Source organism: Acidimicrobiales bacterium, from assembly GCA_040219085.1.
Lineage (GTDB): Bacteria > Actinomycetota > Acidimicrobiia > Acidimicrobiales > JAVJTC01 > JAVJTC01.
Map to the genome: position 1 here is coordinate 57,672 of JAVJTC010000009.1, position 56,731 is coordinate 114,402.

The 56,731-nt window shown below is 68.7% G+C and carries 55 protein-coding genes (2 of these 55 only partly in view); 36 read left to right on the plus strand and 19 right to left on the minus strand.

What is annotated here, in order from left to right:
* Both RIE08_03980 and RIE08_03985 read right to left on the minus strand, forming a co-directional pair.
* On the minus strand, positions 1-606 hold the 5' portion of the coding sequence (locus RIE08_03980) for an SDR family oxidoreductase (GenBank protein ID MEQ8716746.1). 207 nt of this gene lie to the left of the window's left edge; 606 of the gene's 813 nt are visible here — the first part of the coding sequence; the start codon lies at positions 604-606; its stop codon lies beyond the left edge, outside the window.
* An 81-nt stretch (positions 607-687) separates the two neighbouring features.
* Positions 688-1,899, minus strand: a complete 1,212-nt coding sequence (locus tag RIE08_03985) for a cytochrome P450 (protein ID MEQ8716747.1) — start codon at positions 1,897-1,899, stop codon at positions 688-690.
* Between the two features lie 184 nt (positions 1,900-2,083).
* Between RIE08_03985 and RIE08_03990 the strand changes: the two genes are divergently transcribed.
* From RIE08_03990 to RIE08_04035, 10 genes are all read left to right on the plus strand, one after another.
* Positions 2,084-3,214 carry an ABC transporter permease gene (locus RIE08_03990; GenBank protein MEQ8716748.1) on the plus strand — a complete coding sequence of 377 codons (1,131 nt, stop codon included), beginning with the start codon at positions 2,084-2,086 and terminating at the stop codon, positions 3,212-3,214.
* On the plus strand, positions 3,211-4,311 hold the full coding sequence (locus tag RIE08_03995) for an ABC transporter permease (GenBank protein MEQ8716749.1): 1,101 nt from the start codon (positions 3,211-3,213) through the stop codon (positions 4,309-4,311). The genes RIE08_03990 and RIE08_03995 overlap by 4 nt, the downstream gene beginning before the upstream one ends.
* Positions 4,308-4,997: an ABC transporter ATP-binding protein gene (locus tag RIE08_04000; GenBank protein MEQ8716750.1), complete on the plus strand. Its 690-nt coding sequence runs from the start codon at positions 4,308-4,310 to the stop codon at positions 4,995-4,997. Before RIE08_03995 ends, RIE08_04000 begins: the two co-directional genes overlap by 4 nt.
* A gap of 51 nt (positions 4,998-5,048) precedes the next feature.
* Entirely contained in the window at positions 5,049-5,555 is a 507-nt protein-coding gene (locus RIE08_04005; GenBank protein ID MEQ8716751.1) for a hypothetical protein, read from the plus strand.
* Positions 5,556-5,619: 64 nt separating this feature from the next.
* A complete protein-coding gene (locus RIE08_04010; GenBank protein ID MEQ8716752.1) occupies positions 5,620-5,919 on the plus strand; it encodes a nucleotidyltransferase family protein in 300 nt (99 codons plus the stop codon).
* Entirely contained in the window at positions 5,909-6,280 is a 372-nt protein-coding gene (locus RIE08_04015) for a DUF86 domain-containing protein (protein MEQ8716753.1), read from the plus strand. The genes RIE08_04010 and RIE08_04015 overlap by 11 nt, the downstream gene beginning before the upstream one ends.
* A 173-nt stretch (positions 6,281-6,453) precedes the next feature.
* Positions 6,454-6,894 (plus strand): OB-fold domain-containing protein, encoded by a 441-nt coding sequence (locus RIE08_04020; protein MEQ8716754.1) that lies wholly within the window; start codon positions 6,454-6,456, stop codon positions 6,892-6,894.
* Entirely contained in the window at positions 6,887-8,026 is a 1,140-nt protein-coding gene (locus RIE08_04025; GenBank protein MEQ8716755.1) for a thiolase family protein, read from the plus strand. Before RIE08_04020 ends, RIE08_04025 begins: the two co-directional genes overlap by 8 nt.
* A 6-nt stretch (positions 8,027-8,032) precedes the next feature.
* Positions 8,033-9,280 (plus strand): cytochrome P450, encoded by a 1,248-nt coding sequence (locus RIE08_04030; GenBank protein MEQ8716756.1) that lies wholly within the window; start codon positions 8,033-8,035, stop codon positions 9,278-9,280.
* Positions 9,281-9,289: 9 nt separating this feature from the next.
* Entirely contained in the window at positions 9,290-10,048 is a 759-nt protein-coding gene (locus RIE08_04035; GenBank protein ID MEQ8716757.1) for an SDR family NAD(P)-dependent oxidoreductase, read from the plus strand.
* Between the two features lie 31 nt (positions 10,049-10,079).
* On the opposite strand, the gene RIE08_04040 is transcribed toward RIE08_04035, so the two are convergent.
* The gene (locus RIE08_04040; protein MEQ8716758.1) at positions 10,080-11,456 is read right to left on the minus strand and encodes a serine hydrolase; all 1,377 of its coding nucleotides are present in this window, start codon (positions 11,454-11,456) and stop codon (positions 10,080-10,082) included.
* 85 nt (positions 11,457-11,541) lie between these two features.
* Here RIE08_04040 and RIE08_04045 point away from each other — a divergent pair, with 85 nt between their 5' ends.
* Entirely contained in the window at positions 11,542-11,919 is a 378-nt protein-coding gene (locus tag RIE08_04045) for a DUF2237 domain-containing protein (GenBank protein ID MEQ8716759.1), read from the plus strand.
* Positions 11,920-11,955: 36 nt separating this feature from the next.
* Here RIE08_04045 and RIE08_04050 read toward each other — a convergent pair whose 3' ends face one another.
* Positions 11,956-13,314, minus strand: a complete 1,359-nt coding sequence (locus RIE08_04050; GenBank protein ID MEQ8716760.1) for a DUF3179 domain-containing protein — start codon at positions 13,312-13,314, stop codon at positions 11,956-11,958.
* Positions 13,315-13,462: 148 nt separating this feature from the next.
* Between RIE08_04050 and RIE08_04055 the strand changes: the two genes are divergently transcribed.
* Positions 13,463-14,146, plus strand: a complete 684-nt coding sequence (locus RIE08_04055; GenBank protein MEQ8716761.1) for a class II aldolase/adducin family protein — start codon at positions 13,463-13,465, stop codon at positions 14,144-14,146.
* A gap of 1 nt (position 14,147) precedes the next feature.
* Here RIE08_04055 and RIE08_04060 read toward each other — a convergent pair whose 3' ends face one another.
* Positions 14,148-14,666 carry a MarR family transcriptional regulator gene (locus RIE08_04060; GenBank protein MEQ8716762.1) on the minus strand — a complete coding sequence of 173 codons (519 nt, stop codon included), beginning with the start codon at positions 14,664-14,666 and terminating at the stop codon, positions 14,148-14,150.
* Between the two features lie 58 nt (positions 14,667-14,724).
* On the opposite strand from RIE08_04060, the gene RIE08_04065 reads away from it, so the two are divergent.
* The 10 genes from RIE08_04065 (at position 14,725) to RIE08_04110 (ending at position 26,888) form a co-directional block, all read left to right on the plus strand.
* On the plus strand, positions 14,725-16,458 hold the full coding sequence (locus RIE08_04065; GenBank protein ID MEQ8716763.1) for a methylmalonyl-CoA mutase family protein: 1,734 nt from the start codon (positions 14,725-14,727) through the stop codon (positions 16,456-16,458).
* Positions 16,458-16,895 (plus strand): cobalamin-dependent protein, encoded by a 438-nt coding sequence (locus RIE08_04070; protein MEQ8716764.1) that lies wholly within the window; start codon positions 16,458-16,460, stop codon positions 16,893-16,895. The genes RIE08_04065 and RIE08_04070 overlap by 1 nt, the downstream gene beginning before the upstream one ends.
* Positions 16,892-17,896, plus strand: coding sequence for a methylmalonyl Co-A mutase-associated GTPase MeaB (gene meaB, locus RIE08_04075; protein MEQ8716765.1), 1,005 nt, complete (start codon positions 16,892-16,894; stop codon positions 17,894-17,896). Before RIE08_04070 ends, meaB begins: the two co-directional genes overlap by 4 nt.
* Positions 17,893-19,683, plus strand: a complete 1,791-nt coding sequence (locus RIE08_04080) for an acyl-CoA dehydrogenase (GenBank protein MEQ8716766.1) — start codon at positions 17,893-17,895, stop codon at positions 19,681-19,683. The genes meaB and RIE08_04080 overlap by 4 nt, the downstream gene beginning before the upstream one ends.
* A 151-nt stretch (positions 19,684-19,834) precedes the next feature.
* The gene (locus RIE08_04085) at positions 19,835-20,749 is read left to right on the plus strand and encodes a branched-chain amino acid ABC transporter permease (GenBank protein MEQ8716767.1); all 915 of its coding nucleotides are present in this window, start codon (positions 19,835-19,837) and stop codon (positions 20,747-20,749) included.
* On the plus strand, positions 20,746-22,134 hold the full coding sequence (locus RIE08_04090) for a branched-chain amino acid ABC transporter permease (GenBank protein MEQ8716768.1): 1,389 nt from the start codon (positions 20,746-20,748) through the stop codon (positions 22,132-22,134). Before RIE08_04085 ends, RIE08_04090 begins: the two co-directional genes overlap by 4 nt.
* Positions 22,131-22,925, plus strand: a complete 795-nt coding sequence (locus tag RIE08_04095; GenBank protein ID MEQ8716769.1) for an ABC transporter ATP-binding protein — start codon at positions 22,131-22,133, stop codon at positions 22,923-22,925. Before RIE08_04090 ends, RIE08_04095 begins: the two co-directional genes overlap by 4 nt.
* On the plus strand, positions 22,918-23,715 hold the full coding sequence (locus RIE08_04100) for an ABC transporter ATP-binding protein (GenBank protein ID MEQ8716770.1): 798 nt from the start codon (positions 22,918-22,920) through the stop codon (positions 23,713-23,715). Before RIE08_04095 ends, RIE08_04100 begins: the two co-directional genes overlap by 8 nt.
* Positions 23,716-23,919: 204 nt before the next feature.
* Positions 23,920-25,266, plus strand: coding sequence for an ABC transporter substrate-binding protein (locus RIE08_04105; protein ID MEQ8716771.1), 1,347 nt, complete (start codon positions 23,920-23,922; stop codon positions 25,264-25,266).
* 203 nt (positions 25,267-25,469) lie between these two features.
* A complete protein-coding gene (locus tag RIE08_04110) occupies positions 25,470-26,888 on the plus strand; it encodes an ABC transporter substrate-binding protein (protein ID MEQ8716772.1) in 1,419 nt (472 codons plus the stop codon).
* Between the two features lie 93 nt (positions 26,889-26,981).
* Here RIE08_04110 and RIE08_04115 read toward each other — a convergent pair whose 3' ends face one another.
* Positions 26,982-27,797 (minus strand): SDR family NAD(P)-dependent oxidoreductase, encoded by an 816-nt coding sequence (locus tag RIE08_04115; GenBank protein MEQ8716773.1) that lies wholly within the window; start codon positions 27,795-27,797, stop codon positions 26,982-26,984.
* Between the two features lie 64 nt (positions 27,798-27,861).
* Here RIE08_04115 and RIE08_04120 point away from each other — a divergent pair, with 64 nt between their 5' ends.
* The gene (locus RIE08_04120) at positions 27,862-28,815 is read left to right on the plus strand and encodes an EamA family transporter (GenBank protein MEQ8716774.1); all 954 of its coding nucleotides are present in this window, start codon (positions 27,862-27,864) and stop codon (positions 28,813-28,815) included.
* A 78-nt stretch (positions 28,816-28,893) separates the two neighbouring features.
* A complete protein-coding gene (locus tag RIE08_04125) occupies positions 28,894-29,790 on the plus strand; it encodes a thioesterase family protein (GenBank protein MEQ8716775.1) in 897 nt (298 codons plus the stop codon).
* 10 nt (positions 29,791-29,800) lie between these two features.
* On the opposite strand, the gene RIE08_04130 is transcribed toward RIE08_04125, so the two are convergent.
* Positions 29,801-30,154: a DUF6285 domain-containing protein gene (locus tag RIE08_04130; GenBank protein ID MEQ8716776.1), complete on the minus strand. Its 354-nt coding sequence runs from the start codon at positions 30,152-30,154 to the stop codon at positions 29,801-29,803.
* Between the two features lie 40 nt (positions 30,155-30,194).
* Positions 30,195-31,178, minus strand: a complete 984-nt coding sequence (locus RIE08_04135) for a phosphotransferase family protein (protein MEQ8716777.1) — start codon at positions 31,176-31,178, stop codon at positions 30,195-30,197.
* Between the two features lie 69 nt (positions 31,179-31,247).
* On the opposite strand from RIE08_04135, the gene RIE08_04140 reads away from it, so the two are divergent.
* From RIE08_04140 to RIE08_04150, 3 genes are read left to right on the plus strand one after another with little or no spacing between them, the layout of a single operon-like run.
* Complete coding sequence (locus RIE08_04140) at positions 31,248-31,772, plus strand: VOC family protein (GenBank protein ID MEQ8716778.1); 525 nt, start codon at positions 31,248-31,250, stop codon at positions 31,770-31,772.
* 52 nt (positions 31,773-31,824) lie between these two features.
* Positions 31,825-32,970 (plus strand): acyl-CoA dehydrogenase family protein, encoded by a 1,146-nt coding sequence (locus tag RIE08_04145; GenBank protein MEQ8716779.1) that lies wholly within the window; start codon positions 31,825-31,827, stop codon positions 32,968-32,970.
* Positions 32,967-33,743 (plus strand): SDR family NAD(P)-dependent oxidoreductase, encoded by a 777-nt coding sequence (locus RIE08_04150; protein MEQ8716780.1) that lies wholly within the window; start codon positions 32,967-32,969, stop codon positions 33,741-33,743. Before RIE08_04145 ends, RIE08_04150 begins: the two co-directional genes overlap by 4 nt.
* 19 nt (positions 33,744-33,762) lie before the next feature.
* On the opposite strand, the gene RIE08_04155 is transcribed toward RIE08_04150, so the two are convergent.
* The 3 genes from RIE08_04155 to RIE08_04165 are packed head-to-tail and all read right to left on the minus strand — an operon-like array spanning position 33,763 to position 36,964.
* Positions 33,763-34,581 (minus strand): ester cyclase, encoded by an 819-nt coding sequence (locus tag RIE08_04155; protein MEQ8716781.1) that lies wholly within the window; start codon positions 34,579-34,581, stop codon positions 33,763-33,765.
* A gap of 2 nt (positions 34,582-34,583) precedes the next feature.
* On the minus strand, positions 34,584-35,369 hold the full coding sequence (locus tag RIE08_04160) for an enoyl-CoA hydratase/isomerase family protein (protein ID MEQ8716782.1): 786 nt from the start codon (positions 35,367-35,369) through the stop codon (positions 34,584-34,586).
* Positions 35,366-36,964 (minus strand): carboxyl transferase domain-containing protein, encoded by a 1,599-nt coding sequence (locus RIE08_04165; GenBank protein MEQ8716783.1) that lies wholly within the window; start codon positions 36,962-36,964, stop codon positions 35,366-35,368. The genes RIE08_04160 and RIE08_04165 overlap by 4 nt, the downstream gene beginning before the upstream one ends.
* A gap of 141 nt (positions 36,965-37,105) precedes the next feature.
* Between RIE08_04165 and RIE08_04170 the strand changes: the two genes are divergently transcribed.
* Together RIE08_04170 and RIE08_04175 are read left to right on the plus strand one after the other, a co-directional pair.
* The gene (locus RIE08_04170) at positions 37,106-38,884 is read left to right on the plus strand and encodes a biotin carboxylase N-terminal domain-containing protein (protein MEQ8716784.1); all 1,779 of its coding nucleotides are present in this window, start codon (positions 37,106-37,108) and stop codon (positions 38,882-38,884) included.
* Positions 38,881-39,492, plus strand: coding sequence for a TetR/AcrR family transcriptional regulator (locus RIE08_04175; GenBank protein MEQ8716785.1), 612 nt, complete (start codon positions 38,881-38,883; stop codon positions 39,490-39,492). Before RIE08_04170 ends, RIE08_04175 begins: the two co-directional genes overlap by 4 nt.
* Before the next feature lie 42 nt (positions 39,493-39,534).
* Here the strand turns inward: RIE08_04175 and RIE08_04180 are convergent, their stop codons facing one another.
* Positions 39,535-40,446 carry a TIGR03619 family F420-dependent LLM class oxidoreductase gene (locus RIE08_04180; protein ID MEQ8716786.1) on the minus strand — a complete coding sequence of 304 codons (912 nt, stop codon included), beginning with the start codon at positions 40,444-40,446 and terminating at the stop codon, positions 39,535-39,537.
* 84 nt (positions 40,447-40,530) lie between these two features.
* Between RIE08_04180 and RIE08_04185 the strand changes: the two genes are divergently transcribed.
* The 4 genes from RIE08_04185 to RIE08_04200 all read left to right on the plus strand — a co-directional run bounded on the left by RIE08_04185 (position 40,531) and on the right by RIE08_04200 (position 44,926).
* Positions 40,531-42,180 carry an AMP-binding protein gene (locus RIE08_04185; GenBank protein ID MEQ8716787.1) on the plus strand — a complete coding sequence of 550 codons (1,650 nt, stop codon included), beginning with the start codon at positions 40,531-40,533 and terminating at the stop codon, positions 42,178-42,180.
* Positions 42,177-43,349 (plus strand): acyl-CoA dehydrogenase family protein, encoded by a 1,173-nt coding sequence (locus RIE08_04190; protein MEQ8716788.1) that lies wholly within the window; start codon positions 42,177-42,179, stop codon positions 43,347-43,349. The genes RIE08_04185 and RIE08_04190 overlap by 4 nt, the downstream gene beginning before the upstream one ends.
* 61 nt (positions 43,350-43,410) lie before the next feature.
* Positions 43,411-43,905 (plus strand): nuclear transport factor 2 family protein, encoded by a 495-nt coding sequence (locus RIE08_04195; GenBank protein MEQ8716789.1) that lies wholly within the window; start codon positions 43,411-43,413, stop codon positions 43,903-43,905.
* A gap of 49 nt (positions 43,906-43,954) precedes the next feature.
* On the plus strand, positions 43,955-44,926 hold the full coding sequence (locus tag RIE08_04200) for a TIGR03621 family F420-dependent LLM class oxidoreductase (GenBank protein MEQ8716790.1): 972 nt from the start codon (positions 43,955-43,957) through the stop codon (positions 44,924-44,926).
* 21 nt (positions 44,927-44,947) lie between these two features.
* Here RIE08_04200 and RIE08_04205 read toward each other — a convergent pair whose 3' ends face one another.
* Genes RIE08_04205 through RIE08_04215 form a run of 3 tightly spaced genes read right to left on the minus strand, consistent with a single transcriptional unit; the run spans position 44,948 to position 48,822 of the window.
* The gene (locus tag RIE08_04205) at positions 44,948-46,405 is read right to left on the minus strand and encodes an NAD-dependent succinate-semialdehyde dehydrogenase (protein MEQ8716791.1); all 1,458 of its coding nucleotides are present in this window, start codon (positions 46,403-46,405) and stop codon (positions 44,948-44,950) included.
* Complete coding sequence (locus tag RIE08_04210; GenBank protein ID MEQ8716792.1) at positions 46,398-47,489, minus strand: maleylacetate reductase; 1,092 nt, start codon at positions 47,487-47,489, stop codon at positions 46,398-46,400. Before RIE08_04210 ends, RIE08_04205 begins: the two co-directional genes overlap by 8 nt.
* A gap of 16 nt (positions 47,490-47,505) precedes the next feature.
* Positions 47,506-48,822, minus strand: a complete 1,317-nt coding sequence (locus RIE08_04215) for a bifunctional o-acetylhomoserine/o-acetylserine sulfhydrylase (GenBank protein MEQ8716793.1) — start codon at positions 48,820-48,822, stop codon at positions 47,506-47,508.
* A 154-nt stretch (positions 48,823-48,976) separates the two neighbouring features.
* Here RIE08_04215 and RIE08_04220 point away from each other — a divergent pair, with 154 nt between their 5' ends.
* The 3 genes from RIE08_04220 to RIE08_04230 all read left to right on the plus strand — a co-directional run bounded on the left by RIE08_04220 (position 48,977) and on the right by RIE08_04230 (position 51,262).
* Positions 48,977-49,498, plus strand: a complete 522-nt coding sequence (locus RIE08_04220) for a disulfide oxidoreductase (GenBank protein ID MEQ8716794.1) — start codon at positions 48,977-48,979, stop codon at positions 49,496-49,498.
* Positions 49,495-50,202, plus strand: coding sequence for a TlpA disulfide reductase family protein (locus RIE08_04225; protein ID MEQ8716795.1), 708 nt, complete (start codon positions 49,495-49,497; stop codon positions 50,200-50,202). The genes RIE08_04220 and RIE08_04225 overlap by 4 nt, the downstream gene beginning before the upstream one ends.
* 79 nt (positions 50,203-50,281) lie before the next feature.
* Positions 50,282-51,262 (plus strand): alpha/beta hydrolase, encoded by a 981-nt coding sequence (locus tag RIE08_04230; GenBank protein MEQ8716796.1) that lies wholly within the window; start codon positions 50,282-50,284, stop codon positions 51,260-51,262.
* Positions 51,263-51,366: 104 nt separating this feature from the next.
* On the opposite strand, the gene RIE08_04235 is transcribed toward RIE08_04230, so the two are convergent.
* The 4 genes from RIE08_04235 to RIE08_04250 form a co-directional block, all read right to left on the minus strand.
* Positions 51,367-52,620 carry a cytochrome P450 gene (locus tag RIE08_04235; GenBank protein ID MEQ8716797.1) on the minus strand — a complete coding sequence of 418 codons (1,254 nt, stop codon included), beginning with the start codon at positions 52,618-52,620 and terminating at the stop codon, positions 51,367-51,369.
* Positions 52,621-52,709: 89 nt separating this feature from the next.
* Positions 52,710-55,403 carry an EAL domain-containing protein gene (locus RIE08_04240; GenBank protein ID MEQ8716798.1) on the minus strand — a complete coding sequence of 898 codons (2,694 nt, stop codon included), beginning with the start codon at positions 55,401-55,403 and terminating at the stop codon, positions 52,710-52,712.
* Between the two features lie 78 nt (positions 55,404-55,481).
* Positions 55,482-56,249 (minus strand): enoyl-CoA hydratase/isomerase family protein, encoded by a 768-nt coding sequence (locus tag RIE08_04245; protein MEQ8716799.1) that lies wholly within the window; start codon positions 56,247-56,249, stop codon positions 55,482-55,484.
* Positions 56,246-56,731 carry the 3' portion of an SDR family NAD(P)-dependent oxidoreductase gene (locus RIE08_04250; GenBank protein ID MEQ8716800.1) on the minus strand. 288 nt of this gene lie beyond the right edge of the window, so 486 of the gene's 774 nt are visible here — the last part of the coding sequence; its start codon lies off the right edge, out of view; its stop codon occupies positions 56,246-56,248. Before RIE08_04250 ends, RIE08_04245 begins: the two co-directional genes overlap by 4 nt.

Consider the following 56,731-nt stretch of genomic DNA (forward strand, 5'->3'; position numbering starts at 1 on the left):
GAACTCGGTGACCATCTCCGTGGCGATCGCCGTGGGCCCGTAGCAGTTGACGCGGATGCCGTACTTCGCCAGATCCACCGCGGCGTTCTGGGTCTGGAGGCGGATCCCGCCCTTGGAGGTGCCGTAGGCCGAGTTCATCGGGTAGCCGGACTGCGCACCGGTCGACGCCGCGTTGACGACGGCCGCGTTGTCACTCTCCTTGAGATAGGGCACCGCGAACTTCGTGCAGACCCAGGGGGCGATGGCGTTGATCTCGACGACCTTGCGGAACACGTCGATCGGCATGTTCTCGACATCGCACTGATCGGGCGGCGCGAACATCGTCTCGTGCACGCCGGCGTTGTTGTGCAGGACGTCGATACCGCCGAAGGCATCCGCGGCGGCGGCCATCAGCGCCTCCACCTGGGTGGCGTCGGTCACGTCGCAGTGCTGGTACACGGCTTCACCGCCGGCCTCGCGGATCGACGCCGCGACACCCTCGCCCTTGTCGTCGTTCAGGTCTGAGACGACGACCTTGGCACCCTTGGCCGCGGCGACGCGGGCGGTGGCCTCTCCGATTCCCGTCGCGCTGCCGGTGATGACGAAGCGCAGTCCTTCAACGCCCATGGTTCTCTCCCTGTGGTCGGCGATCTGATCGTTGGTTCCCCAGCGGTCGCATTGTGACGGCGCGCCGGGCCCCGATGGGCTTCACGCCGATGCGGGCGTGAAGGTGAGCGGCATCGACACCGGCGCGCGGGTAAAGACCCCCACGGGCGTCGGCGGTCCGCCGGCGAAGGCGATGTTCTCCATCGCGTCGAGCAGCCGGTTGGTGCCGATCTCGACCTCGGTCTTCGACAACATCGCGCCGATGCAGAAGTGGCGGCCGAGCGCGAAGGCCGTGTGGTTGGCGGCGGCGGAGAAGGCCTTGGCGACGTCGAGGTCGTCGCGGTGGATGTCGAAACGGTCGGGGTCGGTGTACACGTCGGGGTCCCGGTTGGCGGCTGCGATGAGGCTGGTGATCGTCGAGCCCTCCGCAATGGTCACGCCGCCGATCTCGACGTCTTCAGCCGCCTGGCGCATGATCATCTGGACCGGCGGTGAGTGTCGCAGCGTCTCGGCGAACGCCGCCTCGATCAGCGACCGGTCCTCCCGCACCGCGGCGAGCTGGTCAGGGTTGGCGACGAGGTTCATGAACATGTTCGCCATGGCCTTGTCGGTGGTCTCGCCCCCGGCCACCAGCAACAACGAGACGAAGGCCTTGATGTCGACGTCGGACAGCTGCTCACCGTCGACCTCGGCGGTGCACAGCGTGGAGAGGAGATCGTCGCCGGGGTTCTCACGCCGCTGCGCGATGATCGGCAACATGTAGTCCTGGAGTTCCTCCTTCGTGGCCAGGCCCTGCGCCGTCACGTCGGGGTCCTGGGTCAGGTTGGACAGGAACGCCATGATCGAGTGGTACCAACGGTTGAATCGGTCGTGGTCGGACTTGTCGAGGCCCAACATGTCGACGATCACGTTGATGGGGAACCGGACCGTGAACTGGTCGACGAGGTCGACCTTCCCGTCCATGGCGAACCCTTCGATCAGATCCACGGCGTTCTTGTCGATCACCGGTACGAAGTGATCCCGCAGCTCCCCACCGCGGAACGCGGGGGCGATGAGGTTGCGGGTGACCGAGTGCTCGCGACCCTCCATCTGCAGGATGGTCCGACCGTGCACCGGCTCGAGCTGCCACGCGTAGTTGTCGGAGTTGAACTCCTTCGTCTTGAAGGAGCGGGCGACGTCGTCGAAGCGCGACAGAATCCAGCACTGCATGCCTTCGTGCCAGGTGACCGGATGGTTGCGCCGAAGCTCGTGGAGCAGCGGGTTCGGATCGGCCGCGAACGCGGGCGACAAGATGTCCGGCGCAACGTCTGCCATGTGGTGTGACCCCCCGTCACCAACCGGTCGTTTGGTGTACCGGACGGTACCAGTCGCCTCCGACCCCCTCAAGGTCGTGCCGCTCGGCTCGCCGGCCGCCCGCACCGCTTGGTATTCTGAGCGGTGAAGACGACCGCGCCCCGCGGCGGCGACCCGAGCCCCCACCCCCACGGATCCTCGACCGATGTTCCTCGCGCTGAGAGAGATGGCACGGGCCAAGGTCCGGTTCGGACTCCTCGTGGCGGCCCTCGGACTGCTCGTGTTCCTCATCCTGTTCCAGCAGTCGCTGCGCGACGGGCTGATCTCGTCGTTCATCGGCGCTGTCGAGAACCAGAATGCCCCGGTTCTCGTGTATTCGCTGGACGGACAGCGCGTCATCCAGGGCAGCGTCATGACGGCCGAGTTGGAGTCCCTCGTCGAGACGACCCCGGGCGTCGGCGCGGCCGCACGGGTCGGCCAGGGGACCTTCACCGGCGTTCCCGACGGCGGCGACGAGCGCTTCGACACCACGATCATCGGCTACGAGGCCTCCGTTGGGCTCGGTGCCCCCGAGACGCTCGTCACGGGCCGCCTCCCCGCCGCGCCGGGTGAGGCCGTGGCGAGCGAGGCCTCCGCGCCCGACGGCTTCGACGTCGGTGACAGCGTGACGATCCTGCCCGGCGGCACCCGCGTGACGATCGTGGGGCTCGCACGCAACGCACAGCTCAACGCCTCGCCGACACTGTTCACCCACTACGACACGTGGGTCGACGTCACCACCTCGGTCAATCCCGACGCAGGCACCCCGGTGCCCAACATCATGGCCGTCTCCCCCGCCGAGGGGGTGAGTCCCGACGCCCTCGTCGAGGCGATCAACGAGCGTTCGCCGGACCTCGACGCCCTCACGCGGTCCGATGCAGCAGCCGAGACCCCGGGCGTGTCGCAGGTCCAGCAGTCCTTCTCGATCATCTTCGGGCTCTACGGACTCGTCGTACCGTGCATCACCGGGCTGTTCTTCCTCATCGTCACCTTCCAGAAAGCCGGCGCCCTGACCCTTCTGCGGGCGATCGGCGCACCGGCCCACCGCCTGGTCACGTCGCTGTTGATCCAGGTCACGATCATCGTCGTGAGCGGCTACGCGCTCGGCACGCTCCTCTACACGCCACTGTCGAGGCGGCGCATCGGCGGGATACAGCTGTCCTTCGAAACCGCGGCGGTGGTCGGCTGGGCGATAGCTCTGACCGTCCTGGCCCTCGTCAGCGCGGCGTTCGCAGCCCGGCGGGTCCTGCGGATAGACCCGATCGAGGCCACCACCGGCGCGGGAGTCGGGACATGAAGCTCGCACTGCGAGAACTCGTCCGCCGTCCCGGGCGTTTCGTGACCGCCACGGTCGTTCTGACCCTCGTCGCCATGTTGCTGGTCTTCCTCGGCGGTCTGCTCGACGGTCTGCTCCGATCGTCCACCGGCGCGCTACGCGCCCAGGACGCCGACGCGATCGTCTACTCCGACGCGGCGGAGGCGTCCCTGGTGCGCAGTCGCGTGGACCCCGGCATCCGCCTGCTGGTGGAGGAGCTCGACGGCGTCACCGAGGTGGGCGGACTCGGCCTCGTTCAACTCGGGGCCCGCGTCCCCGGCAACGGTCCCCGTGATCTCGCCGACGTCGCCCTGTTCGGCTACGAACTGCAACCCGACGGAGTCCCACCCGCCCCGGCCGAAGGGCAGGCGTGGGCCGACGAGATCCTGCAGGCCGACGGCGTCGAGGTGGGGATGACGCTGCTGCTCGGCCCGGCCCGGTCGCCCGTGGAGGTGATCGGCTTCGTGTCCGACACCAGCTTCAGCGGACAGGGCGGCCTGTGGGCCTCACCGTCGACGTGGCGGTCGATCCTGGCCGACAACCGCCCCGACGCGCAGTTGGCCGAGGGCGTCTACCAGGCCCTGGTGGTCCGTGGAGAGGGCGACCTGCCCACGCTCATCGACGAGATGACGGCAGGCGCCACCGACAGCTACACGATCGCCGACGCGGTCAACGCGATTCCCGGTGTGAGTGAACAGAGGTCGGTCTTCAACCAGATCATCGGCGTCACCGTCGTGATCGCCCTCGTGGTGATCGCGCTGTTCTTCGCGCTCCTCACCGTCGAACGCACGGCCCTGTACGGGGTTCTCAAGGCGCTGGGGGCGCGTTCATCGACCATCTTCGCGGGCCTGGTGATCCAGGCCCTGGCCGTCACCCTGGTCGCCGCGACGGTGGCCGGCGCGGCCGCCCTGGCACTCGATGCCGCCATCGGACCGGGCTCCATTCCCCTCGACGTCACCGTCTCGCGACTGGTGACGAGCATCGTCCTTCTCGTCATCGCCGCCGTCGCCGGGTGCGGGTTCTCCCTGCGCCGCGTGCTGCGCGTCGACCCCGCCTCAGCGATCGGAACGACATCGTGACCACCTCCGCGGCTCCCGCCCTGCGTCTCAGCGACGTGCGCAAGACCTACCCGATGGGTGACGGCTCCGAGGTGGTCGCCCTCGACCACGCCACGCTGACGGTGGCCGCGGACGAGATGGTCGCGCTCGTCGGGCCCTCGGGTTCGGGAAAGACGACGTTGTGTTCGATCGCCGGGGGCATCCTCTCCCCCACCGAAGGCAGCGTCGAGGTCGCCGGCGAGGACATCTCCGGATACGGGGACCGCGCGCTGACCCGCTTCCGGCAGGAATCGGTCGGCTTCGTATTCCAGTCTGTGAATCTCGTCCCATTCCTCAACGCCCGCGAGAACCTCCTCGTCGTCGACGAACTCGGCCGCCGCACCGGTCGTGCGGCGCGCGAACGGGCCGATCAACTCCTCGAGGAACTCGGGCTCAGCGACCGGGCACGCAACCTGCCCTCACAGCTGTCCGGCGGGCAACGTCAGCGGGTGGCCATCGGGCGGGCCCTGATGAACGACCCCAGCCTCGTTCTCTTCGACGAACCGACGTCCTCGCTCGACACCAGCCTCGGCGAGCAGGTCATGGAACTGATCCGCGACGAGATGCGCAGCCGTGGCATCGCCGCCATCGTGGTGACCCATGACGAGCGCATCACCGGTTACTGCGACCGCACCGTGAACATCGTCGACGGTCGTCTCGCCGCCTGAGATCCCCAGATCACCTCGGCTGACCCGATCCCCAAGGACTACGGTCGATTCATGGAGGTCGTCGACTGGGGCGCACTGGCTGCCCATCTCGGAGCACAGCGGACAGTTTCGAGCGAGGACGCCCGCCGGGCACTGTCCTTGATCGTCGGAGTTGATGCGATCAGGTCAGCTGTGGACGAGTACCTCGCCCACGGACCCGGCAGTGAACTTGCTCGCACAACGCTGCGCCTCCTGCGCTCCCCCGAGGCTTCCGAGTACTGCATGGAGCAGTACCGGGCGGCTGCGCACAGCGAGCGGCGGCTCGATGCCGTGGAACTCCTCCGGGGTACCTGTGGTCCGGAGGGGTTGAGCTGTCTCGAGGAGCTTCTCCGAGACGAGTCCGATGAGGTTGCCTATTGGGCCGCGCACATCATCACCGAGCTGGCGTGGGGCGGATGGCACGACAGCGACGAGTACTCAGACGCGCTCTCCAGTGCCGAGCGCCACCCGTCCGAGAGGGTGCGAGAAGTTGCACGTGATGCCCGCAAGGCGATCGAGCGGATGGAGGGACCACTGTGAAACGGGCGCCTCGGGACTCGTCCGTCGGCCCGATCACGAGCCCGCACTGCCGTAGGCTTGAGCCGTGACCTCTACGGGCCTCGACGTCGACCTCGACCTGGTCGCAGGGATCTGCCAGCGCTTCGGTTTGGCGCGTTTGGAGGTCTTCGGATCAGTCAGTCGAGGGGAGGATCGCCCGGGCAGCGACATCGACCTGCTCTATGACCTGGCTCCTGGCGCTCGACTCGGTTGGGATATCGAGACTCTCGCTGACGAGCTGACTGAGGCTCTTGGGCGGCCGGTCGACCTGGTATCTCGCAAGGCATTGCATGAACGGCTGCGTGACGCGGTGCTGGCCGAGGCCCAGACCCTGTATGCGGCGTGAGCTCCTCCTTCTCGGCGAGATGATCGAGGCGGCCGAACAGGCGCAGGCCCTCGTCTCGGGCTTCGACCTCGAAGAGTTCAGCTCGGATCGCCAACGACGAGATGCGCTGCTCTGGAACTTCACCGTCCTGGGTGAGGCGGCGGCGCAGCTCGACCAGTCGGTGAAAGAACGATTCCCTGAGATCCCGTGGACACGGCCCGCCCGACTCCGCAACAGGATCATCCACGGCTATTGGTCGATCGACCTCGAGATTCTTCACACAACCGCCACCGACGTGCTCCCGGAGCTCGTCGATCAGCTGCGGACCGCGCTTGGCGTCCTCGAGGCCGATCCGGATCCCGACGACGCAGCTGCCCCATAGCTGCTGAGGTCGGCGGTGGCACTGGGGCGAATGAGACGCTTTCACTGCGACCGCACGGTGAATATCGTCGACGGTCGTCTCGCCGCCTGACGAAGCTCTGTCGCCGGTCCCGGCAATGTGTGCCCCGGGCACGTTCTTGGGAGCATCGACCGAATGGTTGGTAGGTTGCGGACGTGAGCGAGAACCGGACCGACACAAGCGCCCGAGCCGCCGCAGACCCGCGGCCCTCGGTCGTGGACGAGGCCGGCGGGACGAGGATCGCCGGGGGACGCTGCACCAGTTGCGGGCACCCGATGCTCGTCGCCCCGCCGCGCTGCCCCGTGTGCGGACAGGGCCCGTTCGAGCGTGAGGAGTTCGGACCCGACGGCACCGTCTTCTCCTCGACGATCCTGTACATCCCCGTACCCGGACGTGAGCCGCCCTACGGGCTGGCCTACATCGACCTCGACGACGGCCCGCGCCTGCTCGCCCACCTCGACGACTCCGTGACGACCGCCCTGGCACCCGGAACCCGGGTACGCCTCACGGGCATGACGCCCCACGGCGATCCGCTCGCAGCGCCCCTCGCCGGGACCACGAAACACGACGACGCAGAGGAGGCCACCGATGGCTGATCCCGCGATCTGGGGGGTCGGAACCACGCTGTTCGGAAAGCAGCCCGACGTGCCTGCCCGTGAACTCGCGTGGCAGGCGGCCTCGGAGGCACTCGACGACGCCGGTATCGCCGCGTCGGAGGTCGATGCCGTGTTCGCCGGCACCGTGTTCGGTGACCCGGGCACCGTGACCCGCACCCTGCAACAGATCGGAATCCTCGAGGTCCCGATCATCACGATCGAGAACGCCTGCGCGAGCGGCACGTCCGCCTTCCACGAGGCGAGGGTCGCCGTCAGCCACGGGCGCTACGAGCGGGTTCTCGCGTTCGGCATCGAGACGATGACATCGGTGTTCACCGGCGCGATCAACCCGATCGAGTCCGACCCGGAGGGCGCGCAGGGCTTCGCCATGCCGAGCATCTACGGCATGTCGGCCACCCGCTACCTCCACGAGTTCGGCGTGACCGGCGAGCAACGGGCACTCGTCTCGGTGAAGAACCACGAACACGCCGTCGGCAACCCCCGCGCCCAGCACAAGAAGACCTTCACGGTCGAGTCCGTCCTCGAGAGCCGGATGATCGCCGATCCGCTCCACCTCTTCGAGTGCTGCTCGATCGCGGATGCTGCCGCGGCAGCCATCATCGGGCCCCGGCGCGAGGGCACCGCGGGCGCACGTGACGTCCCCATCCGCTCCACGGCCCTTCGGACCGGGAAGCTGTGGGATCACCGCACCGACAAGGTCTGGGGTTGGGACATCGTCGCGGACACCGCCCGCGACGCGTACGAGGCCGCCGGCATCGGCCCCGCCGACGTCGACATGTTCGAGGTCCACGACGCGTTCACGATCGGCGAGATCGTCACCACCGAGGCGCTCGGCCTGTGCGAACGCGGCGGCGGCGGAGAACTCGTCGAGTCCCGCCACACGTGGCTGGGCGGACCCCAGCCCGTGAACCCGTCGGGCGGCCTGCTGTCGCGGGGCCACCCACTCGGAGCGACCGGTCTCGCCCAGGTCGCCGAGATCACATGGCAGTTGCGCGGGGACGCCGGTGAACGGCAGATCGAAGGCGCCCGGATCGGCGTCGTGGAGACAATGGGTGGGGGAACCGCCGGAATCGATGGGAACGCCTGCGTCGTAGGCGTTCTGGGAGGCTGAGGAGACATGACCGACACGATCGCCGACGAGGGCGTCGACCTGCTCACACCCGAGCGCGTCGTCGACCCTTATCCGATTCTCGCGGAACTGCGCGAGAGCCATCCCGTCTACTTCAACCCGTTGTACAAGGCGTGGTTCATCCACCGCTACGACGACGTCATGGACGCGTTGCGCGACGAGCGCTTCTCGAGCGACCGGATCCGCCCGGTCTACGAGTACAAGCTCACCGACGCTCAGCGCGAGGAGCGTGGGCCCACCTACGAGATCCTCGGCGACTGGCTTGTCTTCCGTGACCCGCCCGACCACACCCGCCTGCGCAAGCTCGTGAGCCGGGCCTTCACCCCCCGCGCCGTGGAGCAACTCCGCGAGCGCACCGAGATCCTCGTCGCCGAGATGGTGGCCGACGTGGCGCCGCGCGGCGAGATAGACCTCATCCACGACTTCGCCTATCCGATCCCGGCGGTCATCATCGCCGAGATGCTCGGCGTGCCCGCCGGGGACCGCGACATGTTCAAGGACTGGTCCGACGACATCATGGTCCTCGTCTTCGGCGCCCGGGACATGGAGGGCCGACGCGAGCGCGCCCAGCAGGGCCTCGTCGACCTTCGGGACTACCTCAGCGGCATGGTGAAACAGTTCCGCGCGGAGCCGGGCGACAACCTGATCACCGCGCTCGTCAAAGCCCAGGAGGGCGACGACGCCCTGACCGATCACGAGATCGTTTCGAACTGCGTCCTGTTCCTCTTCGGAGGGCACGAAACCACGACGAACCTGATCGGCAACGGGACCCGCGCGCTGCTGCGCCACCCCGACCAGCTGGCGAAGTTCAAGGCGAACCCTGAGATCCTCAAGTCCGCCATCGAGGAGATCCTGCGCTACGACGGACCGTCCAAGATGCAGGTCAGGATGGCCTCCGCCGACATCGAGATGCGCGGCGAGACCATTCGCGAGGGCGACATGGTCTACCTCGTGCAGGCCGCGGCCAACCACGACCCGGAGGAATTCGAGAACCCCGAGACCTTCGACGTGACCCGCAACCCGACCGGCCAGATCGGCTTCGGGTTCGGCATCCACTTCTGCCTCGGAGCATCCATCGCCCGCCTCGAGGGGTCGATCGCGATCAACGCGCTCGTGCGGGCGTTCGACGACCTGCAGCTGGGCCCGGGCACCGAGCACTGGCACCCGACGCTCATCAGTCGGGGCATGGAGTCACTGCCTGTCTCGTTCACGCCCGTCGAGATCCCGGCGCCGTAGGCGGCTCCGATGCTCGACAGCTTCTCTCTCGCCGGCCGCACCGTGGTCGTCACCGGTGCCTCCGGTGACATCGGCCGGGCCATCGCCCTGACGGTCGCCGACCACGGGGCCGACGTCGCCCTGCTCGCGCGCAGCGTGGACCGACTCGAGGCCGTCGCCGCCGAGGTCACGGCGAAGGGGAGGCGCGCGGCAGCCGTCCCGTGTGACGTGACCTCCTCCGAGGCGATCGCAGCGGCCGCCGAGACGGTTGCCGCCGATCTCGGCGACGTCGACGTCCTGATCAACAACGCGGGCGGAGCCCGCTTCATCGCCCCTCCGCTCGACGTCGTCGAGTCAGGGTGGTCGAAGACGATCGCGCTCAACCTCACCGGGCCGTTCCTTCTGTCCCAGGCGTTCGGTCGCCAGATGGTCGAACGGGGCAGCGGCTCAATCATCAACGTCGGCTCGTTGTCGGGGCTGCGTCACCTGCCCGGTATGGCGGCCTACACCGCCGCCAAGGCCGGGCTCTACGGCGAGACGCGCGCCCTGGCCCGTGAGTGGGGCCCCCACAACGTCCGTGTCAACGCCGTTGCACCGGGATTCATCGACACCTCCGCCTGGGAGAACTTCGACAAGGACGAGGTGGTCGCCGAAGCCGGGATACCCATCCCGCTGGGACGGTGGGCCACCGCCGACGAGGTCGCGCTGCCCGTCGCCTTCCTCGCGAGCGACGCCGCCAGCTACATCACCGGCATCACGATGGTGATCGACGGCGGAATGCTCACCTGAGTCCGCGTACGGCGGAATCCTCACGTGAGTCTCAGCTGTCGCCGGCGAAGCTCTCGATGATCGCCGCGAGTACGTCGTCGAGGGCGGCCATGCGCTCAGCGGGGGTGACACCCGACCGCACGACGACGAGGTCCAGGGTCGGTACGAGCAGCAGACGCTGACCCTCGTAGCCCAGCGCCGCGAACGTGCCGTGGCGGTCGGGGATCGTCCACCAGTGCCGGCTGAATCCCTCGTCGTCAACGACGTCATGGGCCTGAGGTCGCCGGGCGGTCTCGACCCAGTCCGTGGGGACCACCTGTCGCCCGTTCCACGATCCACCCCGCAGATGGAGCAACCCGAAGCGCGCCCAGTCACGTGCGGTGGCGCGCACCGCGGAGGACGCGACCCAGGTCCCGGCGGGGTCGAAGTCGGGCGTGGCCGTGGTCGCCCCGATCGGGTCGAAGATCCTGTCGGAGAGGAGTCGCCGCACCGCCTGCTCCCGTGAGCCGGCATCGGCGTCGGGGCCCACCAGGACCGTCGCGATCACGTCGGCGAGGACCATGGACGTTCCGCTCGAATAGTTGAAGACCGCTCCCGGTTCGTGCGCCACCGGACGCCCGGTGGCGTAGGCGGCCATGTCGCTGTGACCGCGCCCGAACAGCATCTCGACGACGTCCGAAGCGTCGCCGTCGACGTAGTCCTCGTTCCATGACAGCCCGTCACGCATCTCGAGGAGGTCTCGCACCGTGATCGCCGCCCGGGGATCGTCGGCACCGCTCCATGCCGCCACCGGCGCCGGCGCATCGACATCGAGCACGCCGTCGGCGACGAGAACGCCGACCGCAGCGTGAAGGACGCTCTTGGCCATCGACCACGACAGGAGTGGTGTGTCGGCGTGCGTCTCGGATCCGTACCGCTCCGCGACGATGCGTCCGCGGTGAACGACCACGAGCGCTCGGGTGAGGCCCGTCGGACCGTCCACATCGGAGGCCATGAGCAGGTCGGCGAGCCCACGGAGTCCCGCGTTCGCAGCCTGATCCGCGTGGGCGACCGTCCACCCGGCGACGGGAACGTCACCGCCGACGGGTAGGGCTGGCGGATCGCCGCCCGGCAACCACGGCGGCCGGTGCAGCATCGCCCGCTCCGGGGTCACGACGATTCCCGCCTCTGTGACCCGCGCCCGACCGTCCACGAGAAGGGAGTGGCCCCGGTCCCCCACCACCGGCCACAACAACACGACGCTCGGCGAGACCGCGATGTTGGCCTCGATGCGTCCGCCGGTCGCGCAGACGAGTTCACCGTCGACGACACGGACCTCGACGTGTTTGAGATGGGGGAACGGCGAGGCGCCCGCCGAGGTCAGGAAGGCGGTGTGACCCCGGGCCTCGATGACGGCGGGGAGATCTTCGAGGGCGACCGGAACGCTCATGGGTCGACGGTATCCGCGCTGTCGGGACCGGTGAGCGGTTGCGCCCGGTTCCGCCTCGATGGTCGCCGTGTGATGAGATCACCTCATGGCACACAACGTCCTGGGTGACGAGCTCGCGGAATGTGGTCGGGACCCGTTGACCGGGTTCTACCGCAACGGTTGCTGTGACACGGGCGGCGAGGACAGCGGCGTGCACACCGTGTGCGCGGTCGTCACCGCCGAGTTCCTCGCCTTCTCGGCCTCCGCGGGCAACGACCTGTCGACGCCCAATCCCGCCTTCGGCTTCGCAGGCCTGTCGCCGGGAGACCGGTGGTGCCTGTGCGCGCCCCGCTGGGCCGAGGCTCTCGCAGCCGGGATGGCCCCGCCGGTGGTTCTCGAGGCGACCCACGCCCGCTCACTCGAGTGGATCACGCTCGACGAGCTCCGGGCTCACGAGTTCGACGGTTCCGGGGGAACCGGGTAGGCGAGACCGCGCCACCCACCGGCACCGCTGCGACCGTCACGAGGCCTCGTAGACCTCGGCATCACCGAAGAACGCATCCCAGGTGAACCAGAACTCGTTGCGGTGCGTGACCGTGACCAGGCGCTGACCCTCCAGGTCACCGGACACGGCCAGACCGGTGAGGGTCCACACGGACCCCGTCTGGTCGTCAGTGAACGTGCCGTCGCCATTCGGTGTGAAGGTCAGGACCCGGTCGCCGAGCCGACGGTCGAACGCGATCCCGGTACCGATCTGATCCCCGTCGGCAACTGCTCCCGCGGAGAGCGCATCCGCTGTGTCGCCACCCCAGAACACCGCCACCGGGGTGTCGCCGAGCGTGTCGTTCACGACCTGCTCCACGGTTATCACGCTGAAGGGGTAGGCCTTCGCCTCTCCCGTGTCGAGGTCGACGCCGACGACGCGTTCGAGTGCGGGGAACCGGGGATCGATCGTGTCGACATCGATGAACCCCCCTATCGGCGAAGCACGCTGCGAGTAGCCCTGGTAGGGATTGGCCCCGTAGTTCGAGCCGACGCCGGTGTCACGCGACAACGAGAGGCCGTCGCCGAAGTCGGCGGCGAACTGGCCGAACGACACGATCGCCGTGCTGACCGGCACGAGGTCAGTGCCGGCCAACTCGCCGACTATCCCCTCCCCGGTGACCTGCTGCCACAGGCTCTCCGTGACGTCGTCCCACATCACCAGGTCGCTGTTGCGCAACAGCCCGGAGGTCCCGAAGCGCAGCACCTCACCGTCCACTCGACGGTCGAAACTGAGCGCCGTGTTGCACAGCGGGCAGTAGGTGACAGCAACCGGCACGTCGCCGAAGCGGTCGTTGACCACCTCGTGGCGGGTCAGGATCGACAGGGGGTAGAAGCGCGCCTCGCCGTCGAGTTGCACGAGCGCCCCCGGCTCGACGGGCTCGAGCCACTGCGTGGCAGCGGCGACCGATTCGAACTTCGGCACGTCGATGACGCCACCGCCGACGACGTCGCGGGGATCGGGCCGCGGAATACCGACGGCGAGCGTCGCGGTGTCGATCGTGGCCCTGGCCCAGTCCGTTTCCCACGACTCACTCGCGTTGACGACCGCGGACGACCGGGCGGTCGCGTTCGCCGCGTCGACTGTGACACCCTCGTCGCTGGTCGTCGCGCCGCCCGACAGGTCGAAGGGGCGGTCGGTCTCGGTCGGCGAGAAGACTTCGCCGTCGGAAGGCTGCGCGTCAGCACCGTCGGCCGACGTGGCATCGTCAGAGCCGTCGGACGATCCGGCGTCTACCGAACCCGAGGAGACGGCGTCGTCGGCAGTCGACGAGCATGCAGCCGCTACCACGACGATGACGAACAGAACTCCGAGCAGGCGTGGGGGTCGTCGCATGCCACATGAACCGGTACCTCGATGGCGATATTCCGCGTTCAGCAGCCCCGGGGCCCGGGTGAACAGGCGTCGCCGCGGGCTGACGCCACGCGGACCGTGCCATTAGGGTGTTGCCATAGCCGTCGCGACCAACAGGGGGCAATCCGTCATGGTCACCGAAACCGAACTCGTCCACGAGATCGTCCTCGCGTGTCGTGGCCTGGCGGCCAACGGCTGCGACACCGGCATCGGCGGCCACGTCAGCATGCGGGGCTCCGACGGCGAGAGCTTCTACATGAACGTGTTCGATCGCACGCTCGGCGAGATCACCCACGACGACGTCCTGCACCTCGACTTCGAGGGGAACAAGCTCGGTGGAACCCGCCCGGTCTCCGAGGGCTGGGGATTCCACGCCGACATCTACAAGATGCGGTCCGACGTCGACGCGATCGTCCACACCCACGCCTTCTGGGTCACCATGCTCGCCTCCCTCAACCGGCCGCTGAAGATGCGCCACAACCTGTGCACGCTCTTCCACGAGAAGCAGGTGATGAGCCCCGACGACCGTTTCGAGAACATCGGGCCCGCGCTCGAAGGCGGCAACCACACGATCATCATCCCGTGGCACGGTGCGATCACCGTCGGCGACGACCTGCACCGCACGGCGGCACGGATGGTGACGCTCGAGCGCATGGCACACATGGACGTCGAACTCGAGGGGACGGACGCACCCGAACTGCCCGAAGAGGCCCGCCTGGGTCTGCGCAAGCTGATCGACGACGTGTCGGGCTACCTCGAGCTCACCTGGGACGTGATGGTCCGCCAGGCCGAGGAATCACTCGCCGCGAACTGAGTCACACCGACGCGCGGTCGGCCTCGGCCTCGTAGTCACCTGCATCGCGGCGGAACGGGGCGAGGATCGCTTCGAGCGCTGCGATGGCGTCGCCGTCGAGACCGGTGAGACCGAAGTCGACGGCGACGAGCACACCGGTCGCTGCGTCCATCACCTTGGATCCCGCGGGCGTTATCCGTGCCAACGCGCTACGCCGGTCCGTGGGATGGGGAACCCGCTCCACGAACCCCTCGGCCTCGAGGCGGTCGATCGTGTTGGTCACGCTGGCCGGATGGACCATCAACCTCTCACCGACCTTGCCGAGCGGGAGCGCCCCGTCGCGCGAGAAGTGCAACAGGACCAGGGCCTCGTACCTCGAGAAGGTCAGGTCGAGCGGCCGCAGCGCCTCGTCGATGCGCGCCATGGCGATCTGGGTGGCGCGGATGAGCGACGTGACCGCCGCCATCTCATCGGAGGCGTCCCATCCGTGCAGGCCCCACTGACGGCGCGCCTCACGGATCGGGTCGAATGGCAACACCATGCGGGGACTCTACTGGACAACTCCTTGGATGTCCAAGTATTGTACGACTGAAGATTCGATGACCGAATATCCCGCCGCCACCCGGCGGGCGCTCTCACAGGGGACGACAGAGGACGAGATGAGCGACGAGACCACGACCGACATCACCGACGACCACGTCGACCGCGACAGCGAGGCCTACGCACACTGGAAGGCCGCCTACGAGGCATCAGCGTTGCGCGACGCCGAGTTCGAGACGATGTCGGGCGTCGAGGTGGAACCCGTCTACGGCGAGGCGCCGTTCCCCGGCCAGTACCCCTACACACGCGGCGTGTACGCGTCGATGTACCGCTCGAAGCTCTGGACGATGCGGATGTTCGCCGGATTCGGCACCGCCGAGGACACCAACGCACGGTTCAAGGACATTCTGCGCAACGGCGGGACCGGCCTGTCCACAGCCTTCGACATGCCCACCCTCATGGGTCGCGACAGTGACCACGAGTGGTCCCTCGGTGAGGTCGGGAAGGCCGGCGTGGCCGTGGACACCCTCGCCGACATGGAGGACCTCTTCGCCGACATCGACCTGGGTGGCGTGTCCACCTCGATGACGATCAACAGCCCCGCCAACACGATCATGGCGATGTACATCGCCGTCGGCGAGAACAACGGCGTCGAGCGCGCCAGGCTGGGCGGAACGATCCAGAACGACATCCTCAAGGAGTTCCAGGCCCAGAAGGAGTTCATCTACCCGCCCCGGCCGTCGATGCGGCTGATCACCGACCTGATGCGCTTCACCACAGCGGAGATGCCCCGTTGGCACCCGGTGTCGATCAGCGGATACCACATCCGCGAGGCGGGTTCGACCGCCGCGCAGGAACTCGCCTTCACCCTCGCCAACGGCTTCGCCTACGTGGAGGCGGCCGTCGCTGCAGGCCTCGACGTGGACGCCTTCGCTCCCCGGCTCTCCTTCTTCTTCAACAGCCACACCGACTTCTTCGAGGAGATCGGCAAGTTCCGCGCGGCCCGTCGGATCTGGGCCCGCTGGATGAAGGAGCGCTACGGCGCTCAGAACGAGCGCAGTCTGCTGTGCCGTTTCCACACGCAGACGGCCGGCGTCTCGCTGACCGCCCAGCAACCCGAGAACAACATCGCCAGGGTGGCCACCCAGGCACTCGCCGCAGTCCTCGGTGGAACCCAGAGCCTGCACACCGACTCCTTCGACGAGGCCCTCGCCCTGCCGACCGAGAAGTCCGCGCGCATCGCGCTTCGGACCCAGCAGATCGTCGCGGAGGAGACCGGCGTCGCCCACGTGGCCGACCCCCTCGGCGGCGCCCCCTACGTCGAGTGGATGACCGACGAGATGGAACGCCAGGCCGAGGCGATCTTCGCCCACCTCGACGAGATCGGTGACGGCTCGATCCTGGAGGGCGTCTACGCCGGGATCGACAACGGCTACTTCGCCGGAGAGATCGCCGACTCCGCCTACCGGTTCGAGCGTGAAGTCAACGCGGGACGTCGCACCATCGTCGGCGTCAACCGATACAAGGAGGGCGGTAAGGACGAGATCCCCATCCTCTACATCGACGAAGCCACCGAGGACATCCAGCGCAAGCGCCTCGCGGAGGTCAAGCAGTCCCGCGACGACGACGCAGCTCACCGCGCCCTCGAGCGTCTCCGCGCCGAAGCGGCCGACAGCACCATCAACCTGATGCCCGCGTTCATCGACGCCGTCAAGGCATACGTGACCGAGGGCGAGATCACCGACACGCTCGAAGCCGTGTTCGGCACCTACACCGAGACGGCGGTCATCTGATGAACGCGACGGACACCGAATCGACCGCACTGCCGACCATCGAGGGCGACCCGCCGCGGGTGATCCTCGCCAAGCTCGGCCTCGACGGCCACGACCGCGGCCTCAAGGTCGTCGCCCGGATGCTGCGCGACTCCGGCGTCGAGGTGATCTACCTCGGGCTTCGCCAGACCACCGACACGGTGGTCGCGGCCGCCGAGCAGGAGGACGCCGACGCCATCGGCATCTCGATGCACAACGGTGGCCACATGACCCTCGGTCCCCGCATGGTCGACGCGGTCGCGGCGGCCGGTCTGGAGATTCCCGTGATCGTCGGTGGGATCATCCCGGACCAGGACATCGCCCGCCTTCAGGACGCGGGCGTCGCCGCGGTCCTCGGACCGGGTTCGTCCGCGCGTGACGTGATCGCGGCCATCCAGGCCTCGACGGGAGAGGCGTGAGCCTGCGCGACGCAACCGTCGGCGAACTGTTCGACCGTGCGAAGTCCGGTGAGCGTCGCGCCCTCGGTCGACTCCTCACCCACATCGAACGTGGCCGCACGGCCGCCGACGAGGTCGCAGAACTCACGCACCCGCTGTCGGGCTCCACCCACGTCGTGGGCCTCACCGGCGCACCCGGGTCGGGCAAGTCGACGCTGACCGGCCGGCTGGGTTCGACATTCCACGCCCGCGGTGGGCGCGTCGGGATCGTCGCGATCGACCCCTCCTCCCCCATCACCGGCGGCGCCATCCTCGGCGACCGCATCCGCATGGACGAGGTCGTGGACCGCGAGACCACGTTCATCCGCTCGATGGCGACGCGGGGCCACAGCGGCGGTCTCGCCCTCGCCGTGCCCGGCGCCATCCGCGTCCTCGACGCCGTCGGCTACGACCCGGTGATCGTCGAGACCGTCGGCGTGGGCCAGGTCGAGGTCGACATCGCCGGCGCAGCCGACACGACCGTGATCGTGGTGACCCCGGGCTGGGGTGACGCTGTGCAGGCCAACAAGGCGGGTCTACTCGAGGTGGGCGACGTCTTCGTCGTGAACAAGGCCGACCGGGCGGGCGCAGCCGACGCCCGGCGTGACCTGGACCTCATGCTGGACCTCACCGACCTCGGCGACTGGCGACCACCCGTCGTCATGACCACGGCCACCGACGGCGAGGGCCTCGACGCCCTGGCCGACGCGATCGAGGCGCACCGTGACCACCTCGCGACATCGGGCGAACTGCAGACGCGCCGCGCCGCCCGGCTCCACGGAGAGCTCCGCAGTCACATGCACCGCATCGTCCAGAACTTCGCCGACCGACGCCTCGACGCCGCTGAACGGCACCGCGACGCTGTCGTCGCCCGGGACCTGTCCCCCGCCGCGGCCGCCCGCCGCGTTCTCGCCGACGTCAACGACCTCCCCTCCGACATCTACGACGAACCGACCGACTCCGCCGAACAGGATCAACGATGAGCGACTACTCCGCACCCGTCCGTGACATGCAGTTCGTCCTCGACGAGATCGTCGACATGGACGCCCTCACCGCCCTCGACGCCTTCGCAGCGATCGACACCGAGATGCTCCCCGGGATCCTCGAGGAGGCGGGGCGGTTCTTCGCCGAGGTCGTCGCACCGATCAACAGGACCGGCGACGTCGAACACAGCGTGCGGAACGCCGACGGGTCAATCACGACGCCGACCGGCTTCATCGACGCCTACCGCCAGTACGTCGACGCCGGCTGGGGCGCCGTGGGATTCGACCCCGAGTTCGGCGGCGGCGGCTTCCCCTGGGTCTTCGCCACGGCTCTCCAGGAGATGATGACGGCTGCGAACATGGCGTTCTCGCTGTGCCCCATGCTGACGCAGGGATCGATCCATCTGCTGACCGATCACGGCACAACCGAACAGCAGTTGCGCTGGCTCCCGAAGCTGATCACCGGTGAGTGGACGGGCACGATAAACCTGACCGAGCCCCAGGCGGGATCCGACGTCGGCGCTCTGTCCGCCAAGGCCGTCCGCCAGGAGGACGGGACGTACCGGATCACCGGCCAGAAGATCTACATCACGTGGGGGGAACACGACCTCACCGAGAACATCGTTCACCTGGTCCTCGCCCGCACGCCCGACGCGGCCCCCGGTACCAAGGGGATCTCCTGTTTCGTCGTCCCCAAATACCTCGTCAACGACGACGGCTCGCTGGGCGAGGCCAACGACATCAGCTGCGTCTCCATCGAGCACAAGATGGGCATCAACGCCAGCCCCACCTGCGTCCTGTCGTTCGGCGACTCGGGCGAGGGCGCCGTCGGTGAGATCATCGGCGACGAGGGTTCGGGCATGCGCTACATGTTCACGATGATGAACTACGCCCGCCTGGCCGTCGGCCTCGAGGGACTGGCCGTCGCCGACCGTGGCCACCAGCAGGCCCTCGAACACGCGCTCGAGCGCACCCAGGGACGTCGACCGGACACGCCGAAGGGCGAGTCCGCCGCGATCATCGAGCACCCCGATGTCCGTCGGATGCTGCTGACCATGAAGGCATTCATCGAGGCCATGCGCTGCCTCGTGTACCTCAACGCCGAGGCGATCGACATCGCCACCCACCACCCCGACGACGCGCAGCGCCAGGCCGGCCGCGAGATGGCCGACCTGTTGACACCGCTGTCGAAGGCGTGGTGCACGGACCTCGGAACCGAGCTCACCTCGATCGCAGTGCAGGTCCATGGAGGCATGGGCTACATCGAGGAAACCGGCGCCGCCCAGCACTTCCGTGACTCGAAGATCGCCGCCATCTACGAGGGCACCAACGGCATCCAGGCGATCGACCTCGTCGGCCGCAAGCTGCCGATGCGTGACGGTGCCGTCGTAGCGGAACTGCTGGACCGCGTCGCCGCACTCGAAAGCGAACTCACCGGCGACCTGGCAGCGCTTTGGCCACCGCTCGACGAGGCCGTGGCCGCCACCCGCGAGGCATCGGAGTGGCTACTGGCCAACGGCGGCGACGCCGCGCTGGCCGGAGCCACCCCGTACCTGCGCCTGCTCTCGACCGTCACCGGCGGCTGGCTGATGGCCCGCTCCGCCATCGCGGCCCGGGCCCGTCTCGACGAGGGCGCCACCGGCGAGGACGCGGAGTTCTACGAGGCGAAGACGGTGACGGCGCGCTTCTTCTGCGAACAGATCGTGCCGCAGGCCACCGGGCTCGTCCCGGCGATCACCGCCGGCGCAGACCCGCTGTACGCCCTGAGCGCCACCCAACTGCGCTGAGAGACCGGGTAACGGACGCCGCGCCGCCCGGCCGGGGGGCGACGCGAACATGCAGGTGAGCGGCGTGTTCAACCGCTCGTTCGAATTGGACGTGCAGACCTGACTAGAGTCAGGCCCCGCACGAGGGATGGGCTAGTGGAGGGGGATCCACGTGGGAGCGGTATTCGCTGCCAACTATTTCGACCTATCGGTGAATCTCCAGCTCATCGTGGGTGGGCTGGCACTCGGTGCCATCTACTCGGTGGTCGCGTTGGGCTTCGTGCTCGTCTACAAGTCGACCGACGTCTTGAACCTCGCCCACGGCGAGTTCCTCATGCTCGGTTCGTACTTCGCGGTGACCTTCCTCGTCACTGAGAGCCTGAACTTCTTCCTCGGCACCGCGATCATCCTCGTGATCATGTTGTTCCTCGGGCTGTTGATCCACTACGGGATCATGCGCGGCATGGTCGGCCAACCTTTCTTTTCGATCGTCCTGGCGACGATCGGGATCGCAACGATCATCCGGGCCATGCTTCTCATCTTCTACGGGCCGACCGAACGCGGCCGGCTCACCGCCCTGCCCGGATCGGGAGGCAGCTGGGAGGTCAGCGGTGCCACGATCCGCCACGTCGACGTGATCATCCTCGTGATCGTCGCAGTCTGCGTCGGCGCACTGTTCGCGTTCTTCAAGTACACGAGGGTCGGCCTGCACATCCGTGCCGTGGCCGACAACCTCGAAGCCTCCGCTGCGATGGGCATCGACCCCGACCGGGTCTATGCGATGACGTGGGCCGCCGCGCTCGCTCTCGCCGGGCTCGGTGGCGTGCTCTTCGCACACGTCACCGCCGCGATCGACCAGAACCTGGCCGCCATCGGCCTGCGCGCCTTCCCGGCGGCGGTCCTCGGTGGTCTCACATCGCTCGGCGGAGCGATCATCGGCGGTCTCGTCGTCGGTGTCATCGAACAGTTGGCCGGCGGCCACATCGGAACCAAGTGGCGGGAACCCGTCGCCTTCTCGGTGCTCTTCATCGTGTTGTTGGTCAAACCGACCGGCCTGTTCGGACGCAAGGACCTGGAGCGGGTATGACCACCACCGAACCCCGACCCGATCCCGCTACCGCCGATCTGGCCGCCGCCCGGGACCAGCACTACGGCCCGCCCGGCACCGGTGGACCGGACTTCCAACCGAATGTCGTCCAACGATTCGCTCCGTTCGCCCTCGCAGTCGTGACACCGTTCGCGCTCGAAATGATTCCCGGCGACAACCCCGGGAACTGGAAGGCGTTCATCGGCCTCGCAGCACTCGTGGTCATCGGCCTGATGGCGTGGAAGTGGACACCCCGGGGCCGGCTGACCCACCGCCAGGAGATGCGCAAGTGGCGCACACCGGACCAGCGGATGCTCGCGGCCCTCACCATCTTCTTCGTGTTGGCAGCGCCGTTCATCCTCGCCTCGGACTTCTCGCCCCCGATGAACTTCCCGTGGGCGACCTGGTTCGCCGTGTTGAATCTCGTCCTGATCTTCGCCATGGGAGCGGCGGCGTTCAACCTTCTCGTCGGCTATACGGGGCAGATCTCCCTCGCCCACGTGGCCTTCCTCGTCCTCGGGACGATCATCGGTGCGCAGGTCGGGATCATCTTCGACCTGACCATCTGGGTCGCGCTCCCCACCTCTGCGGCGGCGGGGGCCCTCGTCGGGGTGATCGTCGGTCTGCCAGCACTGCGTCTACGAGGCCTCTACCTGCTCCTGGCAACACTCGGCGTGCACTTCGTGATGTTGTTGATCTACCGCGAATACCTGCAGAGCCGCTTCGGGTTCGTCGGGATTTCGTTCCCCAAGCCGAACATCCCATCGGCTCTGCACTGGATCCCGGGTGTGAACCCCGACGACAACGGCGAGTTCATCATCACCGGACAGTTCCGGTGGTACTGGGTGATCATGCCGATCTCGGTCGGCACGCTCTTGTTGATGTCCAACCTGGTCCGCACCAGGGAGGGACGAGCCTTCGCCGCGGTGCGTGAGCGTGACATCTCGGCGTCTCTGCTGGGCATCAACGTCGCCCGGTCCAAGCTGCTCGCATTCGCCGTCTCGTCGGCCGTGGTCACGATGTCGGGTGCGCTGGGCTCCTACTACCTGGGCGCACGGGGCGAGGACAGCTTCGATATCCAACTCGTCCTGGACTACGCGATCATCATCGTGGTCGGCGGGTTCTCGTCCATCCAGGGCGCCGTCTTCGGCTCTTTCTTCTTCTGGGTGCTGCCCGAGTGGTTCAAGTGGGCCCGTGAAGAACTGTGGGTGGTGAAGGAGATCGGGTTCCTCAGCGACTACCCGAGCGAGATCGACCTCGCCATCAAGGGCTTCCTGGTCGTCCTCGTCCTCGTGTTCAAGCCGGAGGGACTCACCGGAGTGTGGAGAAGCACCAAGTCCGGGATCACGAAGCTGTACCGCCGCACGGCGAGGAGCGGGTCATGAGCGGCGCCGGACTGACAGTGTCGGACCTGCACGTCGCCTACGGGGGCGTCACCGCGCTCCGGGGCGCGAGTATCGACGTCCCCGATGGCGGCTTCGTGTCGGTGCTGGGAGCCAACGGCGCCGGAAAGACCACCCTCGTGCGAACGGTCACAGGCGTCCTGTGGCTCCAGAAGGGCAGGGTCACCAGCGGCGAGATCACGCTCGGGAACGAGTCGATCGTCGGCAAGAAGAGCTCGCACATCGTCAAGGCAGGCGTCGGCCAGGTCCCCGAAGGCCGGATGCTGTTCCCCCGCCTCACGGTCGAGGAGAACCTCCTCTGCGGCGCGGCCAGCGTGAAGGACCACGACCTGATCGACGAGATCCTCGAGCGGGTCTTCGAGCTGTTCCCGCCGGTGAAGCGTCTGCGCAAGCAGACCGCAGGGCTCCTGTCCGGCGGAGAGCAGCAGATGGTCGCTGTCGGACGCGCACTCATGTCGGACCCCAAACTCATCGTCTGCGACGAGCTGTCGCTGGGTCTGGCACCGAAGATCGTCGCACAGCTCTTCGAGTTGTTGACCGAGATCAACCAGGACCAGGGGGTCTCGGTCCTGGTCATCGAACAGAACGCACGCCTCGCGCTCCAACACACGCAGTACGCCTACGTCTTCGAACTCGGTGAGGTCGTGCTCGAGGGTCCCAGCGCCGAGCTCCGCAACGACCCGCAGGTCCAGGAGCTCTACATGGGCGGCGGCGGCGACGCGAAGGACGCCTACTCCGGCATCGTCCGCAAGGGGAGGAAGAACCGTGGGTGACGACACGATCCTCAGCGTCAAGGACCTGACCGTCCAGTTCGGTGGCGTCCGGGCCAACGACGCCATCACCTTCGACGTCGAGCGCGGCGAGCTGTTCGCTCTCATCGGCCCGAACGGCGCCGGCAAGACGACGCTGGTCAACGCCATCTCCGGGGTGTACGTCCCCGCTGAGGAAACCGAAGTCAGGTTCACCGACGGGAAGGGCCAGACCCACGACCTGATCGGCCAACGTCCCTTCCAGATCGCCCGCCTGGGCGTCGCCCGGACGTTCCAGAACCTCGGACTGTTCCCCAGTCAGACGGTGCTGGACAACCTGATGCTCGGCCGCTACATCCACGAGAACACGGGGGCCGTGTCCGGCTCGTTCTTCAACCGCTTCGCGGTCCGCAAGGAGTTGGCGGCGCGAAAGCGGTGCGAAGAGGTCATCGAGCTGCTCGAGATCGGTCAGTACCGCTGGGAGGTCGTCGCCAACCTGCCGTACGGTGTCCAGAAGCGCATCGAACTCGGCCGCGTGCTCACGATGGAGCCGGAGTTCCTCTTCCTCGACGAGCCGATGGCGGGTATGACCGTCGAAGAGAAGCAGGACATGGTGCGCTACATGTACGCGATCCTCGACGAGCTCGACACGACGATGCTCATCATCGAGCACGACATGGGCGTCGTGATGTCGATCGCCGAGCGCGTGATGGTGGTCGACTTCGGCAAGCGGATCGCCCTCGACGTCCCCGACGTGGTTCAGCGTGACGAGACCGTCATCGCCGCCTACCTCGGCGCCGAAGACGCCGCCTGAGGGACCGAACCGCTCCAACGTCGCCACCCGTGCCCGGGCGAGGTCCCAGACCAGTGCCCGTTCGCCGCGTCGGCAGCGCACCGGAGTTCCGCGGCTACTGCCGCGCTGGCGAGCTGCACGACGCAGCGGCAGCGGCTAGCGTGCGACAAGCCAAACGTCTGTTTGGTGGGGGAAATCGTTCACATTCCCAGGAGGGGACACCACATGGTACGAAGCAGGCTTTTTCGACTTGTCGCGATCATTTTCGCGATCTCACTGATCGCGGCCGCGTGCGGCGACGACGACGACACCTCGGCGTCGGGCGACGACGGCGCGGCATCTGACGACGGTTCGTCAGACGACGGCTCCAGCGACGACGGCGGCGAGCTGACCACCCCCTCGAACGAGGACGAGGGCGTCACCGACGACGTCATCAAGGTGGGCTGGATGGGTGACCTCACCGGCCCCACCGCCTCTTCGCAGTCGTTCAACTCCCACGGCTCCGAGGCGTACTTCGCATGTCTCAACGAGCGTGGAGGCCTGTTCGGTCGCCAGATCGAGTACCTGCCCGAGGACGACCAGTTCGGAGCCGAGGCCGCCTCGGTGAACTGGACCAAGCTCACCGAGGACGACAAGATCCTCACGCTCGTCGGAATGGGCAACTCTGCCATCACCACCCAGCTCGGTCCCGACGTGGAGCGTCTCGGCATTCCCGTGATCGGCCCGCCCCAGACGATCGACGCCCAGCTCGACGGGACGCACTTCTTCAACAACATCGCCCACTACGGCGACTACGCCGACATGGCCGTGGCACAGATCGCCGGTGACCTCGGCGGCATCGAGAACGCCGTCGTGATGGGCTTCAGCCTCGAAGTTCCCTCGGGCCAGGAGTACGCCGCGTACGTGGAGGACTCGGTGACTGCGGCCGGCGGGACCTACGCAGGCACACTGTTCCTCGCCCCGGGCCAGACCGAGGCGACCGCCCAGATGGTCGAGCTCGAGCAGGCAATCGAGAACGAGGGCGTGAACTACCTGACGGTCCACGGATCGCCGGGCACGAACCTCGTTGCCGTTCAGGCCATGGCCGACGCCGGCATCACCGACATCTTCCTCACCGGCATCCACACGATGTCGTCGAACTCGGTCTGGATCGAAGGTCCCGCCGAGGTCATGGACGACCAGGCCACCGGTTTCCACACGTTCATCACGGCCAACAACGACATCGAGGCCTCGGCCGAAATGACCCGCTGCGCCGAGCTCGTGGGCTACTCGGGCGACGAGCTGGTGAACAACTTCGCCCACGGCTTCCTCAACGCCTACATCTTCGAGCAGGCGGCGATCCGTGCGGTGGAGGCCACCGGTGAGCTCACCCGTGCGACCCTGACCGATGCCCTGCGGGCCGCGCCGTTCGACACGATGGGGATCTCGTGCCCGGTCGACTGGACGACGAGCCAGCACAGCCCGTGCGGCGCGGCGTTCGTTCTGGACCCGGCCACGGGCGGAATGGTCCCGGTCGAGCCGTTCGAGTTCTACGCGCCACAGGTCGACGGCGTGTACGGCATCGACTTCTAGGCGAACTCGCGAGAAAGCCCTGAGCCGCCCCCCCGGGGTGGTGACCTGGAGGGCGGGCCGGACACGTTCCGGTCCGCCCTTCTCGCGCCCCGGCGTGACCCTGCCCGCGTCCGGGAAGCCGCCGTACGCCGCTAGTCTCACCTCGTCACCAAACGGACGTTTGGTGGGGGATATTCATTCACACTTCCCAGGAGGGGACATCTATGCGACGTAGCAGACTGCTGCGACTTCTTGCGATCATCTTCGCGATCTCACTCATCGCTGCCGCATGCGGCGACGACGACGACACGTCGGCGTCGGGCGACGACGGGGCGGCATCTGACGACGGTTCGTCAGACGACGGCTCCAGCGACGACGGTGCAGCCAGCGACGACGGCTCAGCCCCGTCCGACGACGGCGAAGAGCCGATGGACGACGGCGAAGAGCCGATGGACGACGTGACCGTCCCCTCCAACGAGGACGAGGGAATCACCGACGACGTGATCAAGGTCGGCTGGATGGGTGACCTCACCGGTCCCACCGCCTCGGCCCAGTCGTTCAACTCGCACGGCTCACAGGCCTACTTCGAGTGTCTCAACGAGCGTGGCGGCGTGCTCGGTCGCCAGATCGAGTTCATCGCGGAGGACGACCAGTTCTCCCTCGAGAACGCGACGGTCAACTGGACCAAGCTCACCGAGGACGACAAGATCCTCGCCCTCGTCGGCATGGGCAACTCCGCCATCACGACCGCACTCGCGCCTGAGGTCGAGGCGCTCGGCATCCCCGTGATCGGACCGCCCCAGACGATCGACGCCCAGTTCCTCGGCGATCAGTTCTTCAACAACATCGCCCACTACGGCGACCAGGGTGACATCGCCGCCGGTCAGATCGCGGCCGACGTCGGTGGCCTCGAGAACGCCGTCGTCACCGGCATCAGCCTCGAGGTCCCCTCGGGCCAGGAGTTCGCCACGTACGTCCAGGCATCGGTCGAAGCCGGTGGCGGTACCTACACCGGCACGCTCTTCATCGCCCCGGGTGCCTCCGAGGCGACCGCTCAGATGGTCGAGCTGCAGCAGGCGATCGATGAGCTGGGCACGAACTACGTGACCCTGCACGGTTCGCCGGGCTCGGCGCTCGTCGTCCTCCAGGCCATGTCCGACGCGGGCATCACCGACATCCCGGTCATCGGTATCCACGGCGTGGCAGGCAACTCCGTCTTCACCGAAGGGCCGGCCGACGTGACCGACCAGACCTTCGGCATTCACTCGTTCGTCACCGCGAACAACGACACCGAAGGCGCCGCCGAGATGACCCGTTGCGCAGCGCTCGCGGGCTACGAGGGTGAGGAACTCATCCTCAACTTCGCCCACGGCTACCTCAACGGCTACATCTTCGAGCAGGCCATCCTTCGTGCGGCTGAAGCCGACGGCGAGGTCACCCGCGAGGGCCTGACCGAGGCGCTCAAGGGTCAGTTCGACACGATGGGGCTGTCGTGCCCGATCGACTGGTCCGAGAGCCAGCACAGCCCGTGCGGCGCTCCGTTCCAGCTCGACCCCGCCACGGGCGGCATGGTGCAGGCCAACCCCTTCGAGTTCTACGCACCGCAGCTCGACGGCGTGTACGGCCTCGAGTTCACCCAGTGATCTGAGTCACTGACCTACAGAAAGGGCGGGGCCTGCGGGCCCCGCCCTTTCTCGTTCGCGGCGAGCCACGGACCCGCACGCCCTCCGGACGACTCAGGCGGTGCTCAGGCCCCCGTCGACGGTGAGGATCGTGCCGGTGGTCCAATCGGCTGCGTCGGAGGCGAGGTAGAGCGCGGCCTGAGCGATGTGGTCGACGGTGCCGAGACGTCCGAGCGGGTATCGCTGCTCGGACGCCGCCACCACGGCGTCGAAGTCGGGGCGCCCGTCGGCCCCGCCCGATCCGGAGGCGAAGCCGCCGGCGACCTCCCACGTCTTGCGGACGAGCGGCGTCGGGACCGTCCCGGGGCAGATCGCGTTGACCCTCACGTTGTCCGGGCCGTAGTCGACGGCCATCTGTTTCGTCAGACCGATCACCCCGGCCTTGGCCGCTGCGTACGAGGCGATCCCGGGAACCCCGATGACTCCGCCCACGCTGGCCTGGTTGACGATCGATCCGCCACCCGCCGCGATCATGTGGGGGAGCACCGCCTTGGAGCACAGCCACACACCCGTCAGGTTCACGGCGATGACCCGGTCCCACTGCGCCACCGAGATGTCACCGGCGCGCCCCGGCCCCGCGATCCCGGCGTTCGCGTAGATCACCGTGGGCGGACCGAAGGCGTCGACGGTGGCCGCGGCCATCGCCTCGGTGTCCGCCTCCGACGACACGTCCGCGCTGATCGCGACAGCCGAACCCCCGGCGGCGGTGATCGCGTCGGCGGTCTGCGCGGCGGCCCCACCGTCGAGATCCACGCAGGCGACCGACGCCCCCTCGGCTGCGAACAACTCGGCCGACGCCCGTCCCAATCCCGACCCGGCACCGGTCACGATCGCCACCTTGCCGGCCAGTCTTCCTCTGTCATCTGTCATGGGTCGAAATCTAGCCGCCGGCCCGCAACCTGTCTGAGTCCGACAGTTTGCTAGGGTCGACGTGATGCAGAAGTTCCTGCTCCATCTGTCACTGGCAGCCACAGCGGCCATGTGGGGCATGGTCTTCGTGGCGATCGCGAAGGTCCGTCCCTACGTGGACTCCCTCCAGCTGACGACCATCCGGTTCACCCTGATCGGACTCGTCTTCCTCGTCCTGATGGCGCTGCGCGCCGAGACGAGGCCCAAACTCGACCGGTCGGACCTGCCCCGGCTGTTCCTCGTCGGCGTCATCGCCGTCCCCGTCACGCAGATCCCCATCGTCTACGGCCAGAAGTTCCTCTCGCCGCCTCTCGTCTCGGTCATCGTCTCGACGGCGCCGGCGTTCACGGCGGTCTTCGCCGTGATGCTGCTCTCGGAACGTTTCCGGGGCCGCCAGATCCTCGGCTTCCTCGTCGCCCTGTCGGGCGCCAGCGTCGTGATCCTCGCAGGCAGCGGCGATGCGGCCATCACCGTCGACGACCCCCTGAGCGCGACTCTCACCCTGGCGACCCCGATCGGCTGGGCCCTCTACACCGTGATGTCGAAGCCGATGTCGGGCCGGTTCCCGCCGATCACCGGGGTCGGAATCGTCCTCGTCGCAGGGATGATCACGATGATCCCGCTCATGCCTCACGCCGCGCGGGGACTCGACGACATGCCCGCGGCCGCCTGGGGTTGGATGATCTACCTCGTGATCGGCGGGACCGTCGTCCCGTACCTGCTGTGGTTCAAGGCACTCACGAAACTCACGGCCAGCCAGACCTCGGCCTACATGTTCGCCGTGCCCTTCGCGGCTCTCGGGGCCTCGTGGCTCATCCTCGACATCGTGCCGGAGCCGATCGCGCTGCTGGGCGGCGGACTCATCATCGTCGGCGTGGTGATGACCCAGATCGCCGCCGGAACGAACCCCCGACCACCGACCACCGACCCGGCGGGCGGAACCCCTACGTCGACGCAGGAAAAGGGCGCACCCGTCTGAGACTGCTACCCCGGAGCCTGAGGGCCTAACGTAGGGCGATGTCGCCCCACGAGCCGCGCAGACAGCACCGGGAGAACGATGACTGATACCGAGGGCGTCGTGTCGACGACGCGATTCGCCGACCTACTCGATCTCGCGAAGGTCGACGACGACACCTGGCTCGGATTCAGCCTCCCGTACCCGTGGGGGCGGATCTACGGCGGACAGGTCATGGCCCAGGCCCTCTGGGCGGCGTGGGAGACCATCGACGTCGACGTCCTCCCGCATTCCCTGCACGCCTACTTCATCCTCCCCGGCGACCTGAGCGAACCGGTCCGCTACGAGGTCGATCGACTGCGCGACGGGCGGTCCTTCGTCACGCGCCGCGTCGTCGCCCGCCAGTCCGACGGAGCAATTCTCAACCTCTCCGCCTCCTTCCACGTCGACGAGGGCGGCACGGAGATCCAGGGCGCGACGATGCCGACCGACGTCGACCCACCCGATGCGGTGGAGAGCTCGTCCTGGCTGCCGGTTCTCGACCGGCGCTCGGTCGACGATCCGCTCGCGTCCGCCAACGAGCGCTCGTGGTTCAAGGTCGAAGGCGAGATGCCCGAGGACCCGTGTGCGCACGCGTGCGCACACGTCTTCCTCTCCGACTCGCTGCCCACCAGAGCCGTACTGGGACTTCAACCCGCCTGGAACCCGGCCCGCCCACTGGACCACCCCTACGTGGCCGCGAGTCTCGATCACTCGATGTGGTTCCACCGCCCTCAGCGGGGTGACGCGTGGACGCTGCACGACGTGGAGGCGGAGACGTTCGTCAGCGCTCGGGGTCTGACCACGGGTCGCCTCTACAGCCGCGACGGACTTCTGGTGGCATCGAGCGCCCAGCAGGTCCTCGTACGGACCCGCCGTGCACCCACGCCCGAAGGCGCCGCTGGTGAGGGCTCGGGCGGCAACCGACTCCACCAGGGGTCACCGCGCACACGCGGCTGACCCTCTGGCGTCAGCGTCGCTCGACGTAGCGGGGATTGGCTACCGCGAGGCGGGCGTCGACCACCGCCCGCACGACGGCGATCACCTCGGGATCGTCGATACGCACCGATCGGCCACGGATCGCCGACGCCAGGGCCGCCTCGTCGGCGTACCCGAGCGTCTCGAGCTCGTGGGAGACCGCGGCCGCCTGCTCGGCGCCGGTGGCCATCTCACGCTCCACCTGACCGAGCACGTTGTTCACCACCCTCACCATGAAGGCGTCCCGGCCGTCGAGTTTCGGTGCGAGCTCACGGGTCAGCCACTCCTGCGTGGCCTCGATCAGCTCCGCCGACGACGGCAGGCCGTGGAGGTCCTCGGGCGTCACCGCACCCACCCCCCGCTGGACATCCGGCGACGACCAGGGCTCATGTGACCAGCTCCAGGATCTCGTACTCGTTCTCACAGATCCGCCGGCCGATGGCAGCGAGCTCGACCGATCGCGTCTCGCCCGAACGGTGACGTCCGGCCTGTTGCATGCAGATCACGCCCCAGCGCAGCGTGCCGTAGACCTCCCACCACGCCAGCCGCTCGAGATCCATCTCGCGCCCCCCGGCCGCCCGGTAGGCACCGAGGAGCTCTTCGCGCGAGCCGATTCCGGCGACGGGGTCCGCCCCGCCGAACCGCCAGGCGCGTACGCACAACCAGGCGAGATCCTCCGCCGGATCGCCCCGGTGGGCGAGCTCCCAGTCCAGGATGGCGCTCAGGCCCGCCTCGGCGACGATGAGGTTGCCCAGGCGGAAGTCGCCGTGCACCAGTGTCGGCTCCACCGGGTCGGGGCGGTTGTCCTCGAGCCACACGAAACCCATCTCGAAGGCCGCCCGCGGCTGGTCGAACCCGTCGTAGCGCGCACGTAGATCCGCGACCGGGTCGTCGAGATCCACCAGATCGAGGTCCCCGACCTCGACGGAGTGGATGACCGCCAGTTCCCTCCCACACTGCCCGACGAGACGCTCGCGAGCCGTTGCGAACTCGTCGTCGCGGAGGATCCGGCGGGCGATGGTCTCGCCGGCCACCGCGCGGGTCAGGATCCAGGGCCCGCCGAGGCCGTCATTGTCGCCGGACCCGACGAACCCGGGAACTGTGACGCCGGCTGCGTCGGCCCGCTCCAGCAGCGCAGCTTCGGCAGGCGTATCGACGATGGCGAGCGCATCCGCGCCGACACTCACCTGGACGACCAGCGGCGTGCGTTCCCCATCGGCGCTGATCGCGTCGAAGATCAACGTACGTCGCGACGCCCCCGCGGTGAGTTGGACGACACCGTCGACGGACTCCGCGTCGAGCCCGGATGCGGTGGTCACCGCCAGCAGGGCCGACAGGAGCTGGTCGTCGGTGTCGGCTGGATCCTTCACTACTCCAGCGTCCCATGTGCGCCGGGGCGCCCACCACTCGGCCGCCCGGCCCCGAGTAGGTTCTGGCATGTGACCCGACCCGCCAACGGCACCCCCGTGCAGATCGCCTACGTCGTGGACGACGTGCGCGCCGCCGCGACGCGCTGGGCCGCCGAGGAGGGGGCCGGCCCGTTCTTCGTACGTGACCACATCCCGGTCACCGAGGTCGTGCACCGCGGCCACCTGGCCGCCTTCGACCACAGTTCGGCCTGTGGCCAGTGGGGCGACCTGATGCTCGAACTCGTGGTCGACCACGGTGACGGCCCCTCGGCCGTGCGGGACATGTTCGCCCCCGGGCGCTACGGACTACACCACATGGCCCTCTTCTGCGACGACGTCGGCGCCGAGGCGGCCCGGCTGGAGGCTGCCGGCCATCCGGTTGCACAGACCGCCCTCGCCTGGGGACAGACGCGCTTCACGTTCGTCGACACGACCGCGACCCGGGGCCACATGATCGAGCTGTACGAGCCCAGCGATCGCCTCCTCGACTTCTACGCGATGGTTGCCGACGCAGCAGCCGGCTGGGACGGCGGCGACCCCGTGCGCGAGCTGTGACGCAGTCGCGCACGGCCAGCGCAGGACAGACCCCGGACATGGAGACGACCACGTGAGACGCCGGCTCTACGACAACGACCACGAGCAGTTCAGGGCGGCGTTCCGGACCTTCCTGGAGCGCAACGCCGTCCCCCACGCCGACGAGTGGGAGGAACGCGGGACCGTCGACCGCGGTTACTGGCACGAGGCCGGCAAGGCGGGCTTCATCGGCTTCGAGGCACCCGTGGAGCACGGTGGACTGGCGATCCGCGACTTCCGCTACAACGCCGTCATCACCGAGGAGATCGTCCGATCGGGCGTCAACGGCGACGCCTTCACGATGGCCAATGACATCCTCGCCCCCTACCTGATCGAGGTCACCGACGAGGCCCAGGCGCAGCGGTGGCTCCCCGGTTTCGTCAGCGGAGAGCTCATCGCGGCGCTCGCGCTCAGCGAGCCGGGAGGGGGTTCGGACCTCGCCGCTCTCGCCTCCACGGGGACGTGGCACGGCGACCGCATCGTCATCAACGGATCGAAGACCTTCATCACGAGCGGCGCCACGGCCGACCTCGCCCTCGTGCTGGTCCGCACGGGCGAAGCCGATGGTCGCGGGATGACCCTCGTCGCCGTCGAAGCCGACACCCCGGGCTTCACGAGAGGCGCACCGATGCACAAGATCGGCCGCCGCGCCCAGGACACCGCGGAGCTGTTCTTCACCGACTGCGAGGTTCCCGCTTCCAACGTCCTCGGCGAGCCGGGTGAGGGCTTCCGCCTCGTCATGCGGAACCTCGCCCGCGAGCGGCTCTCGATCGCGGTGAACGGGGTGTGCGTGGCACGACGGGCCCTCGACTTGACCCTCGACCACACCCGTGAACGCAAGACTTTCGGTAAGCGCCTCGTGGACCATCAGAGCGTCCGCCACGCCGTCGCGGAGATGCACACCGCCATCGAGGTCACCCAGAGTCACATCGACCGCTGCATCGTCGCACTCGACGCCGGTGAGCTCACCGCGGTGGACGCCGCGGCGGCCAAGTTCCACGCCACCGAACTCGAGTTCGCCACAGCGGACCGCTGCCTGCAGCTCTTCGGTGGCTACGGCTACATCGAGGAGTATCCGATCGCGCGGCTCTGGCGCGACGCCCGGGTCACCCGCATCTACGGTGGGGCCAACGAGATAATGCGCGAGATCGTGGGGCGCGACATCGCCGGCAGACCATGACCGGGCCGTCGCCATCCACCCCCCTGCCGGACCTGACCGGACAGGTCGCGCTCGTCACCGGCACGACGTCGGGACTCGGGCGCCGCTTCGCTGAGATCCTGGCTGGCCACGGCGCGACGGTCGTGCTCACGGGCCGACGGGCCGACCGCCTCGAGACGATGGCCACCGAGTTGCGGGCCGCCGGTCACAGCTGCATGCCGCTTCCGCTCGACGTCACGGACGCTGCGTCGCTACCCGCTGCGGTCGACCGGATCCGCGATGAACTCGGCATGGTCACGATCCTCGTCAACAACGCCGGGATCCCCGACGCCCGGCTCGCGCACACCATGCCGCTCGATCTCATCGACCGCGTACTGGACACGAACCTGCGGGCTCCGTACGTCCTGTCGTGTGCCGTGGCGCGTGGTCTCATCGAGTCCGACCGTCCGGGCCGGATCGTCAACATCTCCTCGATGTTCGCCCGCACCTACGCCGATGCCGGGGCATCGCTGTACTCGGTCACCAAGGCCGGCGTGGTCCGCATGACCGAGGTACTCGCCGTCGAGTGGGCGCGGCACCGGATCAACGTGAACTGCATCATGGCCGGAGCGGTGGCCACCGAGATGCTCGACGGCATGATCGAACGGGTCGGCGACCCTTCCGAGGGCTTTCCCCGAAAGCGCCTCATGACCCCCGCCCAGATCGACTCGACGCTGCTCTACCTCGTGTCGCCGGACTCGGAGGCGGTCACGGGCGCGACCATCGCCGTCGACGACGGCCAGTACGCCCGCTGAGGGATCGGGCGGGGATCGTTCAGCCGGCTCCGGCGGAGAGGCGCTTGTCGAGCCCGAGGCGGTCGGTGATGACCCGGGCGGTCACGATGCCCCCGGTCACCGTGCCGATCCCCGAGAAGTAGTGGAGGACCTCGGTGCCGACGGCATCGTCCTGCCCGTCGAGACCGCCCACGTAGACACCCCGCCAGGTGGCGTGGAAGCCGAATTTCGTGCCGGCGCTGAACAGGTCGTCGACGGTGACGTCGGTCACGTCGATACGCGGCTGCTTCGAACCGGGAGCGTGCCCGCGATCGTCGACGACGATCCCCTCGCCGTCGAGGCGTCCCTCCTCGAGCCACCGACGCGCTGCCGCCTCGGTTCCCGCGTCGGCCGGCACAGCGGGAACCACCCACGGGTCCAGCGCCGGTGGGTCGAGCGGTGTCGGTACGCCGGAGCTCAACTGGAGGCGACGGGCGAAGTAGTCCTGCTCCACCCAGTTCTCGAGGAGGCGCGCTCCGTCCCAGTCATAGACGCCGATGCCGCTCCAGGATGCGGTGTTCCCGTCGAAGCGGTTCGATGCGCCGTGCTCGGAGAAGTGCAGGGCGAGGCGGTCACCGTTCGAGACGACGTCGTGCGCCACGATCCCGAGATACGGGAACTGCCGGTACTGCGCGGCGACGGCGGGCTTGTACGCGTCGTCGCGGCCCCGGACGTCGTGTCCGCCCATGTGGAGGCAGTACCCGGGATCCATGATCTCGTCACACACCGACGCGTCGTGGGTGTTCGTGTACTCGACCACGTACCGCCACATGAGGGCGACGAAGGGGTCGGCCGCCAGTTCACCGGGTCCGTCGGCCATCGTCAGCGTCCCTCGTAGCGGGGCGGGCGCTTCTCCTGGAAGGCGACCACACCCTCGTCGGCGTCCTCGGTGGACTGCAACATCGCGATGGCGTCCACGGAGCTCAGGTAGCGGGTGTTCAGGCCGCCGTTGATCGCCGCCTTCGCTGTCGCCAGCGCGATCGGAGCGGACTGCCCTATGCGTTCGCCCAGGGCGAGTGCCCGTTCGTGCAGCTCTGCGTGGGGCACGACCTCCTGAACGAGGCCGATCCGCTCGGCGCGTGCAGCGTCGAGGTGCTCGCCCGTGTAGACGAGGTAGCGGGCCCAGCCGGCGCCGAGGTGGTCGAGGAGGCGGTAGACGCCGAATCCCGGAGCGAGACCGATACGCGCCTCGGGCACGCCGAATCGGGCCTGGTCGGATGCGATGATCACGTCGCACGCCAGCGAGAGCTCGAGCCCACCACCGAAGGCGATCCCGTTCACAGCGGCGATGACGGGCTTGGAGCACTGTTCCACCGCCTGGAACGTCCTCATGCAGTCCAGGATGAAGTCCCGCCGGTCGCCGACGGTCTCCAGAGCCAGGTATCCGTGGATGTCGCCCCCCGCCGAGAAGGCGCGGTCGCCGTCGCCGGTGATCACGACCGTGCGGACCGAACTGTCCGCCTCGGCCTCCGTCAGGGCGTCGCGAAGCGCCGCCCAGAACGTCCGTCGCTGTGCGTTCATCCGGCGGTCGGCCATCATCGTGACGACCATCACGGACCCTTCGCGCCCGACGGTGATGTCGGGATCGGTCCCGTCGGTCTCGGTCATCGCCTCGTCTCCCTCACTCGTCCGGAGGATCCCCACGCCACCTCGAAGCTGCGAGCCACCACCCGCCGGGTCTGCGCCGGGTCTATGACGTCGTCGAGGTGGAAGTTGGCGGCAGCTTCCCAGGGTTGGGATTCGTCGTGCCACTCGCGCTCGAGCTCCGCGTGGGCGGCGTCGAAGGCCTCCTGCCCCCCGTCGGCCATGGCCTGTTCGAGGACCCGGCGGTGAACCGCGGCGATACCCACCTCCGGCGCCATGAAACCCAGCTCCGCGCTCGGCCAGGCGTAGACGAAGTCCGGCCGCGTCGGGCGGCCGCCCAGAGCGAAGTGCCCGCCCCCGTACGCCTTGCGGATGACGACGGTGACCTTGGGGACGGAGGCCCGGGCGATGCGCGCGGTCACGGTCTCGTAGGCGTGGAGGATCCCGCCTCTCTCGGCATCGGTCCCGATCAGGAGCCCCGGCACGTCCTGGAGGAACAACAGGGGCAGGTTGAACGTGTCGCAGATGTCGACGAACGCGGCCTCTTTGGCGAGCGCCGACGGGTCGAGCGCACCGGCTCCCTCCAGGGGTTGGCTGGCGACGACACCGACGGGCTGGCCTTCGATCCGGGCGAGGAAGCAGACCACCGCGGGGCCCCACCGGTGCCCCCACGGGAGGATCGAGTCACCGTCGACGATGCTGGCCACCACGGCGTGCATGTCGTAGCCGCGTCGTGGATCTGAGGGGACGAGACCGGCGATGGCGGCCGGGTCGGTGGCGGGTTCACGGGGCACCGCGAGCGGTGCCGCGTGCGCCTCGGTCGGGGGCATGAAGGACAGGAACGCGGCCAGAGCCTCGAAGGCGTCGTCTTCGGCCTCGACCGTGAGATGGACGTTGCCGGCGGTCTCGGCCAGTTCCGGCCCGGCAAGCGATCCGTGGTCGACCTTCTCGCCGATCGCCCGGCCGACGACGGAGGGTCCCGACAGGGCACACGACCCGGCCTCGATCATGACGACGAAGTGGGAGGTCGAGGCGTGCAGGGCGGCATCGCCGTAGCTCGGCCCGAGCACCGCTGCGGCCCGCGGCACGTGGGGCACACCGGGCGGGGATTCGAGGAAGGTCCGGAAGTCCAACGGCAGACCTGAGAACCGCCAACCCATGACGTCGGGCATACGACCACCGTCGGCATCGCACAGGTAGACGATGGGCGTTCCCGCGCGCTGGGCCATCTCGATCAGCCGTCCCTGCTTGCGCATGCTCACGGGGGCCGTCGTGCCGGCGAGGATCGTCGAGTCGATGCCGATCAGCGCCACCTCCCGGCCGTCGATGCGTGCATAGCCCGTGACCACGGCATCAGCGGGAACGGGCTTGTCCCGACGGAACTCGGGCTCTGCGAGAAGGCCGACCTCGTGCCAGGTTCCGGGGTCCACGAGCCGCTCGACGCGTTCACGCACCGTCAGCCGGCCCGACTCGCGGTGCCTCGCGATTCCGGCCGGACCGCCCATCGCGAGCGCGATCTCGCGCCGGCGCGTCAGTTCCGCCATCGCCGGGTCGACGTCGGGTGACGATGCGTCCCCCGAGGTCACAGCCACATCGTTTCGGAGTGCTTCATCGGTCATGTCCAACCCATCGTGTGGAGCGCACGGCCCAGCGACGGCGGCCGCACCCTGCGCGTACCGCGGATGTGACGCTGCGCCCGTTACTTACTGACCGTATAGTAAGCACCGGGTGACACGTCCACAAGTGAGAGGGGACCGCACATGATCGAGTCGCTACTCGTCGCCAACCGCGGCGAGATCGCCGTACGGATCGTGCGCGCCTGCCGAGACCTCGGCATCGAGTCGATCGTGGCCCACAGCGACCTCGACGCCGACTCCCCCGCCGTGCGACTCGCAGACCGCGCCGTGGCGGTCGGCGACGGCTCCCCCCGGCCCTACCTCGACGGCGCGGCCCTGATCACGGCCGCGCTGGACACCGGCGCGGGCGCGATCCACCCTGGCTACGGCTTCCTCGCGGAGAACGCCCCTTTCGCGGAGATGGTGGAGGCGGCCGGCCTTGCGTTCGTCGGGCCGGCGGCGGCGACGATGGCGCTTCTCGGCGACAAGCTCTCGGGCCGCGACGTCGCCGAACGCGCGGGCCTGCCCGTGCTCCGGGGCCACCCGTTGGGGGGCGCCTCGACGGTCGACGCACCGGTGCTCGAGTCGATCGGCCTACCCGTGCTGGTCAAGGCGGCCTTCGGGGGTGGCGGGCGTGGCATGCGGCGGGCGGACTCGGCCGCGGAGCTCGATGGCGCCATAGAGGCGGCCCGACGCGAGAGTGCCGTCGCCTTCGGCCGTGACGAGATCTACATCGAACGCCTCGTCGATCGACCCCGCCACGTGGAGGTCCAGATCTTCGGCGATCCCGACGGCCGGGTCTTCCATCTGGGCACCCGGGACTGCACCATCCAGCGGCGCCACCAGAAGCTCATCGAGGAGGCCCCGGCGGCGCACCTCCCCGCCGACGTCGAGGAACGGATGCTCACGGGCGCGGTGGCCCTCGCCACCGAGGTCGGCTACCGGGGGGCGGGCACCGTCGAGTTCCTGTTCGACCCCGTGAGCGGGGAGTTCTTCTTCCTCGAGGTCAACGCACGCCTGCAGGTCGAACACCCCGTGACCGAGCTCGTCACGGGGGTGGACCTCGTGCGGGCCCAACTCGTCGTCGCCGGCGGCGAGGCGTCCGGACTCGACCAGGACGCCATAGCCGTACGCGGCCACGCGATCGAGGCCCGGATCCTGGCCGAGGACCCCGCCGCGGGGTTCCAGCCGGCCACGGGCCTGATCTCGCGCCTGACCCTGCCGTCGGGACCGTGGGTGCGCGTCGAGTCAGGCGTCGCCCCAGGCTCCGAGGTCACCGCCCACTACGACTCGCTGCTTCTGAAGGTCTGTGCACTCGGAGAGGACCGTCCGACGGCGATCGCCCGACTCCGACGGGCCCTGCGCGAACTCGAGGTGGTCGGGGTGCCCACGACCGCCGCGTTCATCGACGCGGTTCTCGGATCCCCACCGTTCTCAGAGCTGAGCTGTTGGACGGGGGCCATCGACGCCGGTGAGATCCGGGTGCCGTCGGACGGGCCGACCGGGACGGTCGAGGTGTCGCCCGCGGCCTCGGCCGTGGCCGGCAGCGGCGAAGCCCCGACCGAGAGGATCGCCACGATCAACATCGGCTCGAGTGACCTCCACATCGCCATCCCCGTACGCGGCTCGACGAAGCGGACCGCCGAGATGACCCGAACTCGGCGGGAACGTTCCGGAGGCCGATCGGAGGGAGCCGCCACCCGCGGCGCGGTCGCGCCGATGGACGCCGTACTGCTCCACTACCTCGTCGCCGTCGGTGACAGCGTGGAGGGTGGCGCCACCGTGGCCGTGGTCGAGTCGATGAAGCTCGAGACCCACATCACGGCCGACCGCGCCGGTGTGGTCACGAACCTCCACTTCGCCGAGGGCGACCTCGTGCGACGTGGCGACGTGCTCGTCGACGTCGCGGAGCCCGAGGTGTGAGCACCCGAACCGACGGAACAGACACGCGCCCCGGGCTCCGGGCCGAACGGCGCGGCGAACTGCTCGACGTCGCCCTCCGCCTCTTCTACGAGAAGGGCTACGAACGGACGAGCCTGCAGGACATCGCCTCGGAGATGGGGTTCACGAAGGCTGCGATCTACTACTACGCCGACAGCAAGGAGGAGCTGCTCGTCGACATCTACCGACGCATCGTCGAGCCTGCGATCACCTCCGCGCGTGAGATCGCCGACGGGCCCGGGTCCGGGGCGGAGCGCTTCACACGGCTGGTCGAGACACACCTGCGGGTGTTCCTCGCCAACGTCGAGGCGAACGCCGTGTTCGAGATCCAACGCGACGGGCTCTCCCCCGCCGCGGCCGAGACCGTCCGGCGACACGGTCGGGAGTACGGGTCGATTCTCAGCACGGTCTACTCCGAGGGCGTCGCCGACGGATCACTGCGCAGAGCCGACCCGAAGGTGACCGTCAACGCCGTGCTCGGGCTGTGCAACTCGGTGCACCGCTGGTTCGATCCCCGTGGGGCGCGGACCGTGGACGAGCTGGTGGCGGAACTGACCGACCTCATCGGTGTGGGCATCGACCGCCGCTGACACCGACAGCAGGTCGAGGCACGGCCGTCGGCGACGCTGGACTCAGCCCCGCGCGGCTTCGAGGATCGGCCGGCACCGCTGCGGAACGGCGAGCCACGAGGCCGCGCTGTCGACCTCGTCCCAGAAGTTCGCCTCCACGATGACCTCGGCGAAGCCGGCCCGGCGGGCCTCGGCGGTGACGGCGGCGATCCGCCCCACGGCGTCGGCCGGGGAGTCGGCCTCGTGGGGAAGCTGCAGGAACGTGCGGAAGTGGACGGTCAACGGCGCCATTCCCGCGGGCCGGTCCCCGTTCATCTCGGCGACCTTCTCCGCCGCGGCGTCGACGGTCCAGCCTGCGGGGTTCCACCCGTCGAAGCGGCGCTGGGTCCGCTCGATACCGGCGCCGGACCACATCCCGGAGATGAGCGGCGGCCGCGGCGACTGGACGGGCTTCGGTCGCACGACCGACTTCGGCACCTCGACGTAGGGACCGTGGTGCTCGACGGGGTCCTCGCCCCAGCACGCGAGCAGCGCGTCCAGGAAGTCGTCGAAGCGACGGCCCCGGGTGGCGACATCGGTTCCCGCGGCAACATGTTCCTCGGCGTTCCAGCCGACACCGAGTCCCACGTCGAGGCGCCCACCCGAGAGGAGGTCGACCGTCGCGAGGCTCTGGGCCAGCGGGGCCGGCCAATGGTTGCCGGCGACGAGGACGCTGGTACCCAACCGCGGCGTCGTGGTCCACGCGGCGGCAGCGGCGAGCAACTCGGTGGGTCCGAGCACGGACCTGTAGGGCTCGGGCACCGTGGAGCCGGAGCGGCCGCCGTACGGGCGCTGCGGCTCCAACGGGTAGAGGAAGTGATCCTGGACCCAGAGGCTGTCGAAACCGATCTCCTCCGCGGACTCACAGAAACCCCGGACGACGTCAGCCGTCACGTGGGAGCCGAGCTGGGGCAGACAGAGACCGACACGCGTCACAGCCGTACGATAGATGTCGGCACAGCGGAGCGCAGGCAGCCGGGGGGCGCCTGCCCACCACAGGGGGACGGCGCGCTGACACTCGTGTATGCCGACATCTGGGAGGCACTGGCGGACACGATCGGTGACGCCCCCGCCGTGACCCACGGAGCGCGCGAGCTGACCTGGAGTCGGTGGGAGAACAGGTCCGCACGCCTGGCGGCCTTTCTCGCAGCCAACGGCGTCGGACGTGACGACCGCGTGGCGCTCTACCTCCACAACTCACCCGAGTACCTCGAGGCCCACTTCGCCTGCTTCAAGTCACGCTCGGTCCCCGTGAACGTGAATTTCCGCTACCGCCCCGACGAACTGGCCCACGTGCTGCTCGACGCCGACGCACGCGCCGTCGTCTACGACGCGACCCTCGCCCCGGTCGTCGCCGACGTGGTCGAACGGGTGCCGGGCATCCGGGCACTGATCGAGGTCGACACGCTCGGCGAGCCGACCGCCTCGGCGAGCGTCGGGGGAGCCGTCGCCTACGAAGAGGCTCTCACCGCCGATCCCGCACCTCGGATCGGTCGCGACCGCGACGACCTCTACATGATCTACACCGGCGGAACGACCGGCGTACCCAAGGGTGTCGTCTACTCGATGGGCTCGTTCACCGACTGGCTCGGCGGCGTGGCCGCGATGACTCTCGGTGTGACGCCCTTCGACTCCGTCGACGACGTTGTGTCGGCCGTGTCAGCCGTCGAGCCCGACCGGATTCCACGCTCGCTGCCCGTCTGTCCCCTGATGCACGGCACCGGGATCTGGCTGGGGGCCGTCGTCCCGCTGACCTGCGGTGGTGTCGTCCATCTCCTCAGATCCCACAGCTTCGAAGCCGCCGAGGCGTGGCGCGTGGTCGCCGAGAAGGGCGCGAACCGAATCGTGCTCGTCGGGGATTCGTTCGCCCGCCCACTCCTGCGCGAGCTCGCAGCTGCCCGGGAGCGGGGCGAGCCCTACGACACGACGAGCCTGGCAGCGGTGATCTCCTCGGGGGCGATGCTCTCGGCCGAGGTCAGTAGGGACTTCATAGAGGCCGTTCCAGGCCTCGTCGTACTCGATGTCCTGGGAGCGTCCGAGGGCGGTATCGGCTCGGCGGTCGCCGCCGCCGGCGCGCCGCGCCGGGCGGGCGAGTTCACCCCACTCGAAGGGACCCGCGTCTTCGACGACACCGACACACCTCTGGAACCGGGATCGGACCAGATCGGTTGGGTGGGTCGCTCCGGCCCCGACGTCCCCCTGCGCTACCACAACGACCCCGAAAAGTCGGCCCGTACCTTTCGCACGATCGACGGGGTGCGCTACGCGTTCGCGGGAGACCTCGCGACCGTCGGGGCCGACGGCTCGATCACCCTGCTCGGCCGGGGCTCCAACGTGATCAACACCGGCGGCGAGAAGGTCTTCGCCGAGGAGGTCGAGGAGACCCTCAAGAGCCATCCCGCAGTGGACGATGCGCTCGTCGTGGGTATGGCGGACGACCGCTTCGGCGAGACCGTGGCCGCCGTGCTCGCCCGCTCCCCCACGGCGGGCGCAGCGATGAGCGACGACGAACTCGTGACGCTCGCCACATCGCACGTCCACGGCCGCCTTGCCGGCTTCAAGACACCGCGTAGGGTCCTTGTCGTGGATCGCGTCCCCAGGGCCGCCAACGGCAAGGCCGACTACGCAACGGTCCGCGCACTCCTCGAACCGACCGGAGACTCCGAATGATCGACTTCAGCCCCGAACCCGGCGACCTGGAGCTGGCCCGCCGCACCGCGACGTTCGTACGGGATCAGGTCGTTCCCTACGAGTCGGATCCCCGGTGGGGTGAACACGGCCCCACCGACGAGCTCAAGAACGAACTCGTCGCTCTGGCCGGAGCCGAGGGCCTCCTGTCCCCTCACGTCGCCGAGCGCTACGGCGGTCACGGACTCAGCCACGTCGGCCGCGCGATCGTCTTCGAGGAGGCGGGTTGGTCGATGCTCGGACCGATCGCCCTCAACATCGCCGCCCCCGACGAGGGCAACGCCCATCTGCTCGAGCACGTCGGCACCGACGAGCAGAAACAACGGTGGCTCACCCCCCTCGCCGCCGGCGAGATACGAACGTTCTTCGCCATGACCGAACCCTCCCCGGGGGCCGGCTCGGATCCCTCGATGCTCGCGAGCACCGTGCACAGCGACGGGGACGAACTCGTCTTCAACGGTCACAAGTGGCTGATAACGGGCGCACCGGGTGCCGCTGTCGGCATCGTGATGGCCCGCGACGACGAATTCGACGGCGCCACCATGGCCCTCGTTCCCTCCGACACCCCCGGGATCACGATCGACCGCGTGCTCGACACGCTCGACAGCTCCTTCACCGGTGGCCACGCCGAGATGACCTTCACCGACGTCCGGGTCCCCGCATCCACGGTGCTCGGCGAACGCGGCGAGGGGTTCCGCTACGCGCAGGTGCGGCTCGCGCCCGCCCGTCTCACCCACTGCATGCGCTGGCTCGGCGCCGCCCGACGCGCTCACGACACCGCCGCCCGCTACGCAGCCGAACGCGAGGCCTTCGGAGTCACCCTCGGGGCCCACGAGGGCGTGAGCTTCATGCTCGCCGACAACGAGATGGACATCAGAACCGCGCGGCTGCACATCCTCCACACGGCATGGATGCTGGACCGCGGTGAGCGGGCCGGCAAAGCCTCGTCCATGGCCAAGACGGTCTGCGCCGAGGCGATCTGGCGGGTCGTCGACCGCAGCATGCAGATCCTCGGGGGCAGGGGCGTCACGTCGGACACACCCGTGGAGCGGATCTTCCGTGACGTGCGGGCGTTCCGCATCTACGACGGCCCCTCCGAGGTCCACCGCTGGTCCATCGGCCGGCGGGTGCTGCGGGACCTCGACCGTTGAGCGGAGCGAACCGCGCCGCCGCCCTCCGACCCGCACCGGGCACGCTGGCTACGATCGCACCGTGATTCCCACCGACGCCGACACCGCCTGGCTCCTCGACCGCACGCGCATCGTCGAGACCGTCTACCGCTACGCGACGGGCATCGACCTGCGGGACTGGGAGCTGTACCGGTCGATCTTCGCCGAGCAGGTCACCATGGACTTCTCGTCGTGGAACGGTCGACCGCCCGTCACGCTGGACGCCGACGAGTGGGTCGCCGACGTGGTCCCGTTGTTCGAGGGACTCGACGCCACACAGCACACGCTGAGCCAGCCGATCGTGGAGATCGACGGCGACCGGGCCACCTGCACCGTCTACATGAAGGCCGAACACTTCCTGTGGAACGACCGCGGTGACGACTGGCACTCCCTCGGGGGCTACTACACGGACACGCTCGTGCGCACCGACGCGGGTTGGCGCATCGACGGCGTCACCTTGACCGTGCTGTGGAACAAGGGCAATCGCGGCGTACTGCAACTGGCTCGGGAGCGCACAGCGAAGCGCGCCGTCGAGTGATGCCGACCGTCGGCTCCGGGGACCACAGACGTCGACATCTGGGCGTCGGGTGACGGCCCGGCCGTTCCGTTTCGCCGTCCAGTCGGGGGGTACCGACACCCCGGACGCGTGGCGTGACCTCGCCCGACGGGCCGAGCAACTCGGATACTCGACGTTGGCCGTCGCAGACCACTACATCGGCCCCGGCCCCGCGCTCGAGGCCGCTAACCACCCGGTCCAGCAGCTGGCGGCGATCCCGGCGATGACGGTTGCCGCCGAGGCGACCACGGACCTGTCGGTCGCCTGCCGTGTCCTGAGCACCGGCTATCACAACGCCGTCGTGGCGGCGAAGGAACTCGCCTCGATCGACTGGTTCTCCGGGGGCCGCGTCGAGGTCGGTCTCGGCGCGGGCTGGGTCTCGTCGGAGTACGAAGCGATGGGAGTGCCCTTCGAGCGGGCCGGGCGGCGCGTCGACCGCCTCATCGAGTTCACCTCCGTCCTGCGGGCGTGTTTCGCGGGCGGGCCCGTCGACGAGAACGGCGAGATCGTCTCGGCCTCGGGATTCACAGCCGTGCCCGAGCCACCGCACGGTCGGCCGCCCCTGATGATCGGTGGTGGCTCGCCACGCGTTCTGCGGTTCGCCGGAGGCGTCGCGGACACCGTGTCGGTGAACTTCGACAACTCCTCGGGCCGGATCGGCGCCGAGGGCATGGCCAGCGGGGCAGCCGAAGCCACGGCCGCCAAGATCGCCTGGGTGCGTGACGGTGCCGGAGACCGCTTCGCCGACATCGAGCTCGAAGTCGGCGCCTACTTCACGGCGGTGACCGGCGATCCGCAGCGTGCGCTCGACCGCATCGCCACGACGGTCGGCGTCGCGCCGGAACTGCTCGACGGGAACCCCCACGTCCTGGTCGGTTCCGCTGAGGAGATCGTCGACACGTTGCTCGCTCGCCGCGAACAGCACGGGTTCTCCTACGTCACAGTCGACGACCGGGTCATGGAGGCCTTCGCTCCGGTCGTCGCCGCTCTCGCCGGACGCTGAGCGACGGGACCGGGCCGGCGGCTACCAGTCGGCGGCGATGTACTGGGTCTCGAGGTAGGCGTCGAGGCCTTCGGTGCCGCCTTCGCGGGCGAGGCCGGACTGCTTGAGGCCCCCGAATGGCGCGGCGGGGTCCGACATGAGCCCGCGGTTGACACCGACCATGCCGGCCTCGATGCGCTCCGCGATGTTCAGTCCCCGCGCGAGGTCACCGGTGAAGACGTAGGCGGCGAGCCCGAAGGGGGTGTCGTTCGCCGCGGCGACAGCCTCGTCGTCGGAGGTGAACGTGACGATTGGCGCGACCGGCCCGAAGATCTCCTCGCCCAGGATCGGCGAACCGGCCTCCACCCCCGAGATGACCGTCGGCGCGTAGAACCAGCCCCGCTCGCCGACCCGGTTCCCGCCGGTGCGGATGGTTCCGCCGGCGTCGACCGCCGACGCGACGAGTTCCTCGACCTTGTCGCGCGTCGCCTGATCCACGAGAGGCCCCACCTCCACCCCCTCTGCCAGACCCGGACCGACCTTCTGGGCCGCCATCGCGGCGGTCAGCTCCTCGGTGAAGGCGCCTGCGACAGCCTCGTGGACGTAGATCCGGTTGGCCGCGGTGCACGCCTCCCCGGCGTTGCGCATCTTGGCGACCATCGCCCCCGCGACGGCGAGGTCGATATCGGCGTCGTCGAACACCACCAACGGCGCGTTGCCGCCGAGTTCCATCGAGCAGTTCACGACCCGCCTCGCCGCCTGTTCCAACAGGATCCGGCCAACCTCGGTGGACCCCGTGAACGACAACTTCCGCACCCTGTCATCGGCCAACGCCGCCGCCACCGGTGCCCCCGCCGACGCGGTCGTGACGATGTTCACGACACCGTCGGGCACACCCGCCTCCACCAGCAGCCGCCCCACATAGTTCGCCGTCAACGGTGTCAACTTCGCCGGCTTGAGCACCACCGTGCAACCCGCCGCGAGCGCCGGACCGATCTTGCGGGTCGCCATCGCCGCAGGAAAGTTCCACGGTGTCACCATCAGCGCCACACCGACCGGCCTGCGGTTGGTCAGGATCCGCTTGTCGCCGGCAGGCGCGCGCCCCGACTGGCCGTGAACGTGCGCAGCGAGCTCCGAGAACCACCGCAGGAACTCCGCCGCGTACCGAACCTCCCCCACGGCATCGGTGTAAGCCTTGCCGTTCTCGAGGACCATGACCGTCGCGATCTCGTCGACCTGCTCGATCATCGCCTCGTACGCCCGCCGCAACACCTCGGCCCTGTCGCGCGGTGACGTCGCCGCCCAGGCAGGCCCCGCGTCGTGAGCAGCCGCCACCGCGGCCAACATGTCCGACTCGTCGCCCGCGGCGACCTCGACGAACGCCTCGGCCGTCGAGGGATCCTCCACCTCCAGCACGCCCGCCGAACCGGCGACCCATTCGCCGCCGATCAACAGGCCCGTCGGCACACGGCCCGCCACCCGGTTCCACGCTTCACTCATGAGCTCTCGTCCGTCCTCTCAGGCTTCCGGCCCCGGGGGCCTTCCCCGACAGCGCGTCGTCCAGCATCATCATGATCCCGTCGACCGTGGGAGGCCGGGGATTGGCGGCCGCCTCCCCGACGATGCGCTCTGCGGCGGGGCCGACCCCGTCAGGGGGCATGCCGATCTCGGCCAGCGATACCGGAGCTCCGATCGCCCGGGCGAGATCGAAGAGGGCACCGGCGGCGTCGCCGCCGAGCACGTCACTCATCCGCCCGTACTCGTCGTGGATCGCAGGGCGGGTGTAGGCGAGCGCGTGCGGCAGGACGGCGGCGTTCATGTCGCCGTGGTTCAGCCCGAACATCCCCCCGAGGACGTGGCAGGTCCTGTGGTGCAGCGCCGTGCCCGCCACGGCGAGCGAGCACCCCGCGAGGTACGCGCCGTACAGGGCCGACGTCCGGGCGTCGACGTCGTCGGGGCGCGCCACGACGGCGGGAAGCGCCCCCGCGAGCGCACTGATGCCCTCGAGCGCCAGCAGTGAGATGACAGGGTTCGCCCCCGGCGCGTAGAGCGCTTCGACACAGTGGGCGAGCGCGTTCATCCCGCTCGGGCCGGCGACACCCGGGGGCAGGCTCAGGGTGAGCTCCGGGTCGTAGACGACGACGTCGGGCTGCACACGCGGGTCCCGTCCCGTCTTCTTGTGACCGTCCGCGGTCATCCCCCAGATGGGCGTCATCTCCGAACCGGAGTACGTGGTCGGCACCGCCACCTGCATCACGCCGGGGTCGAGAGCGACGGCCTTGCCGAAACCGATGGCAGAGCCTCCACCCACGGTCACGACGAGATCGGCGCGCGCCTCGGTGACGATCTCGCGTAACGCTGACACCTTCTGGACCGGCACGTGTTGGGCGACGTCGGAGAAGCGCCCGGCGAAGCCATCGCCGAGGCCCGCCACGATCCCCTCGACCGTCGCGTCGTCCCGGGAACTCGCGACCACGACGACCGATGAGGCACCGAGAGCGTCGACCTCCTCCGGGATCCGACGGCGCGCCCCGACCCCGAAGACGACCCGTCCGCCGAGCGCGTCGTAGGTGAAGTCGCGCACCGCCGGCCGCGCCGGCTCAGACCGCGGCGGCCGCTGCGAATCCGCGGTCGAGGTCGGCGAGGATGTCGTCGATCGTCTCGATTCCGACCGAGAGGCGGACGAGGCCGGGCTCCACACCCGTCGAGGCCTGTTCCTCCGGGGTCAGTTGAGAGTGCGTCGTCGAGGCGGGATGGATCACCAGCGAGCGCACATCGCCGATGTTCGCCACGTGACTGTGCAGGGTCACGCCGTCGACGAAGGCCCTGCCGGCGTCGAGGCCGCCCTTGATGATGAACGCAGGGACCGAGCCGTAACCCTTGCCACCCCCGAGTTCGGTCATCCGCTGGTGCCACCGGCTCGACGGCAGACCCGCGAACTGGACCCGCTCGACCTGATCGTGACCGTCGAGGTACGCAGCGACCGCCATCGCGTTGGAGAAGTGGCGCTCCATGCGCAGGCTCAGGGTCTCGAGTCCCTGCAGGAACAGGAAGGCATTCTGCGGGGCGATCGCCGGTCCGATGTCCCGCAGCATCTGGACCCGCGCCTTGAGGATGAAACATCCGTGCCCGAGTGCCGGCCAGTACGCCAGGCCGTGGTAGCTGGGGTCGGGCTCGATGAAGTTCGGGAAGCGGCCGCTCTCGCCGAAGTCGAAGGACCCCCCGTCGACGATGCAACCGCCGATGGAGGTGCCGTGACCACCGATGAACTTGGTCATCGAGTGGACCACGAAGTCGGCGCCGTGGGCGAGCGGGTTGATCAGGTAGGGGGTGGGGATGGTGTTGTCGACCATGAGCGGAATGCCCGACTCGTGGGCGACACCGGCGACACCGGCGATGTCGAGGCAGTCGTTCTTCGGGTTTCCGGACACCTCCGCGTAGAAGCACTTGGTGTTGTCGCGGATCTGCGAACGCCACTGGTCGAGGTCGTCGGCGTCGTCGACGAAGGTCACCTCGATGCCGAGCTTGGGCAGCGTGTAGTGGAAGAGGTTGTAGGTGCCGCCGTACAACGACGACGACGAGACGATGTGATCGCCGGCCTCGCACAGCGTCAACAGTGCGAGGGTCTCGGCGGCCTGGCCGGACGCCACCGCGAGCGCCCCGGGGATCCCGATGGCCGTCGTGCATCCACCTTCCAGTGCGGACAGACGGGCTTCGAGAGCACCCTGGGTCGGGTTCATGATCCGGGTGTAGATGTTGCCGACCTCGGCGAGGGCGAAGAGGTTGGCCGCGTGCTCGGAGTCACGGAACGAGAAGGACGTGGTCTGGTAGATCGGGACCGCACGGGCCCCGGTCGATGCGTCCGGGTCACCCCCGACATGGACCTGCCTGGTCTCGAATCCCCACTCGTCACTCATCGCGCCACCTCGTGTCTTCTGCCAGAGAGGATCAGACTAATGGATGCACCCGTCGACGACCCCAGGAGCGCCGTCGGGACCTTCTACCCTGCGCGGCCGTCGGACAGGGCGATAGGAAGGACGATGTGACCCCCGTGCACGCCGGTCGCTGGTGATGGACACCTTCCTCGCGCTCCTGGCGCTCGCGTCGCTGCTCGGCGCGGCCGTCGTCATCGCCGTGATCGTCGCCCCGTCGCTACGCGGATGGCTTCCCGACATCGGCGCCGTCGCCGTGCCTCTCGCCACGCTCGTCGCCGTCGCGGCCACCGTGGGTTCGCTCTATCTGTCCGAGGCCCGGGACTTCGTCCCGTGTGAGTTCTGCTGGTACCAGCGCATCGCGATGTACCCGCTCGGTGTGGTCCTCGCCGTCGCGGCCATCCGACGGCGCCATGACGTGATCTTCACGGCCCTGCCTCTCGCGACCGTGGGAGCGGGCCTGTCCATCTACCATTACCAGCTACAGCTCTTCCCCGAGCAGGGCTCGTCGTGTTCGGCGGTCACTCCGTGCACCGGCAAGTGGGTGGAGGAGTTCGGATTCGTGACGATCCCGTTCATGGCGCTCGCGGGTTTCGTCTTCGTCGGTGCGCTCGTCGTCGCCGACCACATCTCCGCACGTGGCGCCTTGGAGCAGACATGAGCAACAGAACCGCCGGAACCACACGCCGCTCGGGACGGCCCATACCGCCTCGGCCTGGCACGACGCCGGCGCAGGCGCCGGGATCCCGTGGTCGCATCATCTGGATAGGCATCGCAGCGGTGATCCTCATCGCCGCGGTCGTCGCCATCGCCGTCGCCGCCTCGGGTGGCGACGACGATGGCGGCGCCACCGCCGACGGGATCGAGACGGGCGGGGTCGAGGCCATCGGGGATCCGCTCCCGACCTTCGTGGACCCGGTGGACGATCCGGCCATCGGCTCCGAGGCACCGCTCGTCTCCGCAGCGACGTTCGACGGGGACCGCGTCGCCATCGACGGCGAGTCCGGTGCTCGCATCTTCGGGTTCTTCGCCCACTGGTGTCCGGTCTGCCAGAGGGAACTGCCCCGGATCGTCGACTATCTGGACACCACCGGCCTTCCCGACGAGGTGGACCTCTGGGCCGTCTCCACCGGCGTGGATCCTTCCCGAGGCAACTACCCGCCGAGCGCGTGGTTCGCCGCCGAAGGCTACGACCTCCCGGTTCTGATGGACTCTTCGACCGGCCAACTCGCAACCGCCCTCGGTCTTCGGAACTACCCCTACTTCGTGGTCGTCAACGCCGACAACGAGATCGCGTTCCGGATCTCGGGCGAACTCACGACCGAGCAGTTCGACCAACTGGTCGAGATCGCCCAGCAGGGCTGACCCCACCGGAACCGGAGACGGACGGGATTGAGATCCCTGCGGGCATCGGCAACAGTGGTCCCCGGGGGAAGGGGATCAGATGGAACTGGACTACTCCACGATCGATCCGGTGCTGCTCGCGGGCATGGCCGACATGCCGCCGGGGGTCGAGGACCTGACCCGGGACAGCGTCGTGGCGGTGCGCGAGGCGCGCGCCGATTTCTTCCAGCCGGAGGTCGGGTCCGCCGTGACGGCCGTCGAGAGGACGGTCGGCCGCGAGTCGGGTGACATCAGGGTCATCGTCTACGGGGCGCCCGACGACACCACTCGTCCCGGGCTGTTGTGGATCCACGGCGGGGGCTACGTCATCGGCACCGCCGAAGACGACCGGGCGCGCCTCATCGCCGAGGAGGTGGGCTGTCGGGTTGTCTCCGTCGACTACCGGTTGGCCCCGGAGCACCCCTTCCCGGCCGGCGTCGAGGACTGCCACGCGGCGCTGCTGTGGATGGCCGAGAACTCGTCGGATCTGGCCATTGACCCCGACCGCATCGCGATCGGCGGACAGAGCGGCGGCGGCGGGCTGGCGGCGGGACTGGCTCTGTGGAACCGGGACCGTGGGGGTCCGCGTCCGGTTCTCCAGCTCCTGCTGTACCCGATGATCGACAACCTCCATGACACGCCCTCCGGCAGGATCGTCAACCACCCGGTCTGGAATCGCGAGACGTCGTTGCGTGCCTGGGAGATGTACCTCGATGGAACCCCGGGCCACGAAGCGTCCGGGTATGCGGCCGCGACCCGTGCCCGGGACCTCGCCGACCTGCCGCCCGCCTACATCTGTGTCGGGACGGCTGACCTCTTCAGGGACGAGGACATCGACTACGCACGACGCCTCCTCGACGCCGGCGTGCCGACCGAGCTCGCCGTCTTTCCCGGCATCTACCACGGTTCCGATCTGTTCGTCCCCGACGCGGCCGTCAGCCGGCGTCTCCGACACAGCTTCCTGAGGGCGCTGGCCGACGCGTTCGATCAGACCGACGGGGCCGATTCGCCGACAGGACCGATCGATACGGAGGAGCCATGAACCAGGTGGCGACGACCACGGCCACCCACGATGCGAAGAACATCGGCCCCAGCCGTTACCGCGAGGTCATGGTTGAGATGAAGTAACCACGGGCGCAGACCGCGTCAGGCCACCTCGAGCACGACCGGCAGGGAGTCGATCCCCCGTATCAGCAGATGTGGACCGTGTTCCACCTCCACACCGGGCGCGAGAGCGATCCGCGAGGTGGCCTCGAGCAGCCGTGCGAATGCGATCTGCATCTCGGACCGGGCGAGCGCCGCACCGATACAGAAGTGGAGTCCGCCCCCGAAGGCGAGATGGTCACGGGGGTTCGCGCGGACGGGGTCGAGGTGTGCCGGAGCGTCGTAGTGACCTTCATCGCGGTTGGCCGAGCCGTAGCGCAACATCACCACGGCACCCTCGGGAATCGTGACGCCGCCCAGGGTCGCCTCGGCTGCCATCACGCGCCACATCCCCTGGATGGGCGCCTCCAGCCGGAGTATCTCCTCGACGAAGCCCTCGAGGGAAGCGGGTTCAGCCCGCAGGTCGCGCTGGAGGTCCCCGTCGGTGGCGAGACGCCAGATTCCCGACGCGATGCCGTTGGTGGTCGTCTCGTTCCCCGCGACGAGCAGTTGTTGGAGCATCATCAACAGCTCGGCGTCGTCGAGTGGGCGGTCGTCCACGGTCTCGGCATGCACGAGGTCCGACAGCATGTCGTCTGCGGGCACCGAGCGCCGTTCTCCGATCCGTTCGTGGAAATAGTGCTGGAAGGCGACGCAGGCCCGGGCCGCGTCGATCTGCTGTTCGGGCGTGGCGAGACGACTCAGTTCGTTGACGACGGCGCGGCTCCACTGCGAGAAAAGGGCGAGATCGTCACGTGAGACGCCGAGTTGGTCCGCGATGACGATCATCGGAAGCGGCGCCGCGTATGCGCTGACGATGTCGACGGGGCTCGCGGCACTCAACACGTCCGCCAACAGCGTTCTGGCGGTCTCGTCGATCCCGGCTGCCATGCCGTCGACGCGTCGCGGCGTGAAAGCCTTGGACACCAACGAACGGAACCGGCGGTGCTCGGGGGGGTCCGTCGTGAACAGGGTGTCGACCGGCGCCCATCCCTCCGCGAGGATCTCGAGCGCCTCGGCCGGCAGCCGATCCCGGCTCCGGATGATGCGACCGAAGCGGTTGGAGAAGACCTCGGGGCGTCTGAGCGCGTCCTGGACGTCGTCGTAGCGGCTCACGACCCAGATGTCGTCCACGGGCTCGTGGTAGACGGGCGCCTCGGCCCGCAGCCGTGAGTCGACGTCGAAGGGACAGACGAGGTGCTCGGCCGACAACGGACGGGCGCCATCGGTGGCCGGCCCGGTGGTCTCGTCGTTCATCGTCGCCTTCCGTCACCGCACATCCGGCGCAACCGTACGCGGCTGGTGTCGGCCACCACCACTCGGGCTCGCCGTGATCGGAGAGGCCGTCAGTTCACACCGGCGTGCGGAGCGGCCGACGGGCCGAGGAGCTCTGCCAGCCTGGCTCCCGGCACCGGCATCCCGAAGTGGAATCCCTGTATGAAGTCGCAACCCAGGTCCCTCACCACCGCAGCCTGTGACGCGGTCTCGACCCCCTCGATCACTATCTCGAGGTCGAGGAGGTGGGCCGTGTCGATGACGAGACCCACGATCGACCGGTCGTCCGTGTCGAGGGTCGCGACGAAGCTCTGGTCGAGCTTCAAGATGTCGAGCGGCAACGTCCGAAGATGTGCGAGCGAGGTGTAGCCGGTCCCGAAATCGTCGATCGCGACCCGCACCCCGAGCGCGCGTACCGCGTCGAGGTCCGCCGCGACGTCCCGGAGGTCGTCGAGGAGTGCACTCTCGGTGACCTCCACGACCAACAGCGCCGGGTCCACATCAGAACCCGCCAGCGCCGCCTCCACGTCAGAGGGCAGTGTCCCACCCCGCAGATGCCGCCCCGACACGTTGATCGACAGAGCCAGATCACCGAGGACCGGGACACCCCGCCAGTTGCGCAGCTGCTCGACCGCTGATGCGATCACCCAGCGGTCGATATCGATGACGAGATCGGACCGCTCGGCGAAATCGATGAAGTCCGCGGGCGCGACGAGGCCCCGCTCCGGGTGCTCCCAGCGGATCAGGGCCTCGACCCCGACCGGGCGGGCGTCGGCGGCGGCGACTATCGGCTGGTAGTGGAGAACGAACTGGTCGCCGTCGAGGGCCTCACGAACCTCGCGGTCCAGGTCCGACTCACGCGACGCCTGTTGGCGCATGTGATCGTCGCAGACCTCCGTGCGGTCTCTGCCCCGCTCCTTCGCCAGGTAGACGGCGAGGTCGGCGTCCCGGATCAACTCGTCGGCGGTGAACCGACCGGCCTGCGACACCGCGACCCCGATGCTGATCGTCGGCTCGATGACCCCGGCGGGCGTCGACACCGGTTTGGTGACAGAGGTGCGGATTCGCTCGGCCAGAACATAGGCATCGTCGACATCGGTCACGGGCTCCGCGACGACGAGGAACTCGTCACCGCCGAGACGCCCGACCAGGTCTCCGCCGCGAACAGCCTCACCGAGACGCTGCGCGACGGTCCTCAACAGTGCATCCCCGGCCGGGTGGCCGTGGATGTCGTTCACCGACTTGAAGCCGTCCACGTCGACGAAGAAGGCCGCCAGCGTCGCATCGGAACGTGCGGTACGGGCGACGGCCTGCTCGAGGTGGTCGATGACGGCTCGCCGATTGGGAACACCGGTGAGGCCGTCGTGGGCGGCCTGGTGGCTGAGGCGGCGGCGGTACTCCTCCCGTTCGGCAAGCGAGACCCGCAGCCGCTCCACGGCCGCCTGCAGGGAGGAGCCGAAGTGCCCCTTGGCCTCGACGTCGAACACGGGGTCGTCGAGTGACCCGACCGCGAGTGCGTCGGCCTGGCGCTCACCGAGGCGGAGATTGTCGACAGCCTCGGCGAGGGCATGGCCGACCGAGCGGACCTCCCGAGGTCCACTCAGCGGAACCTGGTGAGCCAGGTCGCCCCGTCTCAGCGAGTCGGCGGCGTCCGACAGCAGCCTGAGCGGCCGTACGATCGCCCGCGCCGTAGCCAACGTCACCGAGACGGTGATCAGACCGATGATCGTCGCCACGGCCATCACCCACCAGGCGGTTGCCCTCGCCGAGGATGCGGCCGAGTCAACGAAGTCCAACACGTCGACGCCGGCGGTGACCACGAGGTCGACATGGGAATCCGCGCCGATGCCGGCGGCGGCGAAGCTCGTCCCCAGGCGGGTGAGATCCTCCGGGGAGATGGACGTGGCTCCCACCTCGACCATCATGGTGGTGTCGGTGAGACCGTCTCCGTCGTACACGTCAGCGAGAAGCTCCTCGACCTCTGCAAGAAAGAGGCCTACGTTCGGATCCGCCGGAAGGGCGTCGAACACGGCCGCTGTCCGCGAACCGTCCACTGAGAGTGCCTCCACCCGCTTCCCGGCGTTGTCGTACGCCGTAGCCTCGAGCGCCAGCTCGGACAACGGATCCTCCACGATCCCCAGCTCACCGAGCGCTATCGAGAAGAACGCTCCGACCTGACCCGTGAACGAGGCCCGCATCGACGCCGTCGCCTCGACCACCAGCGCCGCATCGACCAGGCCCTCGGCACTGTCGACCCCCGCCGCATCGGTCAGGACACGTCGCATCTCGAGCTGACTCCGGGCGGCGACGAAGTTGCGGAGCTGCTCGTATGCATCGGCGAGCTCGTCGGGCATCAGGTCAGCCCGTCTCGCCTCGCCCAGCTGTGCTCGCAGGGCGACGGCGAACTCGCTGTCGTCGATCCGATCAGCGAGACCGTCGAGTCCCTGCCGCGCTTCATCGAGCGCGGCAGGTAGGTCGAAGCCGACGAATGCCGACAACAAGGGTGGAGCGATCCCGAGCGACTCGGCGAGTCCGGCCGCCTGAGCCCAGGTCTGCTCCTGGTCGACCGCCGCCTCGAGGTTGACGAACAGCACAGCCCTGTCGGTGGAGCTGGCAAGGTCCTGCGCGGCGGAACTCGCGTCCATGGCGGCGATGGTCCGGGACAACGCCAACCACGTCAGCCCCACCAACGGCACGAGCGCGAGACAGACGAGAAGGGTGCCTACGCGTGGGCGTCGACCCACGCCGCGTCCGCCGCGGAACATGGGGTCTTCATCGGCACCCCACCCCCGAACCTGAGCACGGTGGTTCGCTCTTCGGCCGGGCCGTTCGCCCGGCCTACCTCAGCCGCGGGGGCGCCCGAGGAACCGGTCGACGAGTTCTGCTGTCTCGTTCGTGCCGAAGAGCAGAGCCGTCGTCTCCACCGCGGCGACGAGCCCCGCGTCAGTGTCTCGGTTCAGGAGATGCTTGGCTGACCTCAGCGCGGAGGCCGGGTTCGCGGCCGCGGCGGCCGCCAACTCGTGGGCGCGGTCCAGAAGCGCATCGGCCGCCACGATCTCCTGGACGACGCCGATCTCCCGGGCCGTCGCGACATCGATCACCTCGGCTGTCGACACCAGCCTCCAGGTCCACGCGGCACCCATCTTCCGTTCGCCCTTCACGATCCCGAATCCGGGCACGAGACCGTGCGCGGATTCGCGGAATCCGAACGTCGCGTGCTCCGCGGCGATCGTGTAGTCCACGGCGCAGAGGATCTCGAGCCCGCCGCCGTGGGCGATCCCGTTCACGGCGGCGATGACGGGAACCCCGGCCCGCTCGACCGCATGGAACGCGTCGAACACCACCCGCACGTGCGCCCGGGCGGCGTCGACGTCGAGTGTCAGGGCGGGAAACGTGGCGATGTCGCCACCGGCGGAGAAAGCACGGCCCTCCCCGGCCAACACGACGACCCGGATGGACGGCTCGTGGGTCACGTGGTCCATCACGTCGATGAGCTCGTCGAAGAACAACCTGTCCATCGCGTTGAGCTTGTCGGGCCGGTCGATGACGAGGTCCACGACGCCGTCACCGACCTCGTCGATCCGGAACCGCTCCCACGACCGAGAGCTCATCGCGGTGACATCCGCAGCGCCGCGTCGAGCCGCACGACATCGCCGTTGAGGAAGGTGTTCTCCATGAAATGGGCGACGAGACCTGCGAGGTCGGCGGGAGCGCCGAGGCGCTTGGGGAAGACGTTCTGCTCGGCCAGGCCCTCGATCATCTCGTCGGAGAGGGTCGCCAGCATGGGGGTGTGCATCGTCCCCGGGCAGATCGTCATGACCCGGATGCCCCACGATGCGAGGTCACGGGCCAGCGGCAGCGTGAGGCCGATCACGCCACCTTTCGACGCGGCGTAGGACATCTGACCGACCTGCCCCTCGATGCCGGCGATCGATGCCAGATTGACGATGAGGCCCCGCTCGCCCTCGTCAGAGGGCTCGTTGCGCGCCATGACGGGCACGATGTTGCGGACCACGTCGAACAGCCCGACGAGGTTGACGTCCACGTGGGCGCGGAAGTGTTCGAGCGGGTGGACCTCGCCGTCGCGCCTCAA

Excerpts from the sequence above, each read along its gene's own strand:
- RIE08_03985 (MEQ8716747.1), bottom strand. The coding sequence starts at position 1,899 with ATGGCAGACGTTGCGCCGGACATCTTGTCGCCCGCGTTCGCGGCCGAT.
- RIE08_03990 (MEQ8716748.1), top strand. The coding sequence starts at position 2,084 with ATGTTCCTCGCGCTGAGAGAGATGGCACGGGCCAAGGTCCGGTTCGGA.
- RIE08_03995 (MEQ8716749.1), top strand. The coding sequence starts at position 3,211 with ATGAAGCTCGCACTGCGAGAACTCGTCCGCCGTCCCGGGCGTTTCGTG.
- RIE08_04005 (MEQ8716751.1), top strand. The coding sequence starts at position 5,049 with ATGGAGGTCGTCGACTGGGGCGCACTGGCTGCCCATCTCGGAGCACAG.
- RIE08_04015 (MEQ8716753.1), top strand. The coding sequence starts at position 5,909 with ATGCGGCGTGAGCTCCTCCTTCTCGGCGAGATGATCGAGGCGGCCGAA.
- RIE08_04025 (MEQ8716755.1), top strand. The coding sequence starts at position 6,887 with ATGGCTGATCCCGCGATCTGGGGGGTCGGAACCACGCTGTTCGGAAAG.
- RIE08_04030 (MEQ8716756.1), top strand. The coding sequence starts at position 8,033 with ATGACCGACACGATCGCCGACGAGGGCGTCGACCTGCTCACACCCGAG.
- RIE08_04035 (MEQ8716757.1), top strand. The coding sequence starts at position 9,290 with ATGCTCGACAGCTTCTCTCTCGCCGGCCGCACCGTGGTCGTCACCGGT.
- RIE08_04040 (MEQ8716758.1), bottom strand. The coding sequence starts at position 11,456 with ATGAGCGTTCCGGTCGCCCTCGAAGATCTCCCCGCCGTCATCGAGGCC.
- RIE08_04045 (MEQ8716759.1), top strand. The coding sequence starts at position 11,542 with ATGGCACACAACGTCCTGGGTGACGAGCTCGCGGAATGTGGTCGGGAC.
- RIE08_04050 (MEQ8716760.1), bottom strand. The coding sequence starts at position 13,314 with ATGCGACGACCCCCACGCCTGCTCGGAGTTCTGTTCGTCATCGTCGTG.
- RIE08_04055 (MEQ8716761.1), top strand. The coding sequence starts at position 13,463 with ATGGTCACCGAAACCGAACTCGTCCACGAGATCGTCCTCGCGTGTCGT.
- RIE08_04060 (MEQ8716762.1), bottom strand. The coding sequence starts at position 14,666 with ATGGTGTTGCCATTCGACCCGATCCGTGAGGCGCGCCGTCAGTGGGGC.
- RIE08_04065 (MEQ8716763.1), top strand. The coding sequence starts at position 14,725 with ATGACCGAATATCCCGCCGCCACCCGGCGGGCGCTCTCACAGGGGACG.
- RIE08_04070 (MEQ8716764.1), top strand. The coding sequence starts at position 16,458 with ATGAACGCGACGGACACCGAATCGACCGCACTGCCGACCATCGAGGGC.
- RIE08_04080 (MEQ8716766.1), top strand. The coding sequence starts at position 17,893 with ATGAGCGACTACTCCGCACCCGTCCGTGACATGCAGTTCGTCCTCGAC.
- RIE08_04090 (MEQ8716768.1), top strand. The coding sequence starts at position 20,746 with ATGACCACCACCGAACCCCGACCCGATCCCGCTACCGCCGATCTGGCC.
- RIE08_04095 (MEQ8716769.1), top strand. The coding sequence starts at position 22,131 with ATGAGCGGCGCCGGACTGACAGTGTCGGACCTGCACGTCGCCTACGGG.
- RIE08_04105 (MEQ8716771.1), top strand. The coding sequence starts at position 23,920 with ATGGTACGAAGCAGGCTTTTTCGACTTGTCGCGATCATTTTCGCGATC.
- RIE08_04110 (MEQ8716772.1), top strand. The coding sequence starts at position 25,470 with ATGCGACGTAGCAGACTGCTGCGACTTCTTGCGATCATCTTCGCGATC.
- RIE08_04115 (MEQ8716773.1), bottom strand. The coding sequence starts at position 27,797 with ATGACAGATGACAGAGGAAGACTGGCCGGCAAGGTGGCGATCGTGACC.
- RIE08_04120 (MEQ8716774.1), top strand. The coding sequence starts at position 27,862 with ATGCAGAAGTTCCTGCTCCATCTGTCACTGGCAGCCACAGCGGCCATG.
- RIE08_04125 (MEQ8716775.1), top strand. The coding sequence starts at position 28,894 with ATGACTGATACCGAGGGCGTCGTGTCGACGACGCGATTCGCCGACCTA.
- RIE08_04150 (MEQ8716780.1), top strand. The coding sequence starts at position 32,967 with ATGACCGGGCCGTCGCCATCCACCCCCCTGCCGGACCTGACCGGACAG.
- RIE08_04155 (MEQ8716781.1), bottom strand. The coding sequence starts at position 34,581 with ATGGCCGACGGACCCGGTGAACTGGCGGCCGACCCCTTCGTCGCCCTC.
- RIE08_04160 (MEQ8716782.1), bottom strand. The coding sequence starts at position 35,369 with ATGACCGAGACCGACGGGACCGATCCCGACATCACCGTCGGGCGCGAA.
- RIE08_04165 (MEQ8716783.1), bottom strand. The coding sequence starts at position 36,964 with ATGACCGATGAAGCACTCCGAAACGATGTGGCTGTGACCTCGGGGGAC.
- RIE08_04170 (MEQ8716784.1), top strand. The coding sequence starts at position 37,106 with ATGATCGAGTCGCTACTCGTCGCCAACCGCGGCGAGATCGCCGTACGG.
- RIE08_04190 (MEQ8716788.1), top strand. The coding sequence starts at position 42,177 with ATGATCGACTTCAGCCCCGAACCCGGCGACCTGGAGCTGGCCCGCCGC.
- RIE08_04205 (MEQ8716791.1), bottom strand. The coding sequence starts at position 46,405 with ATGAGTGAAGCGTGGAACCGGGTGGCGGGCCGTGTGCCGACGGGCCTG.
- RIE08_04215 (MEQ8716793.1), bottom strand. The coding sequence starts at position 48,822 with ATGAGTGACGAGTGGGGATTCGAGACCAGGCAGGTCCATGTCGGGGGT.
- RIE08_04220 (MEQ8716794.1), top strand. The coding sequence starts at position 48,977 with ATGGACACCTTCCTCGCGCTCCTGGCGCTCGCGTCGCTGCTCGGCGCG.
- RIE08_04225 (MEQ8716795.1), top strand. The coding sequence starts at position 49,495 with ATGAGCAACAGAACCGCCGGAACCACACGCCGCTCGGGACGGCCCATA.
- RIE08_04230 (MEQ8716796.1), top strand. The coding sequence starts at position 50,282 with ATGGAACTGGACTACTCCACGATCGATCCGGTGCTGCTCGCGGGCATG.
- RIE08_04235 (MEQ8716797.1), bottom strand. The coding sequence starts at position 52,620 with ATGAACGACGAGACCACCGGGCCGGCCACCGATGGCGCCCGTCCGTTG.
- RIE08_04240 (MEQ8716798.1), bottom strand. The coding sequence starts at position 55,403 with ATGTTCCGCGGCGGACGCGGCGTGGGTCGACGCCCACGCGTAGGCACC.
- RIE08_04245 (MEQ8716799.1), bottom strand. The coding sequence starts at position 56,249 with ATGAGCTCTCGGTCGTGGGAGCGGTTCCGGATCGACGAGGTCGGTGAC.